37 protein-coding genes (1 of these 37 cut by a window edge) are annotated in these 41,633 nt (G+C 32.1%); 30 read left to right on the plus strand and 7 right to left on the minus strand.

What is annotated here, in order from left to right:
* The 10 genes from ERL59_RS13450 to ERL59_RS13495 all read left to right on the plus strand — a co-directional run.
* Positions 1–133 carry the 3' portion of a methyl-accepting chemotaxis protein gene (locus ERL59_RS13450; protein WP_160646743.1) on the plus strand. Its footprint begins 1,850 nt before the window's first position, so the window shows 133 of its 1,983 coding nt (coding positions 1,851–1,983); its start codon lies off the left edge, out of view; its stop codon occupies positions 131–133.
* A gap of 34 nt (positions 134–167) precedes the next feature.
* Positions 168–797: an MBL fold metallo-hydrolase gene (locus tag ERL59_RS13455; RefSeq protein ID WP_160646744.1), complete on the plus strand. Its 630-nt coding sequence runs from the start codon at positions 168–170 to the stop codon at positions 795–797.
* Between the two features lie 17 nt (positions 798–814).
* Positions 815–1,555, plus strand: coding sequence for an oxygen-insensitive NADPH nitroreductase (gene nfsA / locus ERL59_RS13460; protein WP_160646745.1), 741 nt, complete (start codon positions 815–817; stop codon positions 1,553–1,555).
* Positions 1,556–2,873: 1,318 nt separating this feature from the next.
* Positions 2,874–4,028, plus strand: coding sequence for an HBL/NHE enterotoxin family protein (locus ERL59_RS13465; protein WP_160646746.1), 1,155 nt, complete (start codon positions 2,874–2,876; stop codon positions 4,026–4,028).
* A 44-nt stretch (positions 4,029–4,072) separates the two neighbouring features.
* Complete coding sequence (locus ERL59_RS13470) at positions 4,073–5,224, plus strand: HBL/NHE enterotoxin family protein (protein WP_160646747.1); 1,152 nt, start codon at positions 4,073–4,075, stop codon at positions 5,222–5,224.
* A 107-nt stretch (positions 5,225–5,331) separates the two neighbouring features.
* Positions 5,332–5,766, plus strand: coding sequence for a hypothetical protein (locus ERL59_RS13475; RefSeq protein WP_160646748.1), 435 nt, complete (start codon positions 5,332–5,334; stop codon positions 5,764–5,766).
* An 81-nt stretch (positions 5,767–5,847) separates the two neighbouring features.
* Positions 5,848–6,714, plus strand: coding sequence for a peptidylprolyl isomerase (locus ERL59_RS13480; RefSeq protein ID WP_160646749.1), 867 nt, complete (start codon positions 5,848–5,850; stop codon positions 6,712–6,714).
* A 192-nt stretch (positions 6,715–6,906) separates the two neighbouring features.
* Positions 6,907–7,920, plus strand: a complete 1,014-nt coding sequence (locus tag ERL59_RS13485; protein ID WP_160646750.1) for an HBL/NHE enterotoxin family protein — start codon at positions 6,907–6,909, stop codon at positions 7,918–7,920.
* Positions 7,921–8,074: 154 nt separating this feature from the next.
* Complete coding sequence (locus ERL59_RS13490; RefSeq protein WP_160646751.1) at positions 8,075–10,021, plus strand: HBL/NHE enterotoxin family protein; 1,947 nt, start codon at positions 8,075–8,077, stop codon at positions 10,019–10,021.
* 261 nt (positions 10,022–10,282) lie between these two features.
* Positions 10,283–10,807 (plus strand): hypothetical protein, encoded by a 525-nt coding sequence (locus tag ERL59_RS13495; protein ID WP_160646752.1) that lies wholly within the window; start codon positions 10,283–10,285, stop codon positions 10,805–10,807.
* Positions 10,808–10,886: 79 nt separating this feature from the next.
* Here ERL59_RS13495 and ERL59_RS13500 read toward each other — a convergent pair.
* A protein-coding gene (locus tag ERL59_RS13500; RefSeq protein WP_160646753.1) for an IS3 family transposase occupies positions 10,887–12,247 on the minus strand; the annotation gives its coding sequence in 2 pieces (ribosomal slippage) (positions 10,887–11,791 and positions 11,791–12,247; 1,362 coding nt in all).
* Between the two features lie 574 nt (positions 12,248–12,821).
* Between ERL59_RS13500 and ERL59_RS13505 the strand changes: the two genes are divergently transcribed.
* Complete coding sequence (locus tag ERL59_RS13505) at positions 12,822–14,045, plus strand: cytochrome P450 family protein (protein ID WP_160646754.1); 1,224 nt, start codon at positions 12,822–12,824, stop codon at positions 14,043–14,045.
* Between the two features lie 142 nt (positions 14,046–14,187).
* Here the strand turns inward: ERL59_RS13505 and ERL59_RS13510 are convergent, their stop codons facing one another.
* The gene (locus ERL59_RS13510; protein WP_201763564.1) at positions 14,188–14,754 is read right to left on the minus strand and encodes an isochorismatase family protein; all 567 of its coding nucleotides are present in this window, start codon (positions 14,752–14,754) and stop codon (positions 14,188–14,190) included.
* A gap of 303 nt (positions 14,755–15,057) precedes the next feature.
* On the opposite strand from ERL59_RS13510, the gene ERL59_RS13515 reads away from it, so the two are divergent.
* From ERL59_RS13515 to ERL59_RS13550, 8 genes are all read left to right on the plus strand, one after another.
* Positions 15,058–16,095, plus strand: a complete 1,038-nt coding sequence (locus ERL59_RS13515) for a class I SAM-dependent methyltransferase (protein ID WP_201763565.1) — start codon at positions 15,058–15,060, stop codon at positions 16,093–16,095.
* 31 nt (positions 16,096–16,126) lie between these two features.
* Positions 16,127–17,320 (plus strand): M24 family metallopeptidase, encoded by a 1,194-nt coding sequence (locus ERL59_RS13520; RefSeq protein ID WP_160646755.1) that lies wholly within the window; start codon positions 16,127–16,129, stop codon positions 17,318–17,320.
* A gap of 483 nt (positions 17,321–17,803) precedes the next feature.
* Positions 17,804–19,369 carry a DNRLRE domain-containing protein gene (locus tag ERL59_RS13525; protein WP_160646756.1) on the plus strand — a complete coding sequence of 522 codons (1,566 nt, stop codon included), beginning with the start codon at positions 17,804–17,806 and terminating at the stop codon, positions 19,367–19,369.
* A 103-nt stretch (positions 19,370–19,472) separates the two neighbouring features.
* On the plus strand, positions 19,473–20,042 hold the full coding sequence (locus ERL59_RS13530) for a hypothetical protein (RefSeq protein WP_160646757.1): 570 nt from the start codon (positions 19,473–19,475) through the stop codon (positions 20,040–20,042).
* A 9-nt stretch (positions 20,043–20,051) separates the two neighbouring features.
* Entirely contained in the window at positions 20,052–20,417 is a 366-nt protein-coding gene (locus ERL59_RS13535) for a hypothetical protein (RefSeq protein ID WP_160646758.1), read from the plus strand.
* 47 nt (positions 20,418–20,464) lie between these two features.
* On the plus strand, positions 20,465–21,859 hold the full coding sequence (locus ERL59_RS13540) for a hypothetical protein (RefSeq protein ID WP_160646759.1): 1,395 nt from the start codon (positions 20,465–20,467) through the stop codon (positions 21,857–21,859).
* Positions 21,860–21,874: 15 nt separating this feature from the next.
* Positions 21,875–22,216, plus strand: a complete 342-nt coding sequence (locus tag ERL59_RS13545) for a hypothetical protein (RefSeq protein WP_160646760.1) — start codon at positions 21,875–21,877, stop codon at positions 22,214–22,216.
* Positions 22,217–22,342: 126 nt separating this feature from the next.
* Positions 22,343–23,533 carry a cytochrome P450 gene (locus ERL59_RS13550; RefSeq protein WP_160646761.1) on the plus strand — a complete coding sequence of 397 codons (1,191 nt, stop codon included), beginning with the start codon at positions 22,343–22,345 and terminating at the stop codon, positions 23,531–23,533.
* 127 nt (positions 23,534–23,660) lie between these two features.
* Here ERL59_RS13550 and ytvI read toward each other — a convergent pair whose 3' ends face one another.
* The gene (ytvI, locus tag ERL59_RS13555; protein WP_160646762.1) at positions 23,661–24,758 is read right to left on the minus strand and encodes a sporulation integral membrane protein YtvI; all 1,098 of its coding nucleotides are present in this window, start codon (positions 24,756–24,758) and stop codon (positions 23,661–23,663) included.
* A 174-nt stretch (positions 24,759–24,932) separates the two neighbouring features.
* Between ytvI and ERL59_RS13560 the strand changes: the two genes are divergently transcribed.
* Complete coding sequence (locus ERL59_RS13560) at positions 24,933–25,310, plus strand: ATPase (RefSeq protein WP_160646763.1); 378 nt, start codon at positions 24,933–24,935, stop codon at positions 25,308–25,310.
* A gap of 220 nt (positions 25,311–25,530) precedes the next feature.
* Positions 25,531–27,873, plus strand: coding sequence for a sensor histidine kinase (locus ERL59_RS13565; RefSeq protein WP_160646764.1), 2,343 nt, complete (start codon positions 25,531–25,533; stop codon positions 27,871–27,873).
* Between the two features lie 59 nt (positions 27,874–27,932).
* Here the strand turns inward: ERL59_RS13565 and ERL59_RS13570 are convergent, their stop codons facing one another.
* Entirely contained in the window at positions 27,933–30,563 is a 2,631-nt protein-coding gene (locus ERL59_RS13570; RefSeq protein WP_160646765.1) for a phosphoenolpyruvate synthase, read from the minus strand.
* 296 nt (positions 30,564–30,859) lie between these two features.
* On the opposite strand from ERL59_RS13570, the gene gatC reads away from it, so the two are divergent.
* The 3 genes from gatC (at position 30,860) to gatB (ending at position 34,156) form a co-directional block, all read left to right on the plus strand.
* The gene (gatC, locus tag ERL59_RS13575; RefSeq protein ID WP_160646766.1) at positions 30,860–31,147 is read left to right on the plus strand and encodes an Asp-tRNA(Asn)/Glu-tRNA(Gln) amidotransferase subunit GatC; all 288 of its coding nucleotides are present in this window, start codon (positions 30,860–30,862) and stop codon (positions 31,145–31,147) included.
* Between the two features lie 99 nt (positions 31,148–31,246).
* Complete coding sequence (gene gatA / locus ERL59_RS13580; RefSeq protein WP_160646767.1) at positions 31,247–32,704, plus strand: Asp-tRNA(Asn)/Glu-tRNA(Gln) amidotransferase subunit GatA; 1,458 nt, start codon at positions 31,247–31,249, stop codon at positions 32,702–32,704.
* A gap of 15 nt (positions 32,705–32,719) precedes the next feature.
* Positions 32,720–34,156: an Asp-tRNA(Asn)/Glu-tRNA(Gln) amidotransferase subunit GatB gene (gatB, locus tag ERL59_RS13585; RefSeq protein WP_160646768.1), complete on the plus strand. Its 1,437-nt coding sequence runs from the start codon at positions 32,720–32,722 to the stop codon at positions 34,154–34,156.
* Positions 34,157–34,342: 186 nt separating this feature from the next.
* Here gatB and ERL59_RS13590 read toward each other — a convergent pair whose 3' ends face one another.
* Positions 34,343–34,651 (minus strand): hypothetical protein, encoded by a 309-nt coding sequence (locus ERL59_RS13590; RefSeq protein WP_160646769.1) that lies wholly within the window; start codon positions 34,649–34,651, stop codon positions 34,343–34,345.
* Positions 34,652–34,892: 241 nt separating this feature from the next.
* Between ERL59_RS13590 and ERL59_RS13595 the strand changes: the two genes are divergently transcribed.
* From ERL59_RS13595 to ERL59_RS13620, 6 genes are all read left to right on the plus strand, one after another.
* Positions 34,893–35,489, plus strand: a complete 597-nt coding sequence (locus ERL59_RS13595; RefSeq protein WP_160646770.1) for an RNA polymerase sigma factor — start codon at positions 34,893–34,895, stop codon at positions 35,487–35,489.
* The gene (locus tag ERL59_RS13600) at positions 35,449–35,820 is read left to right on the plus strand and encodes a hypothetical protein (protein ID WP_160646771.1); all 372 of its coding nucleotides are present in this window, start codon (positions 35,449–35,451) and stop codon (positions 35,818–35,820) included. Before ERL59_RS13595 ends, ERL59_RS13600 begins: the two co-directional genes overlap by 41 nt.
* A gap of 18 nt (positions 35,821–35,838) precedes the next feature.
* Positions 35,839–36,435, plus strand: a complete 597-nt coding sequence (locus ERL59_RS13605; RefSeq protein WP_160646772.1) for a TM2 domain-containing protein — start codon at positions 35,839–35,841, stop codon at positions 36,433–36,435.
* A 21-nt stretch (positions 36,436–36,456) separates the two neighbouring features.
* On the plus strand, positions 36,457–37,689 hold the full coding sequence (locus ERL59_RS13610) for a DUF4097 family beta strand repeat-containing protein (RefSeq protein WP_160646773.1): 1,233 nt from the start codon (positions 36,457–36,459) through the stop codon (positions 37,687–37,689).
* 86 nt (positions 37,690–37,775) lie between these two features.
* Entirely contained in the window at positions 37,776–38,201 is a 426-nt protein-coding gene (locus tag ERL59_RS13615) for a Fur family transcriptional regulator (protein ID WP_160646774.1), read from the plus strand.
* A 113-nt stretch (positions 38,202–38,314) separates the two neighbouring features.
* Positions 38,315–40,063, plus strand: coding sequence for a glycosyl hydrolase family 18 protein (locus ERL59_RS13620; RefSeq protein ID WP_235929890.1), 1,749 nt, complete (start codon positions 38,315–38,317; stop codon positions 40,061–40,063).
* Positions 40,064–40,201: 138 nt separating this feature from the next.
* On the opposite strand, the gene ERL59_RS13625 is transcribed toward ERL59_RS13620, so the two are convergent.
* Together ERL59_RS13625 and ERL59_RS13630 are read right to left on the minus strand one after the other, a co-directional pair.
* Positions 40,202–40,558: a DUF2614 family zinc ribbon-containing protein gene (locus ERL59_RS13625; protein ID WP_160646775.1), complete on the minus strand. Its 357-nt coding sequence runs from the start codon at positions 40,556–40,558 to the stop codon at positions 40,202–40,204.
* Between the two features lie 114 nt (positions 40,559–40,672).
* Positions 40,673–41,194, minus strand: a complete 522-nt coding sequence (locus ERL59_RS13630; RefSeq protein ID WP_160646776.1) for a gamma carbonic anhydrase — start codon at positions 41,192–41,194, stop codon at positions 40,673–40,675.
* Between the last annotated feature and the right edge of the window lie 439 nt (positions 41,195–41,633).

A 41,633-nucleotide genomic window follows, 5' to 3' on the forward strand; every position in this document is an offset into this window, starting at 1 on the left:
AACAGAAGAAGTAAATGCTTCAACGGATGACCAATTAGTTTATATACGTTCGGTCTCTAAATCAGTACAAGAGCTCAATCAAGCCTGCTTTCAATTAGAGGAGCTTATTTCACAATTTAAGTTGGAAGACTAAAAATGAAGTTTCGTTTTTATGAGGAGGATTTACATTGAACAAATTACGAATTGAAACCTTTACATTAGGTCCCTTAGCAACTAATGCTTATTTAATTTCTAACCCAAGAGAGAAGAAAGGGATTATTATTGATCCTGGTATGCAGCCGCAGATATTAATTGAGCACATAAAAGAATTACAAATAGAAGCTATATTACTTACACATGCACATCTTGATCATATAGGTGGGGTAGATGAAATACGCAAATTAAAGAAATGTCCAGTTTATTTACATAAGTTAGAATCTAAGTGGTTAACGGATGCTGAATTAAATGGATCTACAAGATGGCCCGAATTAGGACCACCTTTTTCTACCGCTCCAGCTGAATATACATTAGAAGAAGGTCAAACGTTACGTTTTCTTGATAATGAATTTAAGGTGTTTCATACACCAGGACATTCTCCTGGGAGTGTTAGCTTTTTATATGGCGAAGATATTTTTAGTGGTGATGTTTTATTTCAACATTCAATGGGGAGAACAGATTTACCAGGTGGAAATTCCGAACAATTATATGAATCCATTTATGAGAAACTGTTTGTATTAGAGGACACAGTGAAGGTGCATCCTGGTCATGGACCTTCAACTACAATAGGACATGAAAGAGAGCATAATCCTTATTTATAGAAGAAGGAGCTGAGAAAATGAATGATACGATTAATTTGTTAAAGTCACATCGCTCAATTCGTAAATATAAATCTGATCCGATACCTCAGGAATATGTAGATGAAATATTAACGTCTGCTCAAATGGCTTCCTCTTCAAGTCATGTGCAAGCATATAGTGTAATTGGAGTAATGGACCAAGAGAAGAAAAAGAAGTTATCTATATTATCAGGAAATCAAACCTACGTTGCAGATTGTCCTTTATTTTTTGTATGGTGTGCAGATTTATATCGTTTAAAAGCTGCATGTGATATGGAGCAAACAGAAATGATTTCCGGAACCATGGAAAACTTCATAGTATCTACTGTAGACGTTGCTTTAGCCGCTCAAAATGCAGCGATCGCAGCTGAATCTTTAGGGTTAGGGATTGTATATATTGGGGGAATTCGAAATCAATCAAAAGAAGTGACTGAATTACTTCAGTTACCTGAACTTGTATATCCTGTATTTGGCATGTGTTTGGGATTTCCAGATCAAGATCCTATGGTGAGACCTCGTCTACAAACCAATATGATTTACCATCAAGAAAATTATAATACGAGCAAAACAACGAACGAACTAATGGACTACAATCAAATCATAAATGAATATTACTTAGACCGTACAAAAGGAAAAGTAGACACAAATTGGTCAAAACAAATGTCTAATAAGTTTCAAACAGCATCGCGTAATCATTTAAGGAAATATTTGGAAGATCAAGGATTTGGATTTAGTGAATAAAACTAATCATCTATTAGGTTAGGTGGGTCAGTTTTATTTTCTAGAGTTACATTATATGCATAATTATTCAATAAATTATTCAGAATTTCTCAATATGTATGAAATGAATACTAGAACGATGGATAGCTATATAGAGGTTAAATTTCATAGACTCTAGTCAAGGATACTGTAGGTGAGATAAATATCTTACTATAATTTTCTAAATAGTTGCTAGTATTAACACAAATAATTCTAAATTAATGTAATCTATATTACATACTTTAACTTTTTATATTAATATAATATAATTAACATAAATAACCAGTTATGTAGTTATAACAAACTTAATATTATGACTAAACGATTAAAGATCAGAGCAAATTTGTGGAATTTATTATCAAAATTTGTAGAATTTTTTTAACTTATTTAATATGAATTGGAATAAAACACTTACATTTACAAAAATAATAAAAGTTGACATCGAAAATTTAGTTTGATATATTGTAAAAAAAATGAAATAAACGAAAAGCCTACTGTAACTTTGGCGGGTAGCAGTAGACTTTTCTTAAAACACAAGACTTGATAGGAACTGTCTTGTGAATCTGATATTATTATAACCTTATTTCCATAATAATGGTATTAAATCCCGCCTTTTGGCGGTTTTTTTTGTATAATTATGTAATATATTTACTAAATAATACTAAAAAGATTAATTAATCTAATGTATTTTACTTACTATCACTTTAAGAAACAGTATTATTAACTTAATAAATGGTATATTTTAAAAAATATAAGTATAATTTCTATATTAAAAATTTAGAAAATTTAGAAAATTTCTAATATTATATCATAGCATAATCAGATATCAATTTATTAACAACTAATTAATTTACATATGATTAGCATTTAGTTAGTTACCACAAAATCATTAATTAAAGGGGGTGGAAAAAATGTAACCGTTTACTTAGATTGATTGATTTTTATGTGCTTTATCATAATAGTAAAGGAGTGATAGTTAAGATAAATAAAAATCTCTAATTTGTTCTTATTTTGAAAAGCTTTTTATGGTTTAGGTTTTACTGACTTTCTGCTTGGTTGTCGATTCAGTCAGTTGAATGCTTAAACATAGAAAAGAGTCATTTTGTAATCGCTTTCTTTGTTTAGTAATAACGAAAATAATTTGAAACCCTGAATCATTTTTTTTACCAAAATAACTTAACGCTTTAAACAAATAACGTAATATTGATTAATTTTTAGACTGATATTTTTTAGTGGTTAATTATGTATGATATGTCATAAAGAAATGAAGCAATTATCAGTCATCAAAGGAGTGTTAATTGTGAAGAAAGCAAGAAAGATTCTAGTCACTGGATTAATATCGATTATGATCGCTAATATTTTGTTTATTCCAAATGAAGCAAAAGCAAATAGCGATTTAATTGCATCTGTTCAAAGTTTAGAAAATGATATTCTGAGTCTTGGACAACAACAAGTTGTATTAACTCAAAGTGTTCTTCAATTATTAGTACAACAGGAATTATCTATTCCGAATTATGAGAGATTAACTGAGTTGCAAACTTCAGTCCAAAATAATGCAACTTTATGGTTGGACGGTATCAAAAACCAAAATCAAAAAGTGATCCAAGATATGATTAATTTCAACAATTCAGTAAGTGTTTATTATGACCCACTTGTAGAATTAGCACAAAGTGTTAATGATGATCCTGAGAGTAAAAATCAACTTATTTTTGGATTAACACTTTTGCGTGATAAATTAAAAAATATACAAGCACATACAAATGATACTTTTAAGAAAACTGAAGCTTTAAACTCAACAATTAGGGTCGAACATGATGAATTTTCTACTATAATTACGACTGCAACGACTGACTCAGAAAGTAGGTTGGCAGGCTTAAGCACAGAGCTTGAAGATTTAAAAAATACTAAAACAGAATTAATTGTAGGCTTGACAGGTTCTGTCATAGGAACACTCGCATCAGGAGGTAACTTAATCTTCACCATTGCTAGCATCAGTGGTCCTCTTGGAGCTGTTGGAGGTTTAGGTATTATTGTAGGCATCGCTTTTATAGTGGGTTCGTTGGTTGGTTTAGCAGTAATAAGCAAACAAATTCACGAGATAAACCAACAAATAGCGGCTAAGGCAAGAGAAATATTCGTTCTTAATCAAGATGTATCTATGATGGAAGTAAATAGAATATCGATGGATGACTTTGCAATCTCAATAGATGAAACCGTCATTCAAAATGTGGATGGAACTATAAGTTCAGTAATCAGTGAATTTGATGAAACAATAGATAACATTAGGTTAAATAATTCTATTAGTATTGACTATTTGGTAAATGATTTATTTACACCACTTAGAGATTCAATGCAACTCGTTTCTGATCAGTCTGAAGCGATTCAAACTTTTGATCATATCTCTTCAACGGAGATAAATCTAGATGGTGAACTTTACGACCAAATAGGAAATTAAATAGGGGTAAAATTATAAAAGAATCTGAAGGGAGAAGGTTATTTATGAACAAGTTTACAAAAAAAATGATTTGTTTTTTATTAGCCATAATAGTAGTATTTAGTACCATTGGTCCAAATCTTACGGTGTCTGCTAATGAACAAGTACAAGTTCTTCCTGATTTTGAAAATTTACAAAGAGGTTTAGAAAAATCAGCTACGAATTTCCTTGTAGTAGAAGCGTACGCAATGAGTGCTCAACAAAATACGAGAATCGTATTTGATAAAATGCAAGAAATTGCCCTTAATGTAGGAGTACTTACAGACTTACAAGTTCATCTTAGCGATATTAATACAGCTGCGTTACATTGGTTAGATGTTGTAAAACCAAAAATGCAAACAGTTACTCAAGATGTTATTAGTTGGACTAACACATATGAGGCGTTTTCTGATCCTTTGATAGAAACTGCAAACGCAAATGATATGGATAATTTCCAATATGGACTTAATCTATTAAAACAAAGAGCAGAAGGCTATCAGAAAAATGCAATTGATATACATGGATTATTAATAGATTATAGAGATACCCTTTCAAGTATTGTATCCAATCTACAGACAGATTTTAATAAAATTGAAGCAGCAGTCGATGGAGAGACTGGTTTAGTAGCAGAATTAAATAGAGAAATAGAGAGATTAAATACTAGACTTTCAGAAATAAATATGCAGATTTCTAATATAGCTTTTGGAGCAGCAGGATCGATAACTTTAGCAATAGTAGGTGCAAAGGTCGCTACTGTATTTCCTCTAGCTGGTGGAGCGATGATTCTTATTGGTGTAGTTGCTTTAACAGGTTTGACAGCAACGATAATAGCTTTGAATGTAGAAAGGGATAAAGTTATGGATGACATCGCCCAAAAGACTAAAGATCTAGCACAAACAGAATATGAAATGACCATTTTTACAAATATTAAAGATGACGTAGTAGTTTTACATGCTAATTCCGATAGAGCAAAACATAGTACTGAAGGTCTGAAAAAGTATTGGTATGATGTACATGAAAAAATAGGTGCTGTCATAACAACTATAGATGAAGGTCAATGGGATAATTTATTCTGGGTAGTACCTCAACTTGAAGACACAGCAAAAGCAGCAATGCAACTTAATGATTTTGCGAAACACATACAGTTAGGCTATGATTATGCAGAAATAAATCTATAAGTAGATTAAAATCATTATAACAAAGCCTTCTTGGACGATCATGATCAATGATTGTTCCAAGAAGGTTTGAAAAATAAGAAAAATTATGAATAAGGGAGGAAAGGTGCATGCTTTATTATTTCATTCGAAAATATGCTGCATCAACAGTGATGTATACATCTATAAAATTTTTACTAATGATGATTATGAGTCTTACTTTATTAAGTGCATGTTCTTCAAGATCTCCCGTACACATCTTTAAAATCATGGATTTATTACAACAAAATGGAATCCTACTAAAACTTGATGAAAAAACAGATCTCTCGATTGGTGAATCGTATAATTACTTAGTGGAAGGTGAAAAAAGTAAAATCAGCATCTATGTATTTGATAGTGAAAAGGAGAGGCTGAAAGCGATGGAAGAAATTCCTTGGATCTATTCGGATGAGAGTGTAAGCTACAACAACATTTATATTACATATACTCCTTTTGGTGAAGTTGAGAAGGTGACGCTACCTGAAAAAATTAATCGTGCTATCAATGAGTTAAAGACTGCGGAGTGAATCAACATCGGAATGTAAAATCAAAAATTGATTTTTTTGTTTATCATAATGATATAAAAGTCTAAAGGGAGGGTTTAAAAAATGAGGAAACTAATTTTATTATCTATGATGAGCTTGTTGTTTTTAAGTGCTTGTACAAATACAAGTACAGACAGCTCAGAAGTGATCGCGGAGACGAGATTTGGAAATGTAACGAAAGAAGAAATGTACAGTTTAATGAAAGAACGCTTTGGTGAAAAAATTTTATCCGATGTATTATATGAGCAAATTCTTTCGCAAGAATACTCGGTTACAGAACAAGAACTAAAGGAAGCTTTTGATGATTTACGAGACCAATTAGGATTATCTTATGAAGTATTGTTGAAACAGATGGGCTTTCAAAATGATGAGCAAATTAAAGAGATGTTAAGAGTACAATTATTACAGCAAAAGGCAATATTAGAAACGATAGATGTAAGTGATGAAGAAATCAAGGAGTATTATGACAATCTCATTCCTGAAGTAAAGTTAAGTCAAATTGTAGTGGATGATGAAGTGACAGCAAACGAAATAAAACAAAAGCTAGAAGAAGGTGCTAGTTTCGAAGAATTAGCAAAAGAATATTCGACTGATGCTAATTCAGCATCTAATGGCGGAAATATAGGATGGCATGTTCTGGAGTTGGGAACTGATTTAGAAAAAACCCTTTCTTCACTTGATATAGAAGAGGTAAGTGATCTTGTAAAAGAAGGAGATGAGTTTTTCATCATAAAAATTACAGATCGAGAAGCGATGAAATCATTTGAAGAAATGAGAGAGGATATAAAAGAACAACTCATGATTTCTAAAATAAAACCAGAAGATTTTGTTACAGTCTTACAAGAAAAAATTGATGATGCGAATGTAAAAATTAAAGATGATGATCTTAAAGATGTATTTTCAGATTTAGAAAATGTATTCAACCAGTAAAAAATGATTAACATGATGCGATTTGTTCAATTATAAAAATTAAAAGATAAATTTGATTTTATATCCTAGTGAAGGGAGTGATTTACTATGATTAATTTTAGTAGGATGAATAGTTAAACATGAGATATTTACATAATCAATGGAAAGCTCCCCCTCATTACAATTACACAACTAAAAAGGAGATTATTAATAATGAACAAATTTATAAAAAAGGTATTATCTATTGGTATAGCTGTCACATTAGGTTTTGGTACATTATTCAGTCCAAGTTTTACAGTTTCTGCTGCTAATAACGAAATAGCTTCAGGACAGGCTTCAATGGAATTGCTTGAAGACGATTCAATGCATGATTACCTAGATTTAATGACAACACTACGATCTCAGAGTTGGACGCAATACATTCCTAATGCTGACCAACATATAAGTACGGCTAAAAATCGTGCGAAATCTTGGAGAGATAATATACAACCACATGGTCTTGAGATTATTCACAATGTAATAACTTATGAAACAGAATTTAACATAGCATACAACCGATTAATGCAATTTTCCAGTGATCTTGATGATCCATTAACTAAAATAGTATTTATTGGAAATGCTAATAGATTACAAAAAAGTCTAGCGGATCAAAGTGCTTCTGTGGAGGATGAACACAATATCATTGATAATTTCAAGAAACTTTTACGTGATGTAGATCGAGCTAATTTTCAACTTGACTACAATTACGCTTTTCAAAGGAAAATGGATATAGTAAGTGAAATTACTGTTTTGGAAAATAAAGTAGAAGAGATTAATCGAAAATATAATGAGAAAGAACTAACACCAGTTTGTGATGCTTTTGGTTGTCGCTGGATAGAAGTGCCTAAATTTGATAAACATCAATTGGATTTAGAAAAAGCCAAAGCAGAAGAGGATTTACAAAATAAAAAAAATGAGCAATCTGCTATAAATGACGCTATTGTTCAATTAGGGCAATTTCTCATTGTAATTGATGGTGCGTATGATTTTATAGACAATGGTTTTAGTGGATTAAAGAATCAATGGAATGGTTTATCTCTAAAATTTGATAGAATACTAGAAATTGTTACTAACGAAATAGATACTGATGATGACTTTTTAATAGCAACTTTAAATGATGCTAAGATTACATGGGATGATATACTGCAGTTGGCACTTGTTATTGAAAGTAAAATGGATACATTTTAAAGTAAGGTTATTGGTTGCTCCATTTCCATGGTGAGGGTGTCCGGTTCTTTGATATCCAATCTCATAGAGGAAATTATAAACGGGTTGCAGCGGATTATAGCTTTTGTCAAAATAATTGAAAGCAAAATGTAACCAAAGGAGGGGATTATTTCGTATGAACAAATTTACTAAAAAAGGATTATCTATTGTATTAGCAATGATGTTCAGTTTTGGATTATTTAGTTCAAATATTACGGTATATGCAATAAATAATGAAATATCTTCATCATCTGAGGAAATTACAATCACGGATCCTGTTCTAGATTATATAGACTATATAACTCATGTAGGTCTTCCGAGTTGGATAAAACACATCCCTGGTATTGTTCCACATATTGATAGAGCAGGAAGTCACGCTAGGTCTTGGAAAAATCAAATTTATCCAGATGCTCTTAGAATCATTAACAATACTATTAATTATGATGAAGATTTTAATTCAACCTATAATTTATTAGTCAATTATTCTGAAAGGATGGAGGAGCCTGGAGTTAGAGCTTCGTTTATTTCAGAATTAAGTAATCTACAAGATAGCTTTAGTTCAAGAAGTGCGTCTGTAGAAGATGAACATCGTATTATTAATAATTTTAAGAAGCACTTACGTGATGTGGACAAAGTTAATTTCCAAAATGATTATAATACAGCTGTTCAAAAAAACATAAGCGAAGCAATGGAACAATTAGGGCAAATCATAAATCTTATAAATGGTGCCGTTACTTTTTTAGATCAAGGGTTTAGTGGATTAGAAAATCAATGGTTCTCATTATCTTTAAAGTTTGATAGATTACTAGAGATTGTGATGGAAGGAGTAGATGTTGATTCCTCTTTTGCGATAAAAGTAGCTTTAAACGATATAAAGAGTACCTGGAATGATACATTCGAATTAGCACTAACCATTCAAAATAAAATGGATCATTCATTTAAAAGAAAGGTTCTTGGTTGCTCCATTCCTTGGGGATCACCAAATCCTGCTGGGGAGGAGATTTATTATACCATATATGATGGAAAACCTGCAGCTGGCGGAAAAGAATTGGGTAAGTTTGAAGGGACGGACTCCACTATCACTCTATCTTCAGCGTTGTATGATATTTTAGAAGTAAACAACCCTGACCAAACTTTATATGCGTCTAAGGAAGTGAATGTGAATGGTGAATTACTAAAATCAGATGCTTACCGACTACCTAGTATTTGGACATTGTCTGAAGCAGCCTTCCTATTTTCAGAAAAAGACTTTCAGGGAGACTGTATTGTGCAGTTTAATTATTGGGGCAAGGCTGATTTAAACGATGCTGATTTTGACAACAAGTTGTTATCCATGTTAGTACGTGGAAATGTATATGTTAGACTATGGCAAGAAGCAAATTACAGAGGAATTGGACAAACCTTTTTCACGGAAGACAGTTATACTCAGGTTCGTAATTTTGGAGGAAAAGTTGTTGGTGCAAACACGGTATCTTCCATATATATAGAACCACAGAAAGAAGGTATCTATTTCTTTATGGAAGAAGATTTTAGTGGTAGTTTAACTTTTATGAGTACTAATCCTGGGGTAACACATAATAATAGTAGAAGGAATTTTATGAATAACAACCAATTATCATCAGTGAAAGTGATTGGTCCATATGCATTAGTTGTATATGATCTTAATCACTTTACAGGTGGAGGGGCTATCATTAAAGAGAATTTTGGAGGTCCTAATTTATCATCTGAACATATGAATAATAGAACTGAATCATTTAGTATATTTAATGGTGAAGGTGTGTGGTTCTTCGAGGATAGTTATGCAGCGGGAAATTGGCAAGTATATCCACAAGTAGCTGGGACATCGTCGAATTGTCGTTATATGAATGATTGTGCTGCTCAAGATTTATATGGAAACGGAGTAAAAGGAACTCCTATGCGTGGAGATACTTTATCTTCCGTACTCGTTATTGGAGATTACAGTGTTACACTGTATGAACACCCAGATTATAAAGGTAATTTTGAAAATGTTGAACATTTAAGCATTTGGTTACTCCAAGTAGGGGATAATAAAACTTCATCGTTTAAAATATATAGAAAATAGAATTGTTACTAGTTTCAATGGGTTTTTCGTAAAATTATTATTTAAAGGGGGTGGGAATGTAACCGTTTAATTAGAATGGCTGATTTTATGTATTTTATCTTAATAGTAAAGGAGTGATAATGAAAGATTTGAAAAAATTTATGGTTTAGGTTTACGAATTCTGCTTGGTTTTCGATCCGGTCAGTAAATGTTGCATACTTATTCATGTTTATTTTTTAAAGATTCTATATTATAAACTTTTGAGGAAGAGGGAGAAGTGTTATGAAATTAAAAAAAATGGGTATCGCTATTCTCGCATTATTAACGATTTTATCTTTCCAAACTAATAGTCTGAATGTTTATGCAGCAGAAGATGCTGCACCAGCATATAACGAATTATCTCAACAAATTCAAAATGTTATGGATTATGACGATAATTTTAAATTTATGATAAATATTTTATTTACGTCTGTGGATTCTGGGAATCAAGAGTTATTTAATGAAGCAGCTGAAATTTTGAAGAAGGATCTTCTGAATCTTGAGACAAATGTATATAATTCTAACAAAAGAATGGTGGAATTGAGGCATCAACTAATTAATTCAGGGGTTCAAGATTTAGATGAAATAGAGATCATTATACAACATTCATATACTATTCAAGATGGATTAAGATATGTTTTACATGCAGTTGAGGATGCTACTTCTGATTTCTCGTTCTGGGTCCCCTTCATGTTAGAGGATGCTAATGAAAAATGGAAATTTGTGATTGACTATATTTCAGCATTAAAAAGTGATTTTAATTTATGATTTAAAAATAAAACAGCTAGACATTGAAACCACACTTTGTTTTGCAGTGACCCCATAAAGTTAGACAGGTTAATTCATATTAGGCAGCTTGTATGGTCTGAATTCGGTATTGTACTGGACTCAGGCCTTTTAGTTTTGCCTTAATTCGTTTGTGATTATAATAATGGATATAATTTTGTAGTTCCTCTTTAAAGTGCTCTATATTCTCTAACTCCTTTAGATAAAGAAATTCCGATTTCATAATACCAAAAAAGTTTTCAATGACCGCATTGTCGTAACAGTTGCCCTTCCGGGACATGCTTTGAGTGATGTTTTGTTCTTTTAGGGCATGTCTATATTGCTTCATCTGATAATGCCATCCCTGATCTGAATGAATCATCAACTTATCTTCATCTGTTAACCGTTCAAATGATTGATTTAACATCTCTGATACAAGTACATATGTTGGTCTGGAGCCGATTGTATAGGTGATAATTTCTCCATTAAATAAATCTAGCATCGGAGATAAATAGAGTTTCTCACCAAATAATTTAAATTCAGTGATATCTGTTACCCATTTTTCATTGGGTTTTTCTGCCTTAAAATTACGTTCTAAAATATTTGGAGCAATCTTTCCTACTTTTCCTTTATATGATCGATATTTTTTCATACGAACAAGGCATTTCAAACCTAATTCCTTCATGATAAGCTGTACTTTTTTATGATTTACTTTTAAACCTTGATTTATAAGTTCATCACGAATGCGTCGGTAACCGTAACGACCTTCATGTTCATCAAAAATATCTTTTACTAACGTTTTTAGCGTCTCATCTTTATCTGGTTTCCCCAATCGTTTTATCCAGTAATAGTAAGTACTACGTGGAATATTTGCAAGTTTAAGAAGTGCTCTCACCGGGAATTCTAACCTTAGTTCATAGACTACTTTCGCTTTGTCTTTTTTGGTGATATTTCCTTGTTTTGAACTAAGGCATTCAACTTTTTTAAGTAGGCATTCTCCATGCGAAGACGTTCGACTTCTGCTTGAAGTGCTTCAAATGATCCTTCAGTTTGAGTTCGCTTATTTGTTTCTTTTTGATTTTTCTTTGTCATTGGAGAACGCCCCTTTTTCTTTAGTTTAAGGGCGTCTACTCCTTCCGTTTCGAACTGCTTTTTCCACTGTATTAGTGTAGAATGTGTTGGAAGATTGAAAATTGCGGCTGTTTCACGGATAGACGTCCCTTGTTCATTCATATAGTAAAGTATCTCTAGTTTATCTTCAATCGAATAAGTTGTATAGCTTTTTTCAAAAGCAGTCTCTCCATGATATTGGTACTGTCGAATCCAAGTATGGAATACACTTGGGTTCACTCCAATGAGTTTAGCTATGGTTTGATATCCTTCCGTTCCTTCCAAATATGTTTTGACGGCTTGTATTTTTTCTTGTGCTAGTAATTTGGCCATAATAAAACTGCACCTCTAATTTGATAATGGTGTCTAACAATTGGGGTGCAGTTCATTTTCGGAGTGTGGTTTATTTCTTATTCATATATTTTTCTGAGGAGGTAGTAGTAGTCTACTAAATTTAAAATCTTCTAATTTGTTCTTACTTTGAAAAAAGATTATGCGTTGGACTCTGATCTCTAACTTTCTGCTTGGTTTTCGATTCAGTCAGAGAAGGTGAATTGACGGCTAAAGATTTTACGTTGCTGACCATTTCCAGCAACAACCTCATATCTTCAGTTTTCAAAGAGCAATCTGCATAGACTTATTATAGCATGATTTTGTAAATTGGTTAGTGTTATATCACTAATATTATTTGTTCCAGAAATATTTCAATATTCATTTAAAAGCATCGTTATTCCCCCAAATCTTCTGATAATTAAAAATTTCCATTTAAAGATAACTTCATAATCATATTAAAGAATTTATTTAATATAATTAAATTAACAAAAAAAGTAATTAATGAATTTTTTTGTTATGATTTATTTATTAAAAAGGTAGAAAAAGAAAATATGACTTGGGAGGAACTATATTTATGGAAAAAGTTGTTTTTGATCTTTACTCACCAGAATATCAGGAGAATCCGTATCCAACACTATCTTATTTTAGAGAACAGGATGAACGTATCCACGAATTTACGATTAAAAGAGGTACAAACGAAGTAAAGAGCTGGTTGGTAACACGATATAATGATGTTGTAACCCTAATGAAAGATGAGAGAATTACAAAAGATATTTTAAATGTGATGTCTAAAAACGAAATACAACAGCAAAATTATATTGAAGAATACGAATTTTTTATTAACAATATGTTGTTTAATGATCCTCCTGATCATGGGCGATTACGTTCTTTAGTACATAAAGTTTTTTTTCCACGTATGATAGAAGGTTTGAGAACAAGAATTGAAGAAATCTCTACAAATCTTCTCGATCAGCTGGAAACAAAAACAAATGTAGATCTAATGGAAGATTATGCAGTTCCCTTGCCTATTATAGTTATTTCAGAAATGATGGGGATTCCTGAAAAAGATCGCAACCAGTTCAGAATCTGGTCAAACGCATCTACTAGTGTGGCAAACGGAGATGAGGAGATAGAGAAGCTTAACTCCTATATAAAAGACTTTATTCATTATCTTGAAACGATCATAGAAGAAAGAAAACAGTCTCCTCAAGACGATATTATTAGCGGTCTAGTAATGGCTCAGGAAGATGGACAAAAACTCTCTAAAAAAGAGCTTCTTTCTATGCTTTTTCTTCTAATTGTCGCAGGTCATGAAACAACTGTGAATTTGATAGGAAATGGCATGTTAGCTCTACTCCAACATCCTGAACAACTTGATAAATTGAGAAAACATCCTGAACTTGTAGGCAGAGCAGTGGAAGAGTTATTACGATTTACCAATCCTGTTGAATTTGCAACATCTCGCTATGCTTTAGAGGATTTTACTCTTTATGGAAAAGAGATTAAAAAGGGTGATATGATATTTTTAAGTCTTGCTGCAGCCAACCGTGATCCAAAACATTTTGAAAATCCAGAAAAACTTGATATTACTAGAGAAGAAAACAAACATATTGCTTTTGGTTTTGGGATGCACTATTGTTTAGGAGCACCACTAGCTCGTCTGGAAAGTCAAATAGCATTTCAAGCTTTAATTCAACGTTATCCTAACATTAAACTGAATGTGAACGAAAAAGAACTCAAGTGGCGACATTCTGAAATTTTCAGAGGACTTACAGAACTACCAGTTAAGCTTAGATAATATCTTAATCTAACAAAATTCTGTATTTATTAAATATAAATAAATAGTAATCATTATTAAATTTTTAAATAAAATTAACACCGTCTAAAATTATAGATGGTGTTAATATAATTATGAAACAATAAGTTCATTTTAATTGCAACTAACGATAACGATCATGTGTTGGAGTAAACAAATCTTCTTGTGCACTTCTTACAAGTGAAAAGTGATCAATATTGTAATGACCATGAAGTATCTCATTATGATGATGAATGATTTGATCCGCAGATAAAGTAGATGTATCACTTGTCGAGTGTCCATCCTTAACTAATGTGACATCAAAATGGTTTATTGTTGCGCTCCTTACAGCGGTGTCAATACAATGTTCTGTTTTGCAACCCATGATTACTAAGTGTTTGACATGATTTCCATGTAAATAACTTTTTAATTTCGTACCATAGAATGCATTGGTTGCCTTTTTATCAAATATTTTGGAGTTTTCTGGTATATTGATATTTTGATGGATTTGAAACCCTTCTCCTTTGCCTTTACTAACATCTAAATCTCTAACAAAAATAACTAAAGCTTTTGATTTTAAAGCTTTTTCAACAACTAAGTTAATGTTGTTCACTAATTTTTCTTTCATAAAAACAGTGTTTTGATTTTGATTGCCATCAATTAATTCTTGTTGGGCATCAATGACTAATAAAGCTTGGTTTTTAATAATCAAAACACTCCTTTTCTAATGTTATTAAATTATTCTCTGTAACACCCCGCTATTTTTATAAATCATAAAACCGCCTCCTTTCTTTGTAGTTAACTTAACAAAATGGATAAGAAAATACAAATAAAGTTAATCATACAGTTGGTATAAATAGTGCATTTTAATTAAAACACATGTACAGATGTATATGGCTTTAGTCACTTAAGAAAGATGAATTCATAATGACTTAGGAAAAAGGTTTAAATTAGAGGAAATACATAAATGTTGATGAATATAATATAACAATGAATAAAAATTGGGGGGATTTCGTTGGAAAATACAGTGGTTTTTCCGTATAGCGAACATGATTTTAATAAAACTGAGTTAGCTCCAAGCTATAGAGTTGAATTAAGAGACCCAAGGAATGAAAAACTGGACAAATTTATCAAAGCGAATGTTGTAAGTGATTGGTCTGAATTAAACTGGGAAAAGATTGGCAAGCCGTATATTGTAAATAAGATGTCTGTAGATCGCCTGAATTGGGAAAAAGAGAACAAACAGGACATGTCAGTGAAAACTTCTTGGGAATTTTTTAACCGTTCCTTTCATGAATGGTTTATAAAGGATGTTCCTAGTGAAATGTCAGAAAAAAAGAAAGCGTTCACAAAGAGTTTGTCTAAATTTAACACGAAGGATGTAAAAACGGCATTAGGTGACATCGTCAAGTTAAACTTATGGAATTATGTACACCGCGTTCAAGATGGCATCTGGGATCCACGTGGAAAACGTGCTTTATTTGAAGGATTGGATGTAAAAAAGCCCCGTATTTTATTTTTAGGTGCTGCTGAAGGTTATGAAGCCATGCAATTAGCAGCTATGTATCCTGGTGCGGAAGTCGTTCTGGTAGATTATGATGAATATTGCAAAACACACCGATTTGAAGAATTTCCAACTTCATACCCATTCCTAGGTGAAAATCCTTCAACAGGCAGTGCTAAAGTTTGGTATAAAGATGAAATGAACATTGAGTACGAAGTTGAAGATATTCGAAATCTAAACTATGGAAAAGAATTTGATATAGTTTTAAGTGTAGGTTTGTTAGAACATGCACCAGATGAGTATAAGTCTGAAATGCTAGATATGCACCGACGATTTTTAAAACCAGGAGGATATGTCATCATGACGACACCTCGCAATCAAATTCGTTCTAGAATATATTACAACATTATGGCGGATGTAATGAATCATATGTACAGAGAATTGATGGATATACGCCAGATGGGGTTATATGTATATGAAGCAGGTTTTGATATAATAAGACATGGATTTATAAAAGTTCATAACGGAATTATAGCTCAAGTGAGATAATCAATTGTACATAACAGAGGAGATATTATAAATGTCACAATATACAACTAGGCAAAATAAGCTGCAACAAAAGTTAAAAGATAATCAATTAGATGGTTTTTTAGTTACTCAAAATGTAGATATTTTTTATTTAACAGGGTCTATGCAAACAGGATATTTGTTTATCCCAGTAAAAGGAGAAGCAGTTTTTTATGTGCGTAGAAGTGTTCAACGAGCTCAAGAAGAAAGTTCTTGTATCGTGAAAGCTTTAGGATCTTTTCGAAATTTTGGAGAAACACTAAAAACTGACTTCCCACAAGTTTTCGAATCTAAACATGAGCCTATATTAGCAACAGAATTTGATGTGCTTCCAATCCAAATATTTAATAGAATACAATCGATTATGCCTCATGTAAAATGGAACGATGGCTCAGTGTTTATTAGAGAGATTCGAATGATTAAATCTCCTGATGAAATTTCAAAAATTAAAATTGCTGCGAATGCTGTAAATCAAGCATTGGAAACTGCTTTAGGTAAACTGAAGGTAGGTATAAGTGAAGTGGAGTGGATGAGTGAGATTGAATACTCTCTTCGTTTACAAGGACATGTTGGATTAATGAGGATGAGAGGATTTAATCAAGAGCTTGTTACTGGCATGGTAGCTGCTGGTATTTCAGCAGCAAAACCAACTTACTTTGATGGACCAGCTGGGGGAGAGGGACTAAGTCCAGCAAGTCCTCAGGGTTCAGGGAAAAACATTATAGAAAAAAATGTTCCGATTTTGGTAGATTTAGGCTGTTGTATTGATGGTTATGTTATTGATCAAACTCGAACAGTTGTAATTGGAGAGTTATCAGAGGAATTAGTTAATGCCTATCAAACTTCTGAACAAATTCTGAAATCCACCGAAACTTTGTTAAAACCAGGTACGATTTGTGAGGACTTATATTTTAATGCTGTTAGACTTGCTGAGGAAGCAAAATTACATGAACATTTTATGGGATATGGAGCAGATCAAGTAAAATTTTTAGGGCATGGTATAGGATTGGAAATTGATGAATACCCTGTACTTGCAAAAGGGTTTAAATATGAACTTCAACCTGGCATGGTCATTGCAGTTGAACCCAAATTCACGTTTCCTGAAAGTGGTGTTGTAGGAATAGAAGATACATACCTTATCACAGAAGATGGTTTTGAGAAATTATCAATTACTAGAGATGGGGTTATTCGTATTAGAGAGAATTGATAATGAAAGATTAAATCTTTTATACTATTTTTAATTATTTATGAATAAATCATATAACTTAATGAAGATGGTAGAGCCTGTAGTAAGGGCTCTATTTAGTTCATGATAATTAGTTTTTCACTATGGTAAAACAGTTTTCACTTTCTAGGAAAAATTTAACATTAATTGATAATGAAATAGGTTGAGACTAACAAAACTCCTTTACGATATGATTGTTGATTATAAATTAACAATAAATTTTATGGGAGGTATTTTTAGATGAATTCAGTTTTGTATCGAAAAAGCGCCATGATTTTACTCACTTTTATTATTTTGGTTTAACAATAATCCAATAACAGCAACTTTTGATCTTTAAATCTATCAAATCCAACATAGATATTTTACATTAAATTAATAAAGTGCTGGATTTATTTTAACAATACTCCTATAATATAAAAAATATTACCATTAAACAACAATACTTAATTATTGGGAGGAACTGTAATGTCTTTTGTTTTTAATAAAAAGAACTTCATTATTTTACTAGCTACCATTATTACGTTATCTTTATTTATTTCTTGGAAATCTATCAATGAAACGGATGCCGCAACCACTTCATTTCGATTTGTGGTCATGGGTGATAGCAGAGGGTCCAGTGATGGTATTAATGAAACAACATTACGATCTTTATTAACAGAGGTTGAATCATTGTCTACTCAACCGGAGTTTATATTTTTCACAGGTGATCAAGTAATGGGAGGGTCAGATGTAGCTCAGGAATTATCCGATTGGAACGATTTAGTAGATGATTATTTTCCATTAAATAAGGTATATCCTGCACTTGGAAATCACGAAGATGATGAGACAATATTTAGTAATTCTTTGACTCACCTTCCTGCAAATCAATTAGAAGGGTACCAGAGGACATCTTATTATTTTGATTTCGGAAATGCTAGATTTATAACTTTAAATTCTAATCGCAAAGATAGAGGGAACTATGTGATTGACTCTACTCAACGTGCGTGGTTAGAGAGTATTCTTGAAAACAGTGGGAAAACACATCACTTTGTTCAATTTCATGTTCCAGCATATCCAATTGGAGCACATTATGGAAAGTCCCTTGATGCTAATCGTGAGCAAAGAGATGCACTTTGGGATATATTTGATGAATACAATGTAACAGCTGTTATGACAGGACACGAACACAACTATAACCGACGTGAAATAGATAGTTCTTTTAATGCAAATGGTTATCGATTTGAGAATAGTATTTATCAAGTGACGATAGGTGGAGCTGGAGCACCTTTATCAACTATAAATCGTGATTCACAGAATGTTGATATAGGTCCAATAGCAAGTTATCACTATATGGTAGTTGATGTAGTAGATGAGATTGCCAAATTCAACCTATATGATGTGAATAGCAATTTAATAGATTCTTTTGAGGTTGAACGAAGTTCTGACTCAACACAACCTTCAACTACTACGATAGATTTTCAAAATGGTGTGTATCCAACTTCAGCATATGAAGGTACGTCTGATAGTTATCTTTCTGAGAATGATTCTACTGTAAACTTTGGTTCTGAAAGAACATTACTCATTGATGGAGATGATCCATCAAGAACTGGAAAAAATAAATATGCGATTTTGAAGTGGGATGTTTCAGATATTCCTGCAAACAAATCAGTTATTTCTGCTAATATTACTTTGGATGTAACTGATGCTAGTTCAAGCTCATATGAGATATATGAATTGAAACGTGATTGGTATGAAGCAGAAGTATCTTGGGAACAAAATACTAATGGTTCAAATTGGGAACAATTTGGTGCAGATAGTCTATCAGATCGTGGTTCAACAGTATTAGGTGTTATTACGACTAATACTACTGGGACATATACAGTTGAATTAAATGTAGACGGTATTTCAGTTGTTCAATCTTGGATTGATGATTCATCCTTAAATAATGGATTGATGATAGCAAATTCAAGCAATACTAACGGTCTTGATATTAGCTCTAGTGAAGCAGTAAATTCAACTCTACGTCCTAAACTTACTATTATTTATGAGTAGTATTGTCAGATAGAGATATTCGTAGTGTACAGGTAGGTCCATTGGCAATTTATAAATAAAATACAATTTAAACTAGAATTATAGGAGGTTGGTTAAAACCATAATGAAGCCGATAATTTCAGCACGTGATTTGGCGGTAACGCAAGCTGGTTTTGCTGCCCTTCTTTTTATACTTATGCCTATATTACATTGGGTAGATGATAGTCAATATAAATGGTTATCCATTTTTCATGGTGTAGGTGCAACACTTACCGTGCTGGCTAGCTGTTATATGTTACATTTAATATACCCTCTATTAAGAGGAAAGGCTGGCACAGTTAAACGGTTAAAATTTATCTTGTGGTTAGTTAATATTTTAACCTTAGCCTCCATTATCACAGCTAACTGGTTGTATATAGGATACCGGGCACCTGATGGGGCTAGGCAGTGGTTTATTTACCATCACCCTTCTATTCATTTAATATTGATGGAATATAAAGAATTTGTAGCGTTATTTCCTCTACCTTTAGGAATAGGGGCGTTATGGATCTTACATCGATTTGGGAAACAGATGGAACAATCAACGAATACAACCATTTCTTCGGTGATCGCAATTTTATTAACATTAATGTGGGTTTGTTTAATCATAGGATTTGTTTTTGGACTTGCAATGGTGAAAATAAAAGGAGTTTAGGTGAGATATATGATCAAACAAAGAAAAACTGGAGAAATTTTGGCTGTGCTTATATCTATTTTTTTAGGTTTTTCTGCATTAATTACTAGTCATATATGGAGTATTACTAATCCTGCTACTGCTAATTATGTTTTGTTAAAAATTGGTTCTTGGCTGCCTGGCTGGTGGGGAATTGGTACATATGCAGGAAAAGAAATGATTGGTCTTATATTTTGGATTGTAAGTTGGATTGTATTACACTTCATATTAAAAAACATACAAATTTCATTAAAAAAATGGTTGGCAGTTTTTATGTTTAGTATATTTACTTTATTAATAATTACTTGGCCACCTATTTATCATGCAATTTGGGGCTGGCTGCCTACAAAACCTTAACAAGAACCTGCACTAAGAGGATGACATTCAGCAGGAGGCTATTATTTATGTCTGTTCAAAATAAATATAAATTGAGTTTTTCTATAACTTTTGTTGTAATCGTTTTACTGAGTTCATTTTGGATGACTTCTATACCGTCTTCAGGATTTTTAAATTTTGAGGAAAATCAATCCATTCAGTTTGAGTTTGGGTATATTAGGCCATCTAATGAATCTAAGAATTTGGAGGAAATTTTTGAAAGTATAAAAGATGTAACCTATTTTGCAGGAGCAGATCGATTATCAAATAACGATAATGGAACTAACTTATCTAACTTCTATCCTTTTTTTGATGACTTATCAACGGAACTTTCATTTAATGAAAAATATACTTACTTACCTTATGATATGACTGGTAAATATGGTAGAAGTGTATATGCTATAGATTATGCAAATGCAAAAATGTTATTTCTACGTGGAGATGAGTTAATTAGTCAAAATGCAGCCTCATATCAAATAGAGTGGCTTAAATCTATGATTGAAACAAGTGATCAACTTTATCACATTATTTTTATCAATGAAGTACCACAATCTCCATGGTTTTGGGATGTGATGGATGAGTTACAAATAAATTTAGTGATAACAGAAAATGAATTGTACTCTCCTTCATCATTAGTTGTTCAAGAGCCATCTGATTGGGCATCTGCATTTGTAGATCATTGGGACGTATGGAATTTCAGTTCAAATTCTAACATTCAAACCCTTTTATTTGATGCTGTTGATGTAGAATTGACCGTAACAGCATTAGACCTATCAGGTGAAGCATTTGATCAAATGAGTCAGAATCTCTCACTTTTTCAATATGATGAGTTTGTTCAGACAAATACAATGATACCAATTCAATCTTTATGGCGATATCATCAAGGTTCTGATCAAATCAGGTCTACTATACCTGAAGGTTATGATATAACAGGTGAGAATCCAATTACTGAACGTTATCAAATCCCATCTGATGATTGGCGTAGTCAAGATTATGATGATTCCAATTGGAATGTTGGCAAAGGTCCATTTGGACATATGAATCAAAAAATACCATTAAGCATAAATCAAAAATTACCAAAATTAAACGATTCTGTAACTTATTATTTCAGAAAGACATTTGATTTACTAGAGGATCCATTACAAATTGATCATTTATTTTTGTATATGACGTTTGAGGATGGTTATGTTGTTTATTTAAATGGAGAAGAGATTAGTCGTGATGGTATGAAAGTAGGTTTGACCACTCACAACACATTAGCTCAACCCAATGAAACTTATATCTATGAGGAAAAAGAAATCACAAATCATAGAGATAAGTTAGTAGTTGGAAAAAATACGTTAACCGTTGAAGTTCATCGTAGCCATCCTAAATCATCAAATTTCATTTTTGATCTTAGTTTAATCTATGAAAAAAATAAATGAATGAGGATATAAACCATGAAAATGAAAATATGTATGATGATGTTATGTATCATGATGTTGCAGGGCTGTGGAAATCAATCATCCCAATATCAATTGATAGCATCAATTCAATTTACTAACCAACACCTTATGATTGATAATGGAGATTCTTTTGTTTGGGAGAATTCTCTCATTACAATAAATGACGAATATACTTATGAAATGGAATATATTCCTAGAGGTAAAACAAGTATTCCATATCAAATGTTCTATAACGAAAAAGGGGAAGTATATCAACCTAGTATACTAAAGGTTCGTAATGTAGACATTAATGTACCTAAGTTTGATGGAAAGAATGATGCTGTATTTACCTGGTAATAGTGATTATTATATTTTATAGCAATACCAACCATTAAGTGGTAAAATTTCATTTACTTTCATAACTTAAATAGAGTAGAATTTAAGGTAATAAATTCTAAAATTTATTTTTAAGGAGAATGGTAAATGGAGAATACAGGGGAAGAACAAATGAAAGAAGGTCAGATAAGACTAGACAAATGGGATCCGTTTGAATGGTATAAACAGAAAAGGGAAAATGAACCTATTTATTTTGATGAAAAGTCAGGTCAGTGGAACGCTTTTTTATATGATGATGTCAGTTACATATTAAGTAATTATGAACAATTTTCATCTGCAAGATATCAAGCTGAGGAAAGGGATCCTTTTGGAAATAGTCTTCTTTTTATTGATCCTCCAAAACATAAACAGATGAGAGATTTAGTAAATAAATCTTTTACTCCTAAAGTCATGCGTTCATGGGAACCTCGTATTGAATATATATCAGACACATTAATTGAAGATATGATTGAGAAAACAACGATAGAGCTGGTAAATGACTTTTCTATGCCATTACCTGTCATTGTTATTGCAAATATGCTGGGAGTCCCTACTGAGGAATTACATCTGTTCAAAAAATGGTCAGATCAAATGGTTGAAGGAGACTATAATGCATCTGAAGAAGAGATCAAAATAACAAGAGAAAAATATGTAAACACGATGAAAGAGTTATTCCATTACTTTTCCGAAATTATAAATCATAAGAAAAACCATTTACAGGAGGATATCATCTCAATACTACTTCAAGCAGAAGTGGACGGTAAAAAGGTCTCAGATGAAGAATTAATTGGTTTTTGTATTTTACTACTAGTTGCAGGAAATGAAACGACAACTAATTTGATTACAAACGCTGTATATACCCTTTTAGATGAACAGGATAGTTTTTATAAATTAAAACAGAATCTACAATTGTTACCTTCAGCAATAGAAGAGGTCTTACGTCATAGGTCACCCATACAATCTATGAATCGTAAGGTTAAAAAAGACATGGAGTTTAGAGGAGTTCAGCTAAAAGAAGGGGATTTGATTAATGCTTTTATTGGTTCAGCTAATCGTGATGAGTCAAAATTTCTTCAAGCTGATCAGTTTATGATAGATAGAGATCCAAATCACCATATAGCGTTTGGTAGTGGAATTCATTTTTGTTTAGGTGCACCATTAGCTAGAATGGAAGCTCGGATAGCTTTGAAAAAACTAATCGAAAGTTTTCCTAATATGCATTTTTCAGATGATATGGAAATACAACCGATAAATAGTATGGTTGTATACGGTTTAAAGAAATTACCAATTCAAAAATAATAATGGATGTTTTTAAAAAATCATCATTGCAGTAAGGAGCAATGGTGATGATTTTTATTTATCCAATAAAAAATCCCTACTTATAACATAAAGTGTTTAGTAGGGGATTAAATATAAGTGGAATACCTTACTGTTCTTTTGGATGAAATTCTTCCTCAGGAAGACGAATCCAATTCTGCAAATATCCTTGAACGTATAACTCCTTAATTAAAATGGTAAGGATTGGGGCAAGAATCAAACCTGCAATACCAAACAGTGATAAAGAAATGATCATAAAAGTAAGCATCGTAAATGCAGATACTCCAAGAGAATCACCCACAATTTTAGGTTCTAAAATCTGTCTTAATCCAATGACTACTGCCCATACAACAGTTAATTTGATAGCTAAACTTATATTACCAACGATGAACAAATAAATCACCCACGGTAAAAAAACAGTAGAGACGCCTAGTAAAGGCAATAAATCAAATACAGCTGCTAACAAGGAAACAGAAAAAGCATTGTTTACCCCAAAGATTAACAAAGAAATAAATATAACAACAAAGGTAAGACTAATTAATTTAAATTGAGCTTTAATGTAACTCACAATTCCTTTTAGTACATAATCTTTTAAAAAGTAAAACGCTGACTTAAATGTATTTGGTGTTTTTTCTTTAGCTATGGATTTCCAGTCTGCAATCTCCACACTTAAAAAATAAGCTAATATTAAACCAATAAAAAAGTTTACTATAAATGTTGAAAATGAAGAAAGTATGGACGTGAGATTAGTTAAAAACCATGTAGCAAAATCAGCTCCATATTTAGTAAGAGTAGATGCGTAACTTTTAATTTGATCCGTGACATTATCCGGAAGAGTTTGATATTCTGAGCTAATAAATTCAACTTGTGCAATAATTTCTTTTTGAATAATGGCTTGATATTCAGTAATTTTACTTGTTAAGGCAGTAATCTGATTGATAAACAATGCCCCTCCACCAATAAAAGCTCCCAAAACGACTAAAATAAATAAAAGCATGGACAATGCAGTAGCAATTGATTTTTTTATCCCTTTACGGTTAAGAAAACGTGCAAAAGGTTCAATGATAAGGAAAATAAAAAAGGAGAAAAAAACTGGTGCAGCTATTTTGTACATATAACTAAATACCCACATTGTTAAAAAAACAGTTAGCACAACTAGTCCAATATCAATAGCTGTTTTGTAATACTTTCTATAGAAGGAAATCATACATCAACCTCATATTTCATATATTTTTAAAAATCTTACATAGATTATACTGAATTTCATTTATTTTCTCAAACATAAGGTGAATTGGACATGACTATTAATTTTTAGTAACATAATAGAATAAATATGTACAATTAACTTTAACGTATAAAAAGATAGGTGGGAGGAAGGAAAATGTTTCGATTAGGACAAAAAGTAGTGATAGTAGAAGATAAATTTGAGCAAAACCTTCCCGTAGGATCATATGGATATATCATAGCAGTTGATAAAAATCCTGATAATGCATTTGACTTTGTGCTGCGTGTACCGAAATCTGGGAAACATATCTATGTTCCTGCATGTGATATAGAAACGGAAGAAGTATTATTAAGAAGAGAAGCTGAGAAAGTCGAAAGAGAAGCTTTGATAGATTTTGCACTAGCCACAAAAAATGAAGAATTGTTCATTAAAGTGATGAATGGGGATCATATAGAACCAACAGATGAGTCCAAGGAAAATACATTAAACCACGATGAATTTTTGAAACAAGTCCATTTAAAAGCTTGGATATAATAGAAGCCTTTTTTAAAATATATGATATTGAGTGGTAAATTTAACTTATTTAATAGACCTCCTTTTCAAGGATGGTCTATTTTTTTAAAATAATGGAGATTGACGACTGTTAATATACAATCTCTTTTTATTTTGGTAAAATGCAGTTGTAATAGTTTCCAAAAATTAAAATTAAAGGGTTTCTTAACTTAATAAAATCATGGTATAAGGGGATATTTTTATGAAAAATGTTTTAAAGGGAAGTTTATTATTCATTTTATTCATCTCTTTATTGTGGTGCCTAATTATAACTTTCAGATATCCTTTTATTGGAGTAGAAGTAGAGCAAAATGAACAGCATCATTGGATTGTAAAAACAATATATGAAACGGGTGCAAGTGTTAAATCTGATCTTGAAGTTGGAGATCGAATTTTAAAAGTAAATAATCAGGCTGCAGATCGTTTTCCAACTATAAAAAATTTTAATTCAATAGAACAAGCTCATAGGATCACCGTACTAAATGTAAATGATGCTTCAGTTTCAGAGATCATTTTTGATAAAAATACGATTGTTGTAGATGACGTAACAGCGCTTTTAGCTGGGCTAATCTGTTTATCCTTGGCTATTTTGATATTTTTAAAGGCTAGTATATCACAGTCAGCTCGCATGTTAGCCTATTTTTTTCTATCAGCAGCCATCATCTGGTTTAGTTTTGGTGCCTATATTAGAGAAGATTTGATTGGAGGCTATTTAATTACAACCTTTATGATGGTTTTGCAGGTAGTATTTCTACATTTTTTGTTCGTGTTTTTTAAAGAAAAAGGGAATATAACACTGCCAAGCAAAATATTAAATTTTTTGTATACGATCATCATCGTGGTAGCTTTGATTAAACTCGTAGAATTCCTTCCTTCCTTATCTTTCATAGCCTCACCTTTAAATGTTGTATTTACATTATTATTTTTTACCATCGCTTTTTTGATAAACATATCCTTTTTAACATATGTTTATTTGAAATATTGTAAGGATAAAACACATTTTACAGCAATCATTAAAAGTGTATGGGTTTGTTTGATTGTATCCTTTTCTCCTTTAATCTTATTATCTATACTCCCACAATTATTAACAGGTAAAGTTATTATTGACTATATTTATTCAAGTTTGTTTTTACTCTTACTCCCTATCTTTTTTGCATATTTGATCGCATCTAATCAAATATTCGACATCGGTTTAGTTTTGCGGCGTTTTTTATTTTCAATTTTGTTAGGTCTCTTGCCAAGTGGTTTATTTACAGGGTTTTATGCTTTAATATTTTATGAAGAAATAGCTGTAAAACCCATTTTATTTTTGTTTTTATCTTCTTTAGTTTTGGTATCTTGGATTTTATACGCAACAGAGTACTATACGACAAAAATGGAAAAATTCATTTTCCCAAAAAAATATTATTTGCAGTCTATGTTAAAAAAGGTATCCCAAAGACTGGGTTCTATTTCAAGCTTTCGAGAATTGAAAGATATGATATTAGTAGATATAACTGGAACGTTGGAAGTTTTTGGTGGAGCGATTCTATTTAAATATGAGGATGAGAAGATAGAAATGGTATATGAAGGAGAAATAAATATTACAGAAGTTGAAAGGTTGTTACATTCACCTGCACTTTTCGAACATTCTTCATATACATGCCTAGAGATAAACCACCATGAAGAATATAAGAGTTATTTAATTTTGACAAGGAAGAAAAACAATACATTACTCGGTAAAGAAGAAATTCAATGGTTAAAACTGATTACTACTTATCTCGCTGTTAGTTTGGAGAATATTCATTTAATCCGTAAATTAACACAAAAACTAGAGAAATTCGCCTTTAATCTTCCAACGAATCAGGAAGCTAAAGAAATTCAATGGTTCCGTAAAATTATGTTTGAGTTGCAAGAGGAGGAAAGGGTACGCATTGCTTCTGATCTTCACGACACAACCATGCAGGATTTGTTTTTTTTAAAGAGAAGGTTTGTTTCCATAGCAGAAAAGTATGTGATGAGTCCAGAGGATCAGAAACAGTTAGATAGTATGATTGAATTTATAGAGATGATCAATGTAAATCTTCGTCAAAGTTGTTTTGAATTGAGTCCATATTTATTAAAGGATATAGGTCTTATTAAAACAATACAAACCATGTTGGATAAAGAAGAATACAATTGTGAATTTGATTTGTTCTTTTATGCTGAATCTGATTCCATGATAGAGTCAACAGATTTACAAACTAAAACTCATATTTTCAGAATCATTCAGGAACTGCTAAACAATGCTAAAAAACATTCTAAGGCTTCCAAAGTATCTTTTAGTTTAAGTGTAAGAGATCAACTTATTATCCTGAAGTATGAAGATGATGGCGTTGGAATAGAAAGCCATTTTAAAACGGAGAAAAATTTGGGATATGGAGAGTCAAATGGTATAGGAATGGAACAAATGAACGGGCGAGTTATGTTACTTAACGGAACTTTGGAAATAGATACTTCAGCAGATGGTGTGATAATTAATATTTGTGTTCCCTTAAAGGTGAATTCACAGATAGTAAATTCATAAATTCACTCTCTATCCATTTTAAATATAAAATATTCTAATCATTTCATACTTTCATGTATTTATTCATCACTTAAAATTTCAACAAAACCTTGATTTCCATCTACACGAATCAATTGTCCGTCTTTCAGTTTTTTAGTCGCATCATCAAGTCCCACAACTGCAGGAATTCCGTATTCTCTAGCAACAACTGAACCGTGAGTCATCAGCCCTCCGACTTCAGTAACTAGTGCTCTAGCTGATTGGAATAATGGAGTCCATCCTGGGTCTGTATGAGGAGCAACGAGTATTTCCCCTTCATTAAGCATAGCTGTCTCAGGACTTAAGATAATGCGAGCTTTTCCTTCAATCACACCTGCAGAAGCAGGGCTTCCCACTAGTGCATTTTTAGGGAAATCACCTTGTTTTGGAGAACCTGTAATAATTTCACCTTCACTTGTCATCACACGAGGCGGCTTCAATTTTTGATGATATTCATAAGTTTCTTTTCGATCTGATATACTTTGAGATTTATTTTGTTTATACTCACCTTCAAGCACTTCAATGAGCTCATCAAGTGAAAGGAAGTAAACATCCTTTCTTTCTTGTAATACCCCTTTTTTTACTAATACTTCTGCTTCAGAGAGAATCGCTTTTTTACATTCATCTAGAAAAGATACAAACATGTATTTATGATGTTCTCTTAATCCAGCCAAATGATGGTACAACTCAAGCTGACGTTTCACAAGTTTTGTCTTGAAACGATTGTGTTTTACACAATTGATTATTTTTTGAGCTGCTTCTTGAGATTCGAGTTCTCCTAGAGTGAATTTTTCTCTGTGTTCTCCAGATTTTACACTTCTCATGTGTCCTAAAATCGCAGGAATTAGTTGTGTTGGAGCCTCACGCCAGCGGGGTTTTGTCAAATCGATTTCACCAGGGCATCGCATTCCGTATTTTGATATAAATAGTTCAAACGCATGTTTAAAGCGTTCACCACCATCTACGCTGTTCAGTCCTTCATAAAATGTTTGATCCTTTGCATTTTTAAGGTATTCTTCTACTTTTGGAAGTTCACGAACCAAATCGGCTAAATCTCCAATTTGTAATCCCATTTCACTTGTTACATTGCCAGGCAGTGATTTGTTTAATTTTTGAAATTCTTTATCATCTCCTATCCAACGAATATACAACTTTCTTAAAAATATGGTTGAAAATAAGAAGGGAAGAATATTTTTAGGAATAACATTTTCCAATATATTAGGACCTAGAGTATTTAAATGAAACTGTACTTTTTTTAACCGATCAACACCTATTGAATTATCGAGATCTTGACGGATCTCATTCAGTTTAGTTTCCAAATAAGCTTCAATTTGATCTTTAACTAATTTGGGATCGGATTTTCTATAATTTTTCCATCCTTCTTTTAATATAGGACCAACAAACTTACGAATGTCCTTGAAAAGTCCTGGTTTAGGAGGAACATCAACAATCTCATCTCGTTGAATGATTTCTTTTATGGCACGACTAATGTTTTCATCCACATTATTTAATATTTTAGGCAGGAATCTTCGTCCTAGTTTATGACGAAGAATTTCTGTTGGATCAAAATATATACGTCCACCTGTTTCTAAGATAACATTTCCACCCCCTTTAAATAAGGTACGAATGACAGAAAGACCTAACGGCTTTATCGCATCTGTCATTACTTGAATATGACCGAAGGATATTAAAACTCGTAAAGGCTCTTGTTCAATGTTCGGAAGAGGATACAGCGAAGTAACTGGTCGACTTTGTACAATGAATATTTCATCATTTTCAAAACAAAACTCAATGTCTTGAGGAGATTCAAAATGATCTTCAATTTGTTTCCCTATTTTAGCCAAACTCAAAATTTGACTATCTATCATCGCTTGTTTGGTTTGTTGTTCTAGAGTTAATTCTTTTTTTACTGTACCTCCTTTGGAAAGTGAGAAAATAGCTAATTTCTTATCAGAAATGTTCTTTTCAATAATAATGTCCTCTTTCACTTTGTATAAATCAGCAGAAACAATTCCAGAAACAAGTGCCTCCCCCAAACCAAAACTAGCATCAATGGATACGACCTTTCTATTGCCTTTTATAGGATCAGCTGTAAACATAATGCCAGATATATTAGGATTCACCATTCGTTGTACAACAACAGATAGGTAAACTTCACGATGATTGAATCCATTTTTTGATCGATATGAAATAGCTCGGTCCGTAAATAATGATGCCCAGCATTGTCTAATATGCTGAAGAAGTTGTTCTTTTCCTTTAATATTTAGGTAAGTATCATGCTGTCCCGCAAATGAAGCAGTGGGCAAATCCTCTGCTGTTGCACTGGAACGAACAGCATAAGCATATTGTTTACCCACAGATTCCCATGCATGAATAATTTTATTTTTCAACTTTATTGGTATAGCTAAATGTTGTAGATGAGTACGAATACGTTTTCCAAGCTCTCGCAATTGATTTAAATCGTTTGAGTCTAGGTCATTTAGTTCATCTAAAAGAGATTCTATTTGTGAACTTGTAGCGATAAAATCTTTATAAGCATAGGTTGTTACACAAAATCCTCCAGGGACTGGAAATCCTGCTTTACTTAATTCTCCTAAGTTTGCCCCTTTTCCTCCTACATATAAAAGGCTAGTACGATTAATCTCATTGAAAAATAAAACATGTGGCCGCATATAATAAGTTTCTCCTTTCTATGAATGAGTGACTTAAATAATAAGAAAGAGAAAGTATTTACGTTATCTATTGGTAAATATATTATAACACTTTATAAATTAGAAATATGAAATGCTTTGCTTCATTTGATTGTATAAATACATCATTTTGAAACGTCTCAAATTAAGAGGGGTTGTTACATTGTTTGTTTTAATGGGAAGTCTGTTCTTGTTTGTATACTTGGAAAGGATTGAGTTAAAAAAATAAGTAAGCTATAATGATGTAATGACTTAAAGTAGGGATAGGGAGGATTTATATGAGCATATCTATCAAAGACGTGGAGCACGTGGCTAAATTAGCTCGTCTTGATTTAAACGAAAAAGAAAAAAATCAATTTACAAAACAATTGAATGCTATATTACAGTATGCTGAGAAATTGAATGAATTAGATACGGACAACATTCAACCTACAACACATGTATTAGAACTTACAAATGTGATGCGCGAGGATGAGACACGTGAATCTTTACCACTTAAAAAAGTATTTCTCAATGCACCAGAAGAAGAAGATGGTCAAATTAGAGTGCCTGCGGTACTCGAATAAAATATATAAATTTACGTTCAAAAAGTTTAGTTGATCAAAGTGGACTTTATATGAACATCTTTTATAAACAAAAGGTTCAATTTGAAAGGAGGCTTTATTGTGTCTTTATTTCATAATCGCTTAAAAGACATACATAATCAGCTAGTAAACAAACAATTAAAAGTATCAGAATTAGTGAATGAGTCATATGATCGAATTCAACAGGTAGATTCAAAAGTTAAAGCATTTTTAACATTAGATGAAGAGAATGCAAGAACTTCTGCTGCAAAATTGGACGAACTTTTAGAACATAGCAGTGAAAGAGGTTTATTGTATGGCTTACCTGCGGGTATTAAAGATAATATTGTTACTGAAGGATTAAGAACGACTTGTGCTAGTCAATTTCTATCAAATTTTGATCCTATCTACGATGCTACTGTGATGAAAAAGTTAAAAGCTGCTCAATCCATAACAATAGGAAAAATCAATATGGATGAATTTGCAATGGGGGGCTCCAACGAAAATTCAAGCTTCCATCCTACACACAATCCATGGAATACGGAGTATGTACCAGGAGGCTCTAGCGGTGGATCTGCAGCAGCGGTGGCAGCGGATGAGGTTTATTTTGCACTAGGTTCAGATACAGGTGGTTCTATTAGACAGCCAGCAGCTTATTGCGGTGTAGTTGGCTTAAAACCTACTTATGGTTTAGTTTCTCGTTTTGGTCTTGTTGCTTTTGCTTCTTCATTAGATCAAATTGGTCCAATTACTAAAAATGTAGAGGATAATGCATACGTCCTACAAACAATAGCTGGGTATGACGTAATGGATTCTACCTCAGCCAATGTGGATATTCCTGATTATCTTAGTGCATTGACTGGTGATGTGAAAGGTTTGAAAATTGGTGTTCCTAAAGAGTATTTAGGTGAAGGAATTGATCCAAACGTTAAAAATTCCATTTTAGAAGCGTTAAAAGTTCTTGAAGGTTTAGGGGCTGAGTGGGAAGAAGTTTCACTTCCACACACAGAATATGCAGTAGCAACATATTATTTACTTGCGTCCTCTGAAGCCTCATCAAACCTAGCTAGATTTGACGGTGTTCGTTATGGTGTGAGAACTGAGAATCCAGACAATTTATTAGATGTTTATTTGAAATCACGCAGTGAAGGATTTGGTCAAGAAGTAAAGCGAAGAATTATGCTTGGTACTTATTCATTAAGTTCAGGATATTATGATGCTTATTATTTAAAAGCTCAGAAAGTTCGTACTTTAATCAAACAAGATTTTGATAAAGTTTTTGAAAAATATGATGTTGTTATTGGACCTACAGCTCCAACAACAGCTTTTAAAATGGGATCGCAAATCAACGATCCACTGACGATGTATTTAAATGATATATGTACAATACCAGTTAGCTTGGCTGGTATTCCCGCTATTAGTGTACCATGTGGATTTGTAGAAGGGTTACCAGTTGGTATGCAAATTATCGGCAAAGCATTTGATGAATCTGCCGTATTGAGAGTTGCTCATGCATATGAACAGAGTACTGAATTTCATCAAAAGCGACCTCAGGTATAGAAAGGAGGAAACGAAATGTCAACTACAAAATTCGAAACTGTAATTGGATTAGAAGTCCATGTAGAATTACACACAAATTCCAAGATCTTTTGTGGATGTTCCACTGAATTTGGAGCTCCTCCAAATTCTCATACATGTCCCATATGTTTAGGCTATCCTGGGGTTTTGCCTGTACTGAATAAAAAAGCTGTAGAATTTGCAATGAAAGCAGCGATGGCTCTAAATTGTGAGATAGCTACAGAAAGTAAGTTTGATCGAAAGAATTACTTTTATCCTGATTCTCCAAAAGCTTATCAGATTTCTCAGTTTGATAAACCAATCGGTGAAAACGGCTGGATTGATATTGAAATAGATGGACATACCAAAAGAATTGGAATTACTAGGCTTCATTTAGAAGAGGATGCAGGAAAATTAACACATGTTGATGGTGGATATGCATCATTGGTAGATTTTAATCGTGTGGGTACTCCTCTTGTTGAAATTGTATCGGAACCAGACCTTCGTTCACCAGAAGAAGCTAGACTGTATTTAGAAAAATTAAAAGCGATTATTCAATATTGTGATGTATCTGATGTAAAAATGGAACAGGGTTCCTTACGTTGTGATGCGAATATAAGTATTCGTCCTTTTGGACAAAAAGAGTTTGGAACTAGAGCAGAATTGAAAAATATGAATTCTTTTAGTGGTGTGAAAAAAGGGTTAGAGTACGAGGAGTGGCGTCAAGCAGACGTTATATACAGTGGTGAAGAAGTTGTTCAAGAAACTAGAAGATGGGATGAGTCTAAAGGTAAAACCTTCTCCATGCGTGGAAAAGAAGAATCTCATGACTATCGATATTTTCCAGATCCTGATCTCGTACAGCTGTACATTGATGATGAATGGAAAGAACGTGTTAGAGCTTCAATTCCTGAATTACCTGATTCACGTAAAAAAAGATACACTGAACAATTTGACTTACCGAGTTATGATGCAGAGGTAATCACAACTTCTAAACATTTAGCTGACTTCTTTGAAGAAAGTTTACAATATACAAAGGATGCAAAATCAGTTTCGAATTGGATGATGGGTGATTTGTTAGGGTATTTAAATGCGAACAATTTAGAATTATCAGATGTAAAAGTGACTGGTAAAGGATTAGGAGAAATGATCGATTTAATTGAAAAAGGAACGATTAGCTCCAAAATTGCTAAACAAGTATTCAAAGAAATGATTGAATCTGGGAAAGCACCTCAAACGATTGTAGAGGAAAAAGGTTTAGTGCAGATTAGTGATGAGGGGGCAATTAAAACTATAGTTGAACAAATCATCGAAAAAAACCCTCAATCTGTTTCTGATTATAAATCAGGGAAACAAAAAGCAATTGGTTTCTTAGTTGGACAAGTCATGAAAGAAACCAAAGGGAAAGCCAACCCTGGATTAGTGAACAAACTCATTAAAAAATGTATAGATTAATTCGCAAAAAACCGCTAGTTCCTACAAAAGGAAAAGCGGTTTTTTGTTTTGGAGTGGAATTGTAATCTTTACAAGTGATAGCCGAAAACTTAAGTACAAACTTAAACAGCATAATATTAAATACTAGGAGATAAACTTATGCTGCTTATAAATTGTATGAAATTCATAATCAAAGTGTGAACAAACTTACTCACCTTCTAAACCTTCAATTAATTCTTTAACGTCATCTAGTTTGAAGTCAAGTAGAATTTGCTTTTGAATAACTCTTTTTAAAGTATCAGCAACATTTGTGTTTATATATACTAAATTTGTAATATCTGAGTGGTCACTCTGTTTAAAACTCTCAACTACGGCTTGAATTTTTTCACCCTCTGCATTAACAATATGTGATAAACCTACTTCTTCCATAGCGATAGAAGTTAACAATAAATCAATCGCTTTTTCACGATCTACAGTGATTTTAGGGTCGAAATTAGGAAAATTAGGTAAAGTCAATTTTTATTCCTCCTTTTATTAAAGATAGTTTATGGTATGTAGTAATCTGGGCATTGTGCCTGTATTTTAAGAACGAATGGAATGATCCTTTCATCTGTGTGAGCGATATGAATTAAGTTTGAAACTTATTCAACATGACACTATTCACTTCAAAATAAAATAAATTAATAATTTTTTATTTTGAAGTGAAACTCAGAGGTTTTACGTCTAAGTTTATAAGATAGGAAAAGGTGGTGAGGCGATGGATCAATTAACAGATGAGCAGCTAATTAAACAAATTCAAATGGGTAAAAATGAAGCTTATCGTTTATTAGTGGAAAGGCATAAAAATTATATATTCACACTAATATTTCAAATGATTGGACATCGTGAGACTGCTGAAGATTTATCTCAGGAAGTGTTTATCAAATTATTTAGAACACTTTCTTCTTTTCAAGGAAATTCAAAATTTAAAACCTGGTTATACCGTTTAACTGTAAACCTTGTTATAGATCATCGCAGATCCCAAAAAAGAAAGTCAGTTGTTGCTTGGGTGGATGAAATCAAGGATAAGCTATTTACAGATTCAAATGAAGAACCAGAAACAAGAACAATAATTAAAGAAAAACAGGAAATGGTGTATCAACTTATAAACGAGCTTCCAGATAAGTATCGAATTATTATTTATTTGTATCATTTAAAGGAATTTTCTTGTTCTGAGATTGCCGAAATTATGCAACTCCCATTAAAAACAGTAGAAACTCGATTGTATAGAGGTAAAAAAAGACTAAGGCAAAAGTGGATGGAGGTGGATAGTCATGTTCAGGAAAATTCAAAAGTCCAATCAACAACAATTTGATGAATTAGAGCAGCAATTAAATTCACTGCCCATTTTGGAAACGTCCTCATGTTTCATAGATGATGTAATGATATATACGAAAGAAATGGATGCAAAAAAGAATGTAAATATTCACAAACAATTTAAACAAACCAATGAAGTCATTCATATTATTATCGCAAGTGCAGCGACTTACTTTTTTATTTCCGAGGGAATATTTTCTGCATTTATAGAGATGAATCCTGAACAATTTAGTACGGAAGTAAATGAAACAGTAAATGGTGTCATCACATATGGTTCTGAATTTTTCAACATGATTACTACAAAAATCTCACAGTTAGTTAATCATTAATTTTAAGGAGGCTTAAGTATGGAAAAACATGAATTGCCTGAAGATTCTCAGCAACAACAGGAGAGGATGGACGATTTTATTGAGCAAAGAATACATCAGCATAAACAACAAATGAACTCAAGCTCAATTCCTTTCCAAACTACTAAGTTAAAAAATAAATTTGTAACGGGATTATTAGCGTTCTTATTGCCTGGGATGGGTCATTTTTATTTAGGTTTGATGCAAAGAGGAGTAATGTTTATGCTGCTTTTAGCAATAGACATCGTATTCATTGTGTCATTAGGTATGAATTTTGTCGATTCAAATGTTCCTTTAATTGTATTGCTATCTTTTATTATCCCAGTTATTTATTTTTATAATATATTTGATGCTTTACAAACAGCAGATATTATAAATGCACAAGGTACTTTAGAGGATATAAAAGTGAAAGTAAGAGATGGGAAGACATTTGGTTATATGTTAATAGCAGCTGGTACACTACTTTTTATCATTAGCAATAAACCATCTTGGTTAAGTGTAGTGTTTGATTTCTTCGGTTCCTATTTAGGTGGCATTGCTTTAATCCTAGCTGGAGGATTATTGCTTTTTAGTGAATTGAAGAAAAAAAATGAATAATGAGGTGGAGAGTGGACTTTTATGATCAAGGTGGGTAGATATACCGCAGCTTCGTTGTTAGTTTTTGTTGGGGCAACATTGCTTATGGATCAAACAAGTGATACATCATATGTAGAAAAGATAGTACAGTGGTGGCCATTTATTATCATTTTTTTTGGAATTGAATACTTAATTTTTCAGTTTAAAAATAAGAATGATAGAAATGTCAGAATAGATATTAAGTCTGTAGTATTAAGTTTTGCTATAGTGTTGATCCTTTTTGGTTTAACTTCTGGTTTTCCTTTTTTGAACCAATTAGAATTAGTTTATTCTGATAATGAAAATGATCTGAAATTTGAAATAGAAGCACAGATGATACCTTTTTATGAAAATACAAATAAACTGTATGTTGAAAATTTAAATGGAAAGATTAATATAAAACCTACTAATGAAAAAGATTTTAAATTTGAAACAACGATCTATGTTTCTGAAATAGATCAAGAAAAAGCAGAAAGAATAGTAAATGAGTCCAAACTTGAGTGGATTGATGAAGGTAGTACTTTGCAAGTATATGCAAAGGGAAAAGAGTATTATAGATTTGGTTTTAAATATAAACCTAAAGTAAACTTAATCATACATGTACCTCAATCTAGAGAAATAGATATTCAATTAAAAATGAAAAATGGTTCTGTTATAGTTACTGATGTTCCTATACTTGATTCTTTAGATATTGATACAACAAATGGGGATATTCATATTACTAACATAAATGGCAGAGTAGCTGCAGATACAACGAATGGAAATATTGAAGTTTATTCCATTGATGGTAAAACAGTGCTTGATACAACAAATGGTGACATTATTGCTGACAGTATATTTGGCGATTTCATAGCAGATACAACAAATGGTAAAATAGAAGGAAAAATAATTGAAGGGAAAGTTGAGGCTGAATCAACTAACGGATCCATTACATTGGTTGAGGTAAACGATGAAGTGACAGTGGATACAACAAATGGAAAGATTAAAGTAAAGTCCCAAGTTGTTGATGGTAGTTGGTATTTAGATACAATAAATGAAAGTATTGAGGTTGTTTTACCTAATAATGGAGATTTTACTTTTAGAGCACAAAGTAATGCTGGGGGATTTTTAAGTGATTTTCCATTTCATATTGATAAGAAAATTATGGGAGGAATAGTTGGTAATGGCGAGCATAAAATTACCGCATATACTAATAATGGTTCAATAATTGTTAAAAAGTGGGATCAAGACTTTTAATTTTGTCTCAAATTTGACAAAAAGATAACCTCGAACGTATTATAGATATAATAACTTATGATCAAATAGAAAGGCGGTAAGGGATTATGTCATCCCAATTAGAACATGCCCTAAAACAATTAAAAACTAGTGGTGTTCGAATGACTCCGCAAAGACATGCGATCCTTTCGTTTATGTTAAAAACACATACTCATCCAAGTGTAGATGATATTTTCAAAGCACTTGGTGATCAGTTTCCAAATATGAGTGTTGCAACTATATATAACAATCTAAAAGTATTTTTAGAAGCAGGTTTAGTTCGTGAGCTTACATTCGGTGATGGTGCGAGTAGATTTGATGCTAATGTAGATGAACACTATCATGCGATTTGTGATGATTGTGGTAAAATTGTTGATTTTCACTCACCTCCACTTTATCAAATTGAGGAAATTGCATCAGAAAAAACAGGGTTTATTGTTAAACATCATAGAATGGAAGTTCATGGTACTTGTCAACAATGCAGTGAAGCATAATTTGTCATTTATTTTAGCTGTAAAATCATTTAATATAAGACGTGTTGGTTCTTCTTTTTACAAAGGAGGTACCTTACGTCTTTTTTATTTTTCAGGCATAGGATGTGGATGAATTGAATGAGTTTAATATTTCAAAAAAGAAAAAACGCAGCACATTAATTAGAATGATCTTATTTTGTTTATTATTGTTTATTGTTTTATTTTTTTCGTTTGTATTCTATCAAAGTTGGTTATCAGGACAACCTTCTTCTGATAGAGTTATCGAAGAATTTAATGGTTTAGATCAACCTATTTTTTATCAGAATGAATTACAGCCTTATTCTGCCTTAGGTAAAGATAAAGGTTTAAAAGTTCCGTTGGATTTCGTCAAAGAACACATTGATCCAAATGTTAGGCTTGAAGAAGATTCTGGATCAGTTATCATTACGACAGACAAACAAGTTGTTCATTTCAAAACAGATCAGTTGAGTGCAATGATAAATGAAAAGCCTTATTCTTTGCAATTTCCAATTGAGGTTATAAACGATACGATTTATTTTCCAATCTATCATCTATTGGAATTTTATAATTTAAAAATAGTAGAGTCAGAGGAGACAAATGCGGTATTAATATGGAATGCTGGCGATGTCATTCAATGGGGGAAGGTTGTAGGCCAAGATCAAACTGAGGTAAGTATTCCTATAAGAACAGAACCTACTATAAAATCATCAATTTTATATGATATTTCCATCAATGATAACGTTATGATTTTAGAAGAAAAACTAAATGGTTGGTATTTTGTGCAACTTGAAAATGGTTATCAAGGATACTTGGAAGAGCAATATATCATATTAGATGAGCTTGAAATTATACCTAATCAAGTAAAAGAAGAATCAACGTTAGTTTGGAACCCATTGGGAGAAAAAGTTAATTTAACCTGGGAAGCCGTGTACAATAAAAAAACAGATACTACTGTTATTGGTAATATGCCAGGCTTGAACGTAATAAGTCCAACCTGGTTTCATCTACTAGACGAGTCAGGGAATATTGAAAATAAAGCGGATGCTGAATATGTAAATTGGGCACATTCACAAGGATATCAAATATGGGCTTTATTTAGTAATAATTTTGATCCAGATTGGACAAGTGCTGTCTTATCTAACTATGAAACTAGGATGAAAATGATCAAACAACTTGTAAGTTATGCTGAATTATATGATTTACAAGGGATTAATATTGATTTTGAAAATGTGTATTTGAAAGATAAAGATAATCTTACTCAATTTGTACGTGAGCTTACACCTATTTTACATGAACAAAATCTTGTTGTATCCATTGATGTGACCATTAGAGGTGGAAGTGAGATGTGGTCGTTATTTTATGATAGAAAAGCGTTGGGAGAAGTTGTAGATTATATGATGGTTATGACTTATGATGAGCATTGGGCCTCTAGTCCAGTTGCAGGATCCGTTGCATCTTTGCCATGGGTTGAAAAAGGCATCGTAGACATTATGAACGAGGATCAAGTTCCTTCTGAAAAGTTAATTTTAGGAGTCCCTTTTTACACTCGTTTATGGACAGAAGAAGAAGTAGACGGCAATACATCTGTTTCTTCTAAAACTTTGTTTATGGAAACAGTACTTCAGATCATTGAGGATAAAAATTTAGATATACAATATAAAGAAGATGTAGGACAAAATTATGTTGAATACAAAGAAGGTAACGCAACACATAAGATCTGGATAGAAGATGATGTTTCAATGCAAGCACGTGCTGAAATTGTTAAAAAGTATGATTTAGCAGGTATAGCTTCCTGGAGAAGAGGTTTTGAAACCCCAGATATTTGGGAGGTCATCGATAAAACACTCAACAAAAGACCTTAAGTATGGAAATATTTTATTAAATGAATCGTTTGAGTATCAAATAAAAGGATGTCCATTGGTTTTTGCAAAGAGTTGGACATCCTTAAGATATTTTTATTTATTTTAATTTATTTTATTTCATTAAAAAAATTTAATTTATTATTGTTTTTGATCTTTAGTAATTGATCCATTTGCTTTGTTTTCATCAAATGTAAGAATGGTTCTACAATGCATGCAACGATCTGTTTTACCAATATGACGAGTAGGCTTTCTACACTCTGGGCACTCTAATGTAATAGAACTTGTAGAAAGTGTTCCAGCCCAAAAGTATACAGCTACACTACCTAATAAACTAATTGTACCAATAATCATAAATGGGATTGAAATAACATATTTACCTAAGTTACCCCATAATAGTAAACCACCAGTACCAATAATCATGATACCCATACCACCTAAAGTCAATAAGAGTCCCCATAAACGTAATTCGTTAATTTTACTTGATTTTAAAAACATGATTATCCTCTTCTCATCATTAATAAAGTTTGCTCAAATATCTAAAGAAATGTATATTCAATATTATATTAGAGCAGTACATTTGAAACAAGTGAAAATAATGTTATAACTTAACTATTTATCCGATGGGGTTATTGATTTATAATACTTCCCTTTGGTAACATATCCTTCCCTAATTCTTTTCATGTCTTCCATATCACTTTTTGTTAATTCTCTAATTACTTTTGCAGGTCTACCATAAGCTAAACAGTTTGGAGGAATTTTTTTCCCTTGGGAAACGAGACTTCCAGCGCCTATAAATGCTCCTTCTCCTATTTCTGAACCATCTAATATGATCGACCCCATACCAATTAATGCTTTGTTTCTAATTCTACAGCTATGGAGTATAACTTGATGTCCAATTGTAACGTCATCCTCAATAATAAGTGGATAAGCTGGACTTTGATGTAATATACAATTGTCTTGTATGTTAGACCTTTTACCAATAATTGTAGGCGAAACATCTCCTCTTATTACTGTATTAAACCATATGCTGCTCTCTTCACCAATAGTTACATCCCCAGTGATAGTTACATAATCAGCTAGATATACACTTTTAGCGATTGAAGGTTTTTTCCCGTTGTATTCATAAATCATATTAGTACCTCGTTGTTAATATTTTTTATCATAATTTTATTAAAAATGGTTAAGTCTAATATACAGATCCAAATGAATAAGATCAAGAAATGTACAGCTACTCAATGATTCTAGTTATTATCTGAACATTCTAAAAAAAATTACTTTATTATAATGTTATTTTTTTTCCTAAATATTATTGACAGGCCATATGATTCTGTGATAAATTTAATTTCGCCGCTTAGAATGGCAAGTAAACATGACAAGAAGCAAATAAGAGTTTACTAGATTAGATGAGTGATTTGAAGATAACTATCAAAAATTGTTATTGACAAAAACTCACCAAAAATGATATGATAATCTAGTCGCTGTAAAAAAGAACAACGACGATTAATAGAAAGATTTGCACCTTGAAAACTGAATAACGAGTGAACAAATCGGAGACTTGAGAGATTTCAAG

The sequence above is a fragment of the Chengkuizengella marina genome (assembly GCF_009910845.1).
Lineage (GTDB): Bacteria > Bacillota > Bacilli > Paenibacillales > KCTC-33759 > Chengkuizengella > Chengkuizengella marina.

Coding starts and splice junctions, on each gene's coding strand:
- nfsA (WP_160646745.1), top strand. CDS start 815: ATGAATGATACGATTAATTTGTTAAAGTCACATCGCTCAATTCGTAAA.
- ERL59_RS13470 (WP_160646747.1), top strand. CDS start 4,073: ATGAACAAGTTTACAAAAAAAATGATTTGTTTTTTATTAGCCATAATA.
- ERL59_RS13475 (WP_160646748.1), top strand. CDS start 5,332: ATGCTTTATTATTTCATTCGAAAATATGCTGCATCAACAGTGATGTAT.
- ERL59_RS13480 (WP_160646749.1), top strand. CDS start 5,848: ATGAGGAAACTAATTTTATTATCTATGATGAGCTTGTTGTTTTTAAGT.
- ERL59_RS13485 (WP_160646750.1), top strand. CDS start 6,907: ATGAACAAATTTATAAAAAAGGTATTATCTATTGGTATAGCTGTCACA.
- ERL59_RS13490 (WP_160646751.1), top strand. CDS start 8,075: ATGAACAAATTTACTAAAAAAGGATTATCTATTGTATTAGCAATGATG.
- ERL59_RS13495 (WP_160646752.1), top strand. CDS start 10,283: ATGAAATTAAAAAAAATGGGTATCGCTATTCTCGCATTATTAACGATT.
- ERL59_RS13505 (WP_160646754.1), top strand. CDS start 12,822: ATGGAAAAAGTTGTTTTTGATCTTTACTCACCAGAATATCAGGAGAAT.
- ERL59_RS13520 (WP_160646755.1), top strand. CDS start 16,127: ATGTCACAATATACAACTAGGCAAAATAAGCTGCAACAAAAGTTAAAA.
- ERL59_RS13525 (WP_160646756.1), top strand. CDS start 17,804: ATGTCTTTTGTTTTTAATAAAAAGAACTTCATTATTTTACTAGCTACC.
- ERL59_RS13530 (WP_160646757.1), top strand. CDS start 19,473: ATGAAGCCGATAATTTCAGCACGTGATTTGGCGGTAACGCAAGCTGGT.
- ERL59_RS13535 (WP_160646758.1), top strand. CDS start 20,052: ATGATCAAACAAAGAAAAACTGGAGAAATTTTGGCTGTGCTTATATCT.
- ERL59_RS13540 (WP_160646759.1), top strand. CDS start 20,465: ATGTCTGTTCAAAATAAATATAAATTGAGTTTTTCTATAACTTTTGTT.
- ERL59_RS13545 (WP_160646760.1), top strand. CDS start 21,875: ATGAAAATGAAAATATGTATGATGATGTTATGTATCATGATGTTGCAG.
- ERL59_RS13550 (WP_160646761.1), top strand. CDS start 22,343: ATGGAGAATACAGGGGAAGAACAAATGAAAGAAGGTCAGATAAGACTA.
- ytvI (WP_160646762.1), bottom strand. CDS start 24,758: ATGATTTCCTTCTATAGAAAGTATTACAAAACAGCTATTGATATTGGA.
- ERL59_RS13560 (WP_160646763.1), top strand. CDS start 24,933: ATGTTTCGATTAGGACAAAAAGTAGTGATAGTAGAAGATAAATTTGAG.
- ERL59_RS13565 (WP_160646764.1), top strand. CDS start 25,531: ATGAAAAATGTTTTAAAGGGAAGTTTATTATTCATTTTATTCATCTCT.
- ERL59_RS13570 (WP_160646765.1), bottom strand. CDS start 30,563: ATGCGGCCACATGTTTTATTTTTCAATGAGATTAATCGTACTAGCCTT.
- gatC (WP_160646766.1), top strand. CDS start 30,860: ATGAGCATATCTATCAAAGACGTGGAGCACGTGGCTAAATTAGCTCGT.
- gatB (WP_160646768.1), top strand. CDS start 32,720: ATGTCAACTACAAAATTCGAAACTGTAATTGGATTAGAAGTCCATGTA.
- ERL59_RS13595 (WP_160646770.1), top strand. CDS start 34,893: ATGGATCAATTAACAGATGAGCAGCTAATTAAACAAATTCAAATGGGT.
- ERL59_RS13600 (WP_160646771.1), top strand. CDS start 35,449: ATGTTCAGGAAAATTCAAAAGTCCAATCAACAACAATTTGATGAATTA.
- ERL59_RS13605 (WP_160646772.1), top strand. CDS start 35,839: ATGGAAAAACATGAATTGCCTGAAGATTCTCAGCAACAACAGGAGAGG.
- ERL59_RS13610 (WP_160646773.1), top strand. CDS start 36,457: ATGATCAAGGTGGGTAGATATACCGCAGCTTCGTTGTTAGTTTTTGTT.
- ERL59_RS13615 (WP_160646774.1), top strand. CDS start 37,776: ATGTCATCCCAATTAGAACATGCCCTAAAACAATTAAAAACTAGTGGT.
- ERL59_RS13625 (WP_160646775.1), bottom strand. CDS start 40,558: ATGTTTTTAAAATCAAGTAAAATTAACGAATTACGTTTATGGGGACTC.
- ERL59_RS13630 (WP_160646776.1), bottom strand. CDS start 41,194: ATGATTTATGAATACAACGGGAAAAAACCTTCAATCGCTAAAAGTGTA.